This window comes from Imperialibacter sp., from assembly GCF_048007035.1.
Taxonomy (GTDB): Bacteria; Bacteroidota; Bacteroidia; order Cytophagales; family Cyclobacteriaceae; genus Imperialibacter.
Genome location: NZ_CP180355.1, coordinates 6,304,780 through 6,361,419, shown reverse-complemented (window position 1 = coordinate 6,361,419; position 56,640 = coordinate 6,304,780). Strand labels below are relative to the sequence as shown.

55 protein-coding genes (2 of these 55 cut by a window edge) are annotated in these 56,640 nt (G+C 45.1%); 21 read left to right on the top strand and 34 right to left on the bottom strand.

Going from position 1 to position 56,640, the window contains the following annotated elements:
• From ACMVP2_RS26950 to ACMVP2_RS26855, 20 genes are all read right to left on the bottom strand, one after another.
• Positions 1-1,640, bottom strand: the 5' portion of a protein-coding gene (locus ACMVP2_RS26950) for a Piwi domain-containing protein (RefSeq protein WP_416865914.1). 460 nt of this gene lie to the left of the window's left edge; only the first 1,640 of its 2,100 coding nucleotides appear in the window; the start codon lies at positions 1,638-1,640; the stop codon falls past the left edge of the window.
• Positions 1,641-1,649: 9 nt separating this feature from the next.
• Entirely contained in the window at positions 1,650-2,627 is a 978-nt protein-coding gene (locus ACMVP2_RS26945) for a hypothetical protein (protein ID WP_416865913.1), read from the bottom strand.
• A gap of 13 nt (positions 2,628-2,640) precedes the next feature.
• Positions 2,641-4,287, bottom strand: a complete 1,647-nt coding sequence (locus ACMVP2_RS26940; protein WP_416865912.1) for an N-6 DNA methylase — start codon at positions 4,285-4,287, stop codon at positions 2,641-2,643.
• A complete protein-coding gene (locus ACMVP2_RS26935; protein ID WP_416865911.1) occupies positions 4,287-7,313 on the bottom strand; it encodes an Eco57I restriction-modification methylase domain-containing protein in 3,027 nt (1,008 codons plus the stop codon). Before ACMVP2_RS26935 ends, ACMVP2_RS26940 begins: the two co-directional genes overlap by 1 nt.
• Positions 7,310-7,651 (bottom strand): helix-turn-helix domain-containing protein, encoded by a 342-nt coding sequence (locus tag ACMVP2_RS26930; RefSeq protein WP_416865910.1) that lies wholly within the window; start codon positions 7,649-7,651, stop codon positions 7,310-7,312. Before ACMVP2_RS26930 ends, ACMVP2_RS26935 begins: the two co-directional genes overlap by 4 nt.
• 130 nt (positions 7,652-7,781) lie before the next feature.
• Complete coding sequence (locus ACMVP2_RS26925) at positions 7,782-9,599, bottom strand: DUF3987 domain-containing protein (protein ID WP_416865909.1); 1,818 nt, start codon at positions 9,597-9,599, stop codon at positions 7,782-7,784.
• 3 nt (positions 9,600-9,602) lie between these two features.
• A complete protein-coding gene (locus ACMVP2_RS26920; RefSeq protein WP_416865908.1) occupies positions 9,603-10,523 on the bottom strand; it encodes a BT4734/BF3469 family protein in 921 nt (306 codons plus the stop codon).
• On the bottom strand, positions 10,510-10,806 hold the full coding sequence (locus ACMVP2_RS26915) for a helix-turn-helix domain-containing protein (RefSeq protein ID WP_416865907.1): 297 nt from the start codon (positions 10,804-10,806) through the stop codon (positions 10,510-10,512). Before ACMVP2_RS26915 ends, ACMVP2_RS26920 begins: the two co-directional genes overlap by 14 nt.
• Positions 10,803-11,102 (bottom strand): helix-turn-helix domain-containing protein, encoded by a 300-nt coding sequence (locus ACMVP2_RS26910; protein ID WP_348282405.1) that lies wholly within the window; start codon positions 11,100-11,102, stop codon positions 10,803-10,805. Before ACMVP2_RS26910 ends, ACMVP2_RS26915 begins: the two co-directional genes overlap by 4 nt.
• Positions 11,103-11,333: 231 nt before the next feature.
• Positions 11,334-12,350 (bottom strand): hypothetical protein, encoded by a 1,017-nt coding sequence (locus ACMVP2_RS26905; RefSeq protein WP_416865906.1) that lies wholly within the window; start codon positions 12,348-12,350, stop codon positions 11,334-11,336.
• Positions 12,347-13,441 carry a phage integrase SAM-like domain-containing protein gene (locus ACMVP2_RS26900; RefSeq protein ID WP_416865905.1) on the bottom strand — a complete coding sequence of 365 codons (1,095 nt, stop codon included), beginning with the start codon at positions 13,439-13,441 and terminating at the stop codon, positions 12,347-12,349. The genes ACMVP2_RS26905 and ACMVP2_RS26900 overlap by 4 nt, the downstream gene beginning before the upstream one ends.
• Positions 13,438-13,791 carry a helix-turn-helix domain-containing protein gene (locus ACMVP2_RS26895; RefSeq protein ID WP_115869583.1) on the bottom strand — a complete coding sequence of 118 codons (354 nt, stop codon included), beginning with the start codon at positions 13,789-13,791 and terminating at the stop codon, positions 13,438-13,440. Before ACMVP2_RS26895 ends, ACMVP2_RS26900 begins: the two co-directional genes overlap by 4 nt.
• Before the next feature lie 242 nt (positions 13,792-14,033).
• A complete protein-coding gene (gene mnmE / locus ACMVP2_RS26890; protein ID WP_416865904.1) occupies positions 14,034-15,416 on the bottom strand; it encodes a tRNA uridine-5-carboxymethylaminomethyl(34) synthesis GTPase MnmE in 1,383 nt (460 codons plus the stop codon).
• A gap of 171 nt (positions 15,417-15,587) precedes the next feature.
• Positions 15,588-16,037 carry a thioredoxin family protein gene (locus ACMVP2_RS26885; protein WP_416865903.1) on the bottom strand — a complete coding sequence of 150 codons (450 nt, stop codon included), beginning with the start codon at positions 16,035-16,037 and terminating at the stop codon, positions 15,588-15,590.
• Complete coding sequence (locus ACMVP2_RS26880; RefSeq protein WP_416865902.1) at positions 16,034-16,930, bottom strand: metal ABC transporter permease; 897 nt, start codon at positions 16,928-16,930, stop codon at positions 16,034-16,036. Before ACMVP2_RS26880 ends, ACMVP2_RS26885 begins: the two co-directional genes overlap by 4 nt.
• Before the next feature lie 3 nt (positions 16,931-16,933).
• Positions 16,934-18,223, bottom strand: a complete 1,290-nt coding sequence (locus ACMVP2_RS26875) for an iron chelate uptake ABC transporter family permease subunit (RefSeq protein ID WP_416865901.1) — start codon at positions 18,221-18,223, stop codon at positions 16,934-16,936.
• Between the two features lie 21 nt (positions 18,224-18,244).
• Positions 18,245-19,039 carry a metal ABC transporter ATP-binding protein gene (locus ACMVP2_RS26870; RefSeq protein WP_339811337.1) on the bottom strand — a complete coding sequence of 265 codons (795 nt, stop codon included), beginning with the start codon at positions 19,037-19,039 and terminating at the stop codon, positions 18,245-18,247.
• Between the two features lie 9 nt (positions 19,040-19,048).
• Entirely contained in the window at positions 19,049-19,981 is a 933-nt protein-coding gene (locus tag ACMVP2_RS26865; RefSeq protein WP_416865900.1) for a metal ABC transporter solute-binding protein, Zn/Mn family, read from the bottom strand.
• 2 nt (positions 19,982-19,983) lie between these two features.
• Positions 19,984-20,640 (bottom strand): metal-dependent transcriptional regulator, encoded by a 657-nt coding sequence (locus ACMVP2_RS26860; RefSeq protein WP_317491970.1) that lies wholly within the window; start codon positions 20,638-20,640, stop codon positions 19,984-19,986.
• Between the two features lie 126 nt (positions 20,641-20,766).
• A complete protein-coding gene (locus ACMVP2_RS26855; protein ID WP_339793353.1) occupies positions 20,767-21,426 on the bottom strand; it encodes a glycosyltransferase in 660 nt (219 codons plus the stop codon).
• Positions 21,427-21,939: 513 nt separating this feature from the next.
• Here ACMVP2_RS26855 and ACMVP2_RS26850 point away from each other — a divergent pair.
• Positions 21,940-22,752, top strand: a complete 813-nt coding sequence (locus tag ACMVP2_RS26850) for a 2,3,4,5-tetrahydropyridine-2,6-dicarboxylate N-succinyltransferase (RefSeq protein ID WP_317491968.1) — start codon at positions 21,940-21,942, stop codon at positions 22,750-22,752.
• Positions 22,753-22,846: 94 nt separating this feature from the next.
• On the top strand, positions 22,847-23,452 hold the full coding sequence (locus ACMVP2_RS26845; protein WP_339793354.1) for a tetratricopeptide repeat protein: 606 nt from the start codon (positions 22,847-22,849) through the stop codon (positions 23,450-23,452).
• A 6-nt stretch (positions 23,453-23,458) separates the two neighbouring features.
• On the opposite strand, the gene ACMVP2_RS26840 is transcribed toward ACMVP2_RS26845, so the two are convergent.
• Together ACMVP2_RS26840 and ACMVP2_RS26835 are read right to left on the bottom strand one after the other, a co-directional pair.
• Complete coding sequence (locus tag ACMVP2_RS26840) at positions 23,459-24,172, bottom strand: hypothetical protein (RefSeq protein WP_416865899.1); 714 nt, start codon at positions 24,170-24,172, stop codon at positions 23,459-23,461.
• Entirely contained in the window at positions 24,169-25,203 is a 1,035-nt protein-coding gene (locus ACMVP2_RS26835; RefSeq protein ID WP_416865898.1) for a DNA/RNA non-specific endonuclease, read from the bottom strand. The genes ACMVP2_RS26840 and ACMVP2_RS26835 overlap by 4 nt, the downstream gene beginning before the upstream one ends.
• 49 nt (positions 25,204-25,252) lie before the next feature.
• Between ACMVP2_RS26835 and ACMVP2_RS26830 the strand changes: the two genes are divergently transcribed.
• The 3 genes from ACMVP2_RS26830 to ACMVP2_RS26820 all read left to right on the top strand — a co-directional run bounded on the left by ACMVP2_RS26830 (position 25,253) and on the right by ACMVP2_RS26820 (position 27,624).
• Positions 25,253-26,518 carry an NAD(P)/FAD-dependent oxidoreductase gene (locus ACMVP2_RS26830; RefSeq protein WP_416865897.1) on the top strand — a complete coding sequence of 422 codons (1,266 nt, stop codon included), beginning with the start codon at positions 25,253-25,255 and terminating at the stop codon, positions 26,516-26,518.
• Positions 26,519-26,627: 109 nt separating this feature from the next.
• Positions 26,628-27,107 carry an N-acetyltransferase gene (locus ACMVP2_RS26825; protein ID WP_416865896.1) on the top strand — a complete coding sequence of 160 codons (480 nt, stop codon included), beginning with the start codon at positions 26,628-26,630 and terminating at the stop codon, positions 27,105-27,107.
• Positions 27,088-27,624 carry a hypothetical protein gene (locus tag ACMVP2_RS26820; protein WP_416865895.1) on the top strand — a complete coding sequence of 179 codons (537 nt, stop codon included), beginning with the start codon at positions 27,088-27,090 and terminating at the stop codon, positions 27,622-27,624. Before ACMVP2_RS26825 ends, ACMVP2_RS26820 begins: the two co-directional genes overlap by 20 nt.
• Before the next feature lie 132 nt (positions 27,625-27,756).
• Here the strand turns inward: ACMVP2_RS26820 and ACMVP2_RS26815 are convergent, their stop codons facing one another.
• Positions 27,757-28,647: a 3-hydroxyacyl-CoA dehydrogenase family protein gene (locus ACMVP2_RS26815; RefSeq protein WP_416865894.1), complete on the bottom strand. Its 891-nt coding sequence runs from the start codon at positions 28,645-28,647 to the stop codon at positions 27,757-27,759.
• A gap of 52 nt (positions 28,648-28,699) precedes the next feature.
• Positions 28,700-30,310: an alpha,alpha-trehalase TreF gene (gene treF, locus ACMVP2_RS26810; RefSeq protein WP_416865893.1), complete on the bottom strand. Its 1,611-nt coding sequence runs from the start codon at positions 30,308-30,310 to the stop codon at positions 28,700-28,702.
• Positions 30,311-30,577: 267 nt separating this feature from the next.
• Between treF and ACMVP2_RS26805 the strand changes: the two genes are divergently transcribed.
• Entirely contained in the window at positions 30,578-31,708 is a 1,131-nt protein-coding gene (locus tag ACMVP2_RS26805; RefSeq protein WP_416865892.1) for a PQQ-dependent sugar dehydrogenase, read from the top strand.
• A gap of 82 nt (positions 31,709-31,790) precedes the next feature.
• Here the strand turns inward: ACMVP2_RS26805 and leuS are convergent, their stop codons facing one another.
• Entirely contained in the window at positions 31,791-34,562 is a 2,772-nt protein-coding gene (gene leuS / locus ACMVP2_RS26800) for a leucine--tRNA ligase (protein WP_416865891.1), read from the bottom strand.
• 215 nt (positions 34,563-34,777) lie between these two features.
• Between leuS and ACMVP2_RS26795 the strand changes: the two genes are divergently transcribed.
• A complete protein-coding gene (locus ACMVP2_RS26795) occupies positions 34,778-35,578 on the top strand; it encodes a hypothetical protein (protein WP_416865890.1) in 801 nt (266 codons plus the stop codon).
• A gap of 51 nt (positions 35,579-35,629) precedes the next feature.
• Here ACMVP2_RS26795 and ACMVP2_RS26790 read toward each other — a convergent pair whose 3' ends face one another.
• Positions 35,630-36,772, bottom strand: coding sequence for an amidohydrolase (locus ACMVP2_RS26790; protein ID WP_416865889.1), 1,143 nt, complete (start codon positions 36,770-36,772; stop codon positions 35,630-35,632).
• The gene (locus ACMVP2_RS26785) at positions 36,769-37,242 is read right to left on the bottom strand and encodes a peroxiredoxin (protein WP_416865888.1); all 474 of its coding nucleotides are present in this window, start codon (positions 37,240-37,242) and stop codon (positions 36,769-36,771) included. Before ACMVP2_RS26785 ends, ACMVP2_RS26790 begins: the two co-directional genes overlap by 4 nt.
• 82 nt (positions 37,243-37,324) lie before the next feature.
• Here ACMVP2_RS26785 and ACMVP2_RS26780 point away from each other — a divergent pair, with 82 nt between their 5' ends.
• The 5 genes from ACMVP2_RS26780 (at position 37,325) to ACMVP2_RS26760 (ending at position 42,424) form a co-directional block, all read left to right on the top strand.
• Complete coding sequence (locus ACMVP2_RS26780) at positions 37,325-37,858, top strand: phosphoglycerate mutase family protein (RefSeq protein ID WP_416865887.1); 534 nt, start codon at positions 37,325-37,327, stop codon at positions 37,856-37,858.
• 68 nt (positions 37,859-37,926) lie between these two features.
• The gene (gene thyA, locus ACMVP2_RS26775) at positions 37,927-38,832 is read left to right on the top strand and encodes a thymidylate synthase (RefSeq protein ID WP_416865886.1); all 906 of its coding nucleotides are present in this window, start codon (positions 37,927-37,929) and stop codon (positions 38,830-38,832) included.
• Positions 38,833-38,887: 55 nt separating this feature from the next.
• Positions 38,888-39,565, top strand: coding sequence for an L-serine ammonia-lyase, iron-sulfur-dependent subunit beta (gene sdaAB / locus ACMVP2_RS26770; RefSeq protein ID WP_416865885.1), 678 nt, complete (start codon positions 38,888-38,890; stop codon positions 39,563-39,565).
• 15 nt (positions 39,566-39,580) lie between these two features.
• Positions 39,581-41,047: a TolC family protein gene (locus ACMVP2_RS26765; protein WP_339789088.1), complete on the top strand. Its 1,467-nt coding sequence runs from the start codon at positions 39,581-39,583 to the stop codon at positions 41,045-41,047.
• Positions 41,048-41,050: 3 nt separating this feature from the next.
• Complete coding sequence (locus ACMVP2_RS26760; protein ID WP_416865884.1) at positions 41,051-42,424, top strand: efflux RND transporter periplasmic adaptor subunit; 1,374 nt, start codon at positions 41,051-41,053, stop codon at positions 42,422-42,424.
• A gap of 110 nt (positions 42,425-42,534) precedes the next feature.
• Here the strand turns inward: ACMVP2_RS26760 and tyrS are convergent, their stop codons facing one another.
• Complete coding sequence (tyrS, locus tag ACMVP2_RS26755) at positions 42,535-43,821, bottom strand: tyrosine--tRNA ligase (RefSeq protein ID WP_317491951.1); 1,287 nt, start codon at positions 43,819-43,821, stop codon at positions 42,535-42,537.
• A gap of 149 nt (positions 43,822-43,970) precedes the next feature.
• Here tyrS and ACMVP2_RS26750 point away from each other — a divergent pair, with 149 nt between their 5' ends.
• Positions 43,971-45,011, top strand: coding sequence for a PA0069 family radical SAM protein (locus ACMVP2_RS26750; RefSeq protein ID WP_416865883.1), 1,041 nt, complete (start codon positions 43,971-43,973; stop codon positions 45,009-45,011).
• 175 nt (positions 45,012-45,186) lie between these two features.
• Here ACMVP2_RS26750 and ACMVP2_RS26745 read toward each other — a convergent pair whose 3' ends face one another.
• Positions 45,187-45,552, bottom strand: coding sequence for a methylglyoxal synthase (locus tag ACMVP2_RS26745; RefSeq protein ID WP_339789099.1), 366 nt, complete (start codon positions 45,550-45,552; stop codon positions 45,187-45,189).
• Between the two features lie 110 nt (positions 45,553-45,662).
• On the opposite strand from ACMVP2_RS26745, the gene ACMVP2_RS26740 reads away from it, so the two are divergent.
• Genes ACMVP2_RS26740 through ACMVP2_RS26725 form a run of 4 tightly spaced genes read left to right on the top strand, consistent with a single transcriptional unit; the run spans position 45,663 to position 49,795 of the window.
• Positions 45,663-46,382 (top strand): C39 family peptidase, encoded by a 720-nt coding sequence (locus ACMVP2_RS26740; protein ID WP_339789101.1) that lies wholly within the window; start codon positions 45,663-45,665, stop codon positions 46,380-46,382.
• Positions 46,379-47,839 (top strand): RimK family protein, encoded by a 1,461-nt coding sequence (locus ACMVP2_RS26735; protein WP_416865882.1) that lies wholly within the window; start codon positions 46,379-46,381, stop codon positions 47,837-47,839. Before ACMVP2_RS26740 ends, ACMVP2_RS26735 begins: the two co-directional genes overlap by 4 nt.
• A 4-nt stretch (positions 47,840-47,843) precedes the next feature.
• The gene (locus ACMVP2_RS26730; RefSeq protein ID WP_416865881.1) at positions 47,844-49,085 is read left to right on the top strand and encodes a carboxylate-amine ligase; all 1,242 of its coding nucleotides are present in this window, start codon (positions 47,844-47,846) and stop codon (positions 49,083-49,085) included.
• Positions 49,082-49,795 carry an N-formylglutamate amidohydrolase gene (locus tag ACMVP2_RS26725; RefSeq protein ID WP_416865880.1) on the top strand — a complete coding sequence of 238 codons (714 nt, stop codon included), beginning with the start codon at positions 49,082-49,084 and terminating at the stop codon, positions 49,793-49,795. The genes ACMVP2_RS26730 and ACMVP2_RS26725 overlap by 4 nt, the downstream gene beginning before the upstream one ends.
• Before the next feature lie 4 nt (positions 49,796-49,799).
• On the opposite strand, the gene ACMVP2_RS26720 is transcribed toward ACMVP2_RS26725, so the two are convergent.
• Positions 49,800-50,456: an ankyrin repeat domain-containing protein gene (locus ACMVP2_RS26720; RefSeq protein ID WP_416865879.1), complete on the bottom strand. Its 657-nt coding sequence runs from the start codon at positions 50,454-50,456 to the stop codon at positions 49,800-49,802.
• A 124-nt stretch (positions 50,457-50,580) separates the two neighbouring features.
• Here ACMVP2_RS26720 and ACMVP2_RS26715 point away from each other — a divergent pair, with 124 nt between their 5' ends.
• A complete protein-coding gene (locus ACMVP2_RS26715; protein WP_416865878.1) occupies positions 50,581-51,177 on the top strand; it encodes a YkgJ family cysteine cluster protein in 597 nt (198 codons plus the stop codon).
• 49 nt (positions 51,178-51,226) lie between these two features.
• On the opposite strand, the gene ACMVP2_RS26710 is transcribed toward ACMVP2_RS26715, so the two are convergent.
• Together ACMVP2_RS26710 and ACMVP2_RS26705 are read right to left on the bottom strand one after the other, a co-directional pair.
• Positions 51,227-51,430, bottom strand: coding sequence for a hypothetical protein (locus tag ACMVP2_RS26710; RefSeq protein ID WP_339811290.1), 204 nt, complete (start codon positions 51,428-51,430; stop codon positions 51,227-51,229).
• Between the two features lie 74 nt (positions 51,431-51,504).
• Positions 51,505-51,858: a hypothetical protein gene (locus ACMVP2_RS26705; protein ID WP_317491941.1), complete on the bottom strand. Its 354-nt coding sequence runs from the start codon at positions 51,856-51,858 to the stop codon at positions 51,505-51,507.
• A gap of 130 nt (positions 51,859-51,988) precedes the next feature.
• Between ACMVP2_RS26705 and ACMVP2_RS26700 the strand changes: the two genes are divergently transcribed.
• Entirely contained in the window at positions 51,989-53,026 is a 1,038-nt protein-coding gene (locus ACMVP2_RS26700; RefSeq protein ID WP_416865877.1) for a zinc-binding dehydrogenase, read from the top strand.
• Positions 53,026-53,793 carry a type III pantothenate kinase gene (locus ACMVP2_RS26695; protein WP_416865876.1) on the top strand — a complete coding sequence of 256 codons (768 nt, stop codon included), beginning with the start codon at positions 53,026-53,028 and terminating at the stop codon, positions 53,791-53,793. Before ACMVP2_RS26700 ends, ACMVP2_RS26695 begins: the two co-directional genes overlap by 1 nt.
• Before the next feature lie 11 nt (positions 53,794-53,804).
• Here the strand turns inward: ACMVP2_RS26695 and ACMVP2_RS26690 are convergent, their stop codons facing one another.
• Entirely contained in the window at positions 53,805-54,956 is a 1,152-nt protein-coding gene (locus ACMVP2_RS26690; protein WP_416865875.1) for a tetratricopeptide repeat protein, read from the bottom strand.
• Positions 54,957-55,144: 188 nt separating this feature from the next.
• Here ACMVP2_RS26690 and ACMVP2_RS26685 point away from each other — a divergent pair, with 188 nt between their 5' ends.
• Positions 55,145-55,672 (top strand): hypothetical protein, encoded by a 528-nt coding sequence (locus tag ACMVP2_RS26685; RefSeq protein WP_416865874.1) that lies wholly within the window; start codon positions 55,145-55,147, stop codon positions 55,670-55,672.
• Between the two features lie 110 nt (positions 55,673-55,782).
• On the opposite strand, the gene ACMVP2_RS26680 is transcribed toward ACMVP2_RS26685, so the two are convergent.
• Positions 55,783-56,640, bottom strand: the 3' end of a protein-coding gene (locus ACMVP2_RS26680) for a M43 family zinc metalloprotease (protein WP_416865873.1). 1,560 nt of this gene lie beyond the right edge of the window; only the last 858 of its 2,418 coding nucleotides appear in the window; the start codon falls outside the window, past its right edge — the gene reads right to left on this strand; it ends in the stop codon at positions 55,783-55,785.

The following is a 56,640-nucleotide window of genomic DNA, read 5'->3' as shown; positions in this document are numbered from 1 at the left end:
TCATCTTGCCTCATGCTCTTGTAGAAGTGGATAACAAGCCGTTTGATGCCTGTGTTTACATTTGCATACTCCTTTACAGCCCTTATAATAGAACCTGCCAACTCCTTTGTTTGGTTTTTCTGGAAGCATTCAAAACGGTTGAATTTCCCATTGTTAGCGAAGCTAAAAGCACTCCCGATATATTGTATATCCACCTCTGAATTTCTGAATGCTCCAATCCCTACAATCAATTCGTTCTTGAGCTTTGTATCCAGTTTCCAAGGTATGCCATTCAATTTGGCTAAAATGGCAATTGCAATATTCGGTAAGCTGTAATAGTACTTTTCATTAGTCATTACTTTTTCTCCATCAATTACCTGTGAGGACACACCTTCCTTTAAAAGCAACTCTTTGAGCTTGTAGTATATCTTCCTTCTTGATTTGTCTGGTGTGTTCTTGGAGAATGGACTGATATAAATGGCGATGTACTGAATATCGGATTCAAAATGTTTGTTAGTAACCGCTTCATAGATTTCTGGCCATGGATTGTCCCTATCTTCAAACCTGATACTGAATCCTTTTTCAGTATGGTAAGGTGTATGAATAAACTTGGTCAATCCTTTGAAGCCAAATTCTGATCCTTTGAAATAACCGTCCATCTTCTGGGCGATATGTTGATCGTCCTTATGGAAGATGAAAAAGAAATGGATTTTAGAAGTAGAGCTGAAATCAAAGGGGCCATGCTCTTTCATTCCATCCATTGGCACAATGCCAGACTTTTGTTCACCGAATAAAAGGCGGTTGCTTGAATTGTTTACAGAGCCTATATTGATTTTGTTAACTGGAATGAATCCATTTGAAGTAATAGGAATAATGGATTTGAACTCCTCTGTATTTAGATATTGAGCATAGAACTTGTCGATTCCTTCTCTAAACTTTTTGTACTTGTTGGTTTTGTCCGGGGCTTCCGTTCCTTGCATTAGTGCATCTCTGATTTCGAAATTCCAAACGGGATACACCTTGTCATATTCTCTTTTGCCACTATCAGGCAACTCATCAAAACGGTAAAGACCCTTCTCATACACTACCCAATTAATATCTGTAGGTGATACATCCTCTAGTAGGGTGGAGACAGGGACTTTGAAGATTTTGGATTTACCTTCAAATGTCACCAACAATTCCAAGCTATCAGAAACTGTCTTAAACTGTACTTTGAGTGAGAAGCGGTCGAATACCTTGTACTGGCCTGTAGTGTCTTGTTTGGTACTTGGAAGCCAAACTTCTGTATCACTTATAAAATTGGGCTTTACTAAAAAACCTTTCCCTTTGAAATGACTATGAATGAGCGAATTGTAATATCGCTTTAATACTGAAGTGGAAAAGGTAGAATTACGAATTGTATATGAACGTTCTTCACCTTGCTCATCTGTCTTGGTTTCAAACTGTGGACTTGTCGGTTTTGATACTGCTAAGTAACCTTCCTGCTCAACTGTAAATGAGGTGTAATAATGGTCTTGCTCTCCATACTGTTCAATAACCTCATCAGGTACAAGCGATTTGTACATCCTTATGAGGTTGTCTTGTTCCTGGTCAGTGAAGTAAAAGGTTTGTTCTTCCTGAGGATGATTGAATGTGAGTATGTTGAAGGTATGGTTGGACATTACATAAGATTAAAATACTTGGGATAGTTTTTTTGCTTTCAATATTTTCTCAATTGCTGTATATCTGGGGGCTTGCGGAGCAAGTCCCTTTTTATCTTTATCCAAAGGAATTGGTTGGATTTGCTGAGCCTTATTCTTAAAATGCAGAATGTATTTATTGGTGTCTTGCCATTTCTCTATAGAGGCTACTTCCGCATAATGCGTTATGGCAGAAATTGGTGCTACCTGATAAGCTGCTATGTATTTGATCTTGTCCAGCATGGAAGCATTGATACGGATAGCATACCAACAATTATTATTCAGAAATTCCTGTTCAAATCCTTCTTCACGAGCTGCCACAACCACAGTATTTAATTCCTCTGGTTTGAGGTTGGTTTTTGGCGATTCTGACAATTCCCTTATTTCTGCATTAAAAGGGGTGAATTTGTGAATGACCTCTTCTTGATTCTTGAAGGTTTGGAACTCGATAATATCCGTATCCATTGTCAGTTGACTCAACACATTCTCAAGTTCTGGTGTGCTTTGATCGATTACTACAATTGCCGCAACAGGCTTTTCAAAAATGATGCTTTCCAGAAAGTCATCAATGTTTCTATATCCAGCTTTCACCAATCCAGTTTCAATCTGCGACAGACTATCTGTATCAGTTATTAAGTGATCCAATAGAAATGCCTTTATCTTTCTGCCACTGGCCTTATAAGAAATAGCAAATTTAAGTAGCTGTGAACCTATATGCTTATATGGATCGTGACTTGAAAGCTCATTTTCTATGATATAAAGCCGTGGTTCTGCCTCAAATGAAAAGTCTATCAGGTAGCCATCTGGGATGGTGATAATACTGTCTCCAATTCTCTTTTTAATGTCAATGTAAATACTCGTACTACCGAAAATATGACTCGCCTCCTGAACTATCACTTGTTCAAATTCCTGCTCTTTGCCATACTCATAGTAGCTATATGTCTTGCCTCCTTGTACTAGTCTTTCCATATTCATATTGCCATTACTTCTTCCTGTTAATCCTTCGCTGAGAAAGTTTTTTCCAAATACCCCTCATAACTGCTACTTCTTCTTTTTTAAAACCATGATGATTGACTAATAAAGCTTCATCTACAATATCGAGTACTTCTTCAACTTTTCGTTTGCGAATGAGTGCGTCTATATGATCGAAATCTATTGGTAAGTCAGCTAATCGAGGCATTTGTATTTCTTCAATTTCAGTAGGCTCAAAGGTCATTACTCCACCTCCATAACTTCTACCTGTGATTTCTGAGAAAGCAAAGGAGAGTGAATTGAAGAATGAAATTGCTACCAAGTTTCTATCAACTCCGTCCTTAAAGCGAACTCTATGAATTGTATCAGTGGATGAAGCTCCTGTTTCGTTTAAAACGAGTTTCGGATAGTCACCAACCTGTCTTAATGCAAAAGCATCTGGCACCCATAATGAAGGGGTGATGTACCAACGCTTTCTAATTCTTGTTTTATATCCGGTGTTAAAACCTTGCTGCTCACCATATTCTATATACTTCTGACAAACTTTGGGCAATTTTTCAAAATCCTCATTGGGGGGTATGAATAAATGAATTGAATTTTGAGCTTTGGAGTTTTCAGAAAAATCAGTTTCAGAAAAAGTAATGCCTTTCAATTGATTGGATTTACTGGCAACAGGGATAGTATATGGTTTTAGCTTCCATTGTTTAACCTGGTCTTCTTTGAGCATAAAGAACTCGTTTCTACCAGTCACCAATCCAACATCCACCTCCATTATATCGCTGCATGAAATTACCCTCTTATCCTTTCTTAATTTCTTCAAAAGGGCAATTTCGTTTTCCTCTAAAAAATACTTTGTCCATTTTTCAGTGCTATGATCTATTGCCTTTACATTGGAGCCATTTATTGATTTAAAGTTGATAGACTTTAGATCTTCAAGGTTCTCGCATTCGATTACCCTAATCCCTTTGCCATGGTTTACCTTTTTTTCACATAACAATAGAACTACTTCTTGTTGAATGTTGGCAAAAACCAATTTTTTAAAAGTTACTATCGTGATTCTTTCAAAGAATTTTGAGAGAAATACCCTTGTTTCAGCCGCATACTTGACCTGAAAAAGTTCCGCTGGTATTACCATGGCCATTCTTCCGTTTGCGTTCAGTAGAGAAGCCGATATAACCAAAAAAGGAACCCATATATTAGTTAACTTATTTGGATTGAGTCCCAAATTCTGCATCATCTCAATCGCCAGTTTCCTGTGTTCTTCAGGAAAGTTCTGGTATCTAATGAAAGGAGGATTACCTAATACAGCATCAAATTTTACTTCACCATTACTGCTTAAATAATGAAAGAAATCATTGTTTTCGATTGTATTTGAATTCAGACCCAGATTTGCTGCCCTTGACTTTGCTTTGATGGATTCTTCTTCAATAAGTTCAATCCCTTTTATTCTACCTTTTAAGTCCTCTCCAACAACTCCTAATTCTTTAAATCTGAGAATAGCTGCTTCAATGAAATTACCATCTCCGCAACTGGGTTCAAGTACATTTTTAGTGTTTTGTTGAATACACCAATTACATAAGAATTCAGTAATGGGTTGGGGTGTATAGTACCCACCTCTTAATTTTTGTTTACTCAGGTTTTCTAATACTTGTCCCATTATTCTTCAATTGTTAATTCAGTAGTAAACATTTCATCTGTAGCTACCTGGCTAAATTCATCATCACTTATGTCATACAACCTATTTATGGTTTGTACTAACATTTGTTGGAGTGTTTCCATTTTTCTCTCAAGTATGGTTCTTCTTGTACCATAGCTTCCATTTTTATAAGCATCCTTAGTTTCAATGAGTGCTTTCACAGTTTTTATGACTTGATTGTATAGCTTTTTATCAGCATCTGAATTGATCAGCCTGACGGGTAAGTTTTCAATGAATTGCTTACCATGTGAATAATATGCACCCCTGAATTCACTGGCGCCAGATTTAACCATAATCTCAAATAAGGGGTGAGATAAAATCCCTAAGAGATAATAAATTGAATAGTCTGATGTATTGATTAACGCATAGTATGGACCATTGCCACCTCCGGTAAATTGCAAATTATCACTATCGAGAACATAGGGTGCTGATGTAGATAAAACTGACCATATAAGCTTTTGAGTATCTTGGAATCTTGTCAAGCTTTGTGATCGACCAAATTGATACCATTTAGGAGTATTTCCTTGTAAACTTCTTTTCTCAAGGCTTTCTTTAAATTCATTTAAGTACTCCCATGCATTAGGATATTTTTCACTAAAGAATTCTTCACTGTAAACCTCGGCTTTACCATCATGAATTCGGTAAGGGAAGATTATTTGTGAATTTGATTTAATCGTATCAAATACGCCAAATGACAGGTCATATATTGCTGGAAGGCAAATCTCTTTTTCTATCTCATACTGTTTCCCCTTCTTAGTAAAGATGAAAGTAGTAGGCGTTTCTTGAACAGGCTCGAAAATATAAACCTTATCAGCACTCGTTTGTAAACCAACACATATTTCAGCTAGACTTTTAAGAGGTGCTGTTTGTCCATTGTGCATTTTATCGAATACGGTTTTAGTACCAGGTGATAGAAATATCCAAGGCTCAGAACCGTAGCTTTCAGAATTGTACTCAAGAAAATTCGTTTGATCTGATAAAACCTCCGGAGTAATCCTTTTTACCCGTTTGAATTGAAAAGTATCTTTCTTTTCCCTTTGAAGTATTAGGATAGCAGTATAGGTTGATCGATCTGGAAATACCTGAGTTACTCCAAAATGTGTGATTTTGCCTATTTGACAATTTGATACAATAAATTCACGTAGAGCTTTTCCCCCTTTAATAAGGAAAAATTTGTGAGGCACAATGTATCCTAGAAAACCGTTATTATTTAGTAGGGCAACTGCTCGCTGAATAAAAACATAATACTTGTCGATTGTTTCCTTTTTGGCTACACTGAACCCAGAAAGCTCTGACTGATAATACTTAATTTCCTCAGGTGCATATTTTACGAGATTCTGAATACGTACATAAGGAGGATTACCAATTATTGCATCAAAGCCATTGGTCTCCTTTAAAAATGGAAATTCATTATTCCAATCAAAGGGTTTGACATTATATAATAACTGATCGTTTTCGAGGGCATCTGGTTCAAATTCAAAGAATGCTGAATCCACCAAGGAATTTCCACACTTGATATTGCCCTTTAAATTTGGAAGAATTTTTTCAGAATGTTGGTTGATGAAGTTATTGACAGTAGCCTCATTTTCACCCTCTAATAGCTTCAATAGCAAACTAAACTCAGTTACTTCAGCAGCATATGGATTGATGTCAACACCAAAGAGATTCTGTTCCAAGATATTTCTTTTAGCTTTTAAAGTAAGCGTAAAAGAGGTGTCATCTATCTGGTTTATTAGATCATTGTTATTAACCTCTTCCTCAATTAGCTGTTGAAGTGATCTTTCTAAAAATAAGTCAAAAGCAGAAATGAGGAAAGTGCCTGAACCACAACATATATCGGCAATTCTAAGATTTTGAAGCTCCTGAAAAGATTTTCCATTTGTCAAAGGCATTAAGGTATCTTTAACTATTTGTTCAACTATCAATTTTGGAGTAGGAACTACTCCGTTTGATGCAGACACTTCTGGCTCTTCCAGTATGGACAACTGTTGACCTTCCTCTAGAATGATTCTGCTTCCTAAAAAGCGTTCATATATTTGACTTAAAATAGTCGGATCTACCACCGTAAAATCATAAGGACTCAGTGGATAATAGAGCTCATTGAAAATTTCAATAAGCACATCTGAATCAATGGTTATATTTAAGGAGAGTGTATCTTCAATAAAGTCAAAAAGACCTGAATTAAACCTTTTATCAGACTGTTGAAACAATTGTTTGAGAGCGGAATAGTCTTGAATATTTTTAAGTGTTTCAAATTTCTCGATCGTCCTATCCTCGCATATTCTAAGGAAAATTATTCGATTGATCAGACGCTGAATAAGGAAATTAATATCCTCACCGTCCAAACCTTCATTTTTGTTCAGTGCTGAATTAGCAAGCTGTGTTCTCCATTTTTCAATCTGACTTAAAAAATAGTCGTCAAAAGTGTTACCCTTTCTTTCATAAACTGAAAATAGATCATCCAATTGTCCAGAATTAGCTGACTCAAATGAAACCATCTGACTGATCTCCTCAATTGCATCAATGTACTCTGTGAAATTGAATATTTTTATGCGAGCTACTTGCTCGTTTTCGGATGCGTCAGGCTTGAATCGACAATCATAAATAACAAGATTTTCAAAGTTTGTTAGAATAGAGATACCAAGATTGGCATTCCAACCATACCTTCTTGTTTGAAAGGCTGCCTTAGAAGATTTTAGGATGTTGACTGAAGGTTTTTTAACTTCTACAAACAGTTTTCGGGTTCCATTAATGCGTAGTGTATAGTCGGGATTCTTTTTACTCGTTTCATCCTCAACTACAATATACTCTTCCTGTATAACATCTCTTAAGAAATGAGTTTTAGCCTTCTCATTATCTACATCCCATCCTATGCATTTTAAAAATGGGTCAATGAAATCATTGCGTAACTGCGTCTCATTATAAGAGGACTTCAGGCAGTTATCCCGATCATTTTCATATTTGTCAACTAATTCTTTTATAGTCATTTTTTGTCGAAATCAATTTTACCCTGTTGAAGGCTTCTGGTCTTTAAGTACTTTATTTTTTCTTCAGCTACTTTAAGAATTTCATTTGAGTTTGCTTCTTGCATTAAATCATTGGCAACTTTGTCACTTAATAAGATCAGTCCAAGTGTTTCTTCATTTTCACTGAATAATTCAGCAAGGAGAGGTAGCATTTCTTTGTTTGCAGACCTTTCACCTCTTTCAATCTTACTCAATGTAGAAGGATCAATATCTAAGGTTGCAGCTACCTTCCTAAGAGGTAAGCCAAATTGCTCCCTTAACTTCCTAATGTGTTCCCCAAAGGTCTCCTGAATAGACATTGCTTTATTTTTCTTGATTAAATAATTTGGACATTATTTGTCAAATATAGTTATCCATTTGTGGGTTTCCAACTATTCAATCATTGAAAAACAGTAGTCAGGATTTTAAGGAAATGGAGGATACCAAGGATTAACTGCCCTTAGTATCCTTAACATCCTCATTTTCCTCAATCGAGGTATTTATGTAGTTGTCCTGAGACTCACGATGAATCAGCCCTGATTTACAGAAGTCAGTGATATAGCCCTCTGCTGTTTTGTGGGGAACACTTAGAGCTGCTGCCACTTCCAAGTACTTCTGGCGGTTGAAGTGTTTGGGTAGCTTATGCAAGAATTTCTCTTTCCTATTTAATCGAGTAGGTTTCTGAACGTCCTCTGGGAGTTCTGCAAACACTTTACTCGAATGCTTTACCAATACTTTCACCATAGCAAGCGAAGCTTGAAAGTCTCTTTCTTCACAAATCATCTTTAATGATGTTTCGCCTGTTTCCATGATCCGCAAAGCGGAGAATATCATGGAGAAACGATAGGCAATCAATCCCAATCTACGTATGGTTGCCATATAGTCGATTCCCTGAATACTCATGTACTTTTCCTGTATCTGACCAAAGAACTGATTGAACTGGTCTTGCTGGTCAGCGGTGAGAAAGAATTGAACATCCTGTCCAGCTTTCAACGAACTGTAAAGACTAAAGAACTCATTGCCTAACGCATCAAAGTAGTCGTCTAATCCATTTGTAGTTTGCGAAGCAAATACATTCTTCCACACTGGCCGAACATTCATGTAGTAGAATATGAAACGGCTGAATAAGCCGTTTTCTGCATTCGGAATTAGTGCTGCTACTTGCTTGGGCGTACCTGAAAGGACAGTAGAAAGACAAGGGCTTTCTATGTCCACATATTCACGGTCTGTCCTGCGATAGTAGGAAATAGTCTCATGGTGAAAGGCTTTTCTAAAGCCGTCACTATAGTTGCCATAATCGCTCTTAAATGCATGTGCAAGTGTGTCACCCTCAGTTTCAAATATCAGTCCTTTACCATCACTATCACCCAATAATTGATAAGCTCCAGTAGAGCTATTGTTTGCAGGAATAAACAGCATCTTTTCAGGTGGTTTCGCTGGTTTCTCAATGCCTTCAACTTTACCTTTATTGGCATTGTATTCAGCCAATTCCAGTTCATAATGTTGCTTGTGGAGTTTTGCTTGTTCCCGAAACTCCTTATGTACTGGATTGACCAATTGGCGACAATGTACCAAACGTCCTTTACCTGCGGATGCCTGGGCGGTAATGAATAGAAATAGGTTGGAGTAGACACGCTTTCCATCATAGATGCCTGACACCTTAGGCAAACAGGCACTAATAGCCACTAAGGAGCCAAGGAGTAGAATATCCCTTTCTTCATTAGAGGTTGCTATCTGAATTACTCTTTGTAAGTATTCAGGAAGTTCAGGAAATAAGGAATCAGGAAAGGTTGGCATTTGCTCCGGTTCTTTCTTGATTTCTGCCTGACTTGTTAGGGTCTTACTTTGATGCTCAGACCTGCTTGCAGGGCTGTAGGCTTGTCTTTCCTTCTTTTGAGTAGTCAATGGTATTCCTGCTTCTTTAGCGTGATAGAAGAAGGTTTTTAGGGAAACTCCCTGACCTCTTGCTTTCATGCAATTATCAAACTGCTTGTCACACTCTTGTGTAGAATACTCTGGGTGAAATTGACTGACTCGGTGGAACAGGTTTCTGCCTGTCTCACCAAACTCGTCTGCAAAGGCAAAACCGATATTTACCCAATCGCTGTAAGCGGAGGTAACATCTATTTGGTTGGCCTCAATTTCCTGTATGACTCGTTCAACTTCTTCGAGTTGTGTAGTTGTATTGTAATTGCTGTGCTCTGTAACTTTTACTTGTTGATCTGGCTTATCAAGCCATTCCAGCGGATTGAATGTTTTTCGCTCCATAACCTATATGTATTTAGGGTTGATGAATATATCTGTATCGTGCGGAAGGAAACATGCTCTTGAAATATCCTTTCCTGATTGGTCTACTTCTAATTGATAGCTGTGGGAAACGTAGTTTGCCACTGCCTTGAAATAGTCCTGGTGTTTTGCCTGTGTCAAGTCAATCGGTATTACCCATTTCAACCCATCACCTGAAGGAGATACGAACAGTAGCTCCGTTTCAAAATAGTGGTCGCTGAGTAATGATTCCTTGAGTGAAGGAATGTCCTCAATTTGGTCAAAATCGATTGTGAGCAAACCTGAATGTCTTTGGAGGTTAGCATCATTCCGCTTGGAGAATGACCCTGAGAAGGTCACATAATCGAAGTTTTGAGCCTTATACTTTCGGGCATCCTTTGGCTCGGAGATATTGCGAAGTGTACTTGTACACGAAGCAAAATCATTGCCTTTGATGAGGTGGTACACCTCTATCAAGGAGACTTGGCGACTTGGCTTTACATTAGATACTGGCTTTTTGAAATAGCTGAATACTGGTGGTGTAGGTTTCTGTATTTCAGGAATAGCAACCACAGGTTGCGTTTCCTCTTGGTGATAAAATCCTCTTTCCTTGCCAATTCTCAGATATAGTTCCTCATTGATCTTATCGAGAAGGGCTTGCCCTTCGAGGCTGAGATGCAATGAAGCAAAATCAAAGACATTGCCCTGTGCAATGGCTTCTTCTGTATCTGTGTGTTTCGCAATCCCGTCAACCACTTTCACCATCAATGTGGGCTTGTCCGCATTGAATGGATTCTTAGCAGGCTTACAGTCCCTTCCCGAAAGGGAAAGAACTGTTTCACCTTGATAGTAGTGGCGTAACACATGGGCATAGATATTTAAGCCGTAATGTGTTTTGCTCAATATGGCTTCTCTACTTATCTCCATAATGCTTTGATTTTGAAGGTGAGTAGTTAGATTCCAGTAAAGATTCCATGTCAGAAACTTTGTAATAGAACTTGCCATTGATTCGGCTGTAGGGAAGAACCCCACTATCCCGAAGGGATTGAAGGGTTCTTTTGCTAATGTGTAGCGTTTGCATCACTACCTGACCATCAATCCATTCGTCACTGAATTGCTCCAATCGTGAATTATGGAAATTGAGGAGGTATGCTTTGATTGTTTTTATGTCCTGAGTAAGTGTCAGGAGCATATCGAATACCTCTGTCATAGCTTTACCCTCCCTTTCTTGATTAGGTAATCCGCAGCTCTGCGGTCTATTTCCTCCTGAGTAGAATTGCGGTTGCGAAGCAACCAACTTTCTAACTCAGCTCTGTTGAAATAGAGCTTTTTCCCATTAGGCTTGTAGTGTGGAATACTTCCCGCACTTGTCAACTTGTACAAGTGTGATTGGGATACTTCCAGGAATCTACATGCTTCATTGAAATTCAGTACCTGCTTCATGATCAGGTTCTGATCCAATACGTGTCTCTCGATTATCTCGAGTCTCTTTAATATTTCGTCCATGACGTTTTCGATTATGAAATGTGTAATGGACTCTTGGCCAAAAGTCATATCCGATTGTCGAATACGATGCTAAAGTAGGAGGCTAAAAGGGGCGTTATGAGGCTCTAAAGCATGGTGCGGTGTAGAGTGCAGAGTGCAGAGTGGGCTGTAAAAAATGATAGCCCACTTTTATGGCAAAAGAGGACTAAACAAAAACAGAAAAAAGATAAAAGGAGTATAGTGCAGAGTGGACTATATCAAGTGCGAAACTGCCTTTTCTATTTTATCTCCTGTTAGGTTTGGTCTTTTTAAAGACCTGAACTTTGACCTGTCAAAGGAATTTCCATCACTATCAACAAAGCAAAGGCAAGTCACTTCCCATTGCTTTTGCTTGAGGTCATCTACTAATTTATGTTCTGAGTATATCAGCTTAATGAAATAGAATAGTTCGCTGATATTCCCTATCCATTCTATAGGTGTTTTAATTTCACCTCCTGAGAATACCTTTTTGAAATTGAGTAGGGTTGTAGATTTGCTAATGAAATGATTCAGCTTTAGGCTATCCCATAAATCAGTCAATTTATCTGGGTTGGTGTTTAGCTGCTTGTAGGTAAATGAATGAAATGAATTTGCTGTTGCTGCGGTTTCCGTTTTGGTTGCTGGTACTGGTTTGGATTCAACTTCAATTAGTTGAACTGGCTTCAAGAAATGTTTGTCCGGGACAGGTTCTAAGAGTAGTTGGCTGTAAAAGTCTTCCAGTATGAATTGATCATCTATCCAAGTGCTGAAAGCAGCTTGGATTTCCAAGTAAAGCTGCATGTATGCAAGCTTTAGAAGCTGGACGATGAATGTGTTTGCCTTATGGGTTTGGTCTAATTCAAAGGATGTTTTCTTAGGATCTATGTACGAAAGTGCATAGTCCTTTTCTTTAATCAATTTTCCAAGGTCTTTTAAACGTGTTTTAATCCGCTTGTTAAGTGTGTCTTCAAGCCAATACTTGATTAAGTTTTCATTGTTATCCTCCTTGATCAGCTCCACAAGTCTGACACATTCCGCTTTGATATTATTCAATATCAGTTTGGAATAGTACTTTGTTTTGTGATCGAATGGCCTGTGAAAGCTGATTTCATATTTGAATTGAAAATCTGTGGAGGCTTCCTTTAAGCTGCTGAGTTTGGAAGCATACTTTTGATCAAGGCTGTTTTTTCCTAACCAAGGGCGAAGCTCTTGGTATAGGATGTCATCAAGTAATTTGGTTTGATTGCTCATAGGTCAAGTTTGATTTTGTTGGCCGCTTCTTGTTTCTTTTCATCTATGATTTTCGCATAGACTTGGGTGGTCTTCAATTCCTTATGGCCTAAGAGCTTTGAGACTGTGTAAATATCAGTTCCTGCAGTAAGCTGCAAAGTTGCATAGGTATGACGAGCACAGTGAAAAGTGATGATCTTGGAGATACCAGCTTTCATCATCCATTGTTGCAATTTCAGGTTATGCCAGGCAGAGTATTTCAATCCTTTGAATACTCGTTCTTCTGGAGCTTGCCTTTCACCGAGCAAGCCAAAGGCTTGTTCTGAAATAGGTAGTGTTTCAGCTCCCTTGGTTTTCTTCTGTCTGAATCGGATGTAATACCCGTTATCATTTGAATGCTGCACCTCTGACCAGAGTAGCTTATTGATGTCTGACCACCTCAGACCAGTGAGGCATGAAAATATGAATGCCGTTTTCATCTGTGGGATTTCACATTCTGTATTGGCTGCCGCTTGCAGTTCCTCCAAGGTTAGAAACTCTCTTTCTGGCTCCCCTTGTTTAAAGGCGTCAACTCCTTCACTAGGGTTGGTCGGTAGGATTCCGTCTTTCACTGCTTGCTTTAAAGCTGCTCTCAGCTTGTTAAAGTAGGAGTACTTTGAGTTTTGGGATAGCTTCTGACTGCCGTGTGCTATGGCTTTCTTATCAAGATAGTATTTGAAATCCTGAATAAACTGCCTGTCAATGTCTGAGAAGGATACCTCATAGGAACAGAATGCCTTTAGATGTTTCAGCATACTTGTCCAGTTGCCGTAATTGCCTGGACTGTCTTGTCTCTGATTGGCAAGTAGCTCAATGTATGCAAGGAAGCTACCTTTCAATTTCTCATTGTCTCGGAACCCATAAACACCGTTTTGGATTTCAATTTGTCGCTGTGCTCTGATAGTCTCAGCTAATTGAAGAGTCTTTTTGTTGACCTCTTTTTCTTCCTTGGTCTTCGGATTAGGAGTAAGGTATAATTTGAGGTATTCGGTTTTCCTTTTTCCCTTATGGTAGTAGTCGAGGTATAGACTGGTCTTGCCACCTTGATTACGTTTTCTTAGTGTTACTTTCATGCCTGAAACAGTTTTTCGATTTCTTCTCTCTTGATGATGGTACGGCTACCAATTTTCGCAGCTTGAATTTTTCCGTTCTTGATCTGACGGTACAGAGTCATTCTACTTGCTCCAAGTAGTTTGCAGGTTTCGGCAATACTTAGAAAGTCTTTGTCTTTGACTTGCTCCTGATTGTACTCTTGTTTCTGTACCGCAGTAGGGGCAATCTCCTGCACCTTCTGATCTCTCTTGCGTTTCTTGTAGGCACGCTTGGCACAGTTATCACCACAAAATTTGGTCACAGTTGTCTTGGCGATAAACTCAGTACCGCAATGCTGACAGATTTTTGGAACTCGAATGTTGCTGCTCATGGTGTTTCCTTTTTCGGCTTGTTTCTGTATCAGAGTGTATCCCTTTGTATCAGGATGTATCCCTATGTAACATTATCTCGCCTCTATCTTAAAAATCTGTTACTAACAACAAATATTGAGTGGTCAGCAACAAATTAGTAACGAAAGATAGGAAAATAAGAGCAAATTAGCAACAAGAAAAGGAAGTAAAAACAGCCTAAATGATATTAAAAGAAGGGTTGAGCGTACTAAATGAAAAGTAATTACTTCCCGATACAAAACTTACTAAAAATATTTGCCAGCAAATCGTCATTCGTTACCTCACCCGTAATCTCACCAAGGTGGTGGAGGGCCTGGCGGATGTCCAGGGCCAGGAAGTCGCCAGTGACGTTGGAGCCGATTCCCGTGAGCACATCATCAAGGGCCTGGCTCGTCTTCAGCAGGCTTTCGAAGTGGCGGGCGTTGGTTACGATGGTGTCGCTGCTTCGCACGTTCTTCAGGTTGACCTGATCGAGGATTTTGTCTTTCAGCTCTTCCAGGTATTGCTGCTGAGAGGCAGAAATAAAGATGAACCGGTCATCTTCTTTTAGTTGAGCCACCAGACCAGCTGGCGCTTTGTCTATCTTGTTCCCGATAGGAATGAACGGCTTGCCCAGGTTCTCAAGCTTGTTGATCTCTTTGTTGATGTCGGTGATGTTGTCGTTCACCAGGTCAAAAAGGTAAAGGATCAGCGAGGCCTCTTTCATTTTGCTGTGCGTTCTTTCCACACCGAGTGCTTCGATCACATCGGTTGTTTCTCTGATGCCCGCCGTGTCAATGAACCTGAAAGCCACGCCTTCAATATTGATTTCATCTTCGATGGAGTCACGGGTGGTGCCGGCAATGTCCGACACAATGGCCTTTTCTTCTTTGAGCAATGCATTGAGCAGGGTAGACTTGCCTGCATTAGGTTTCCCCGCAATCACAGTAGGCACGCCGTTTTTGATCACGTTGCCCAGGTCGAAACTCTTGATCAACTGATTGATGATCGTTTTCAGGTCAGTCACCAGCTTTGCCAGGTCGTGGCGATCGGCAAATTCCACATCTTCTTCGCCGAAGTCCAGCTCCAGCTCAATCATGCTGGCAAAGTGGATGAGCTGCTCCCTCAGCTGTTTGATGTCTTTTGAAAAGCCTCCCCGCATCTGCGACATGGCCGCCTGGTGGGCCGCTTCTGAGTCGGAGCTGATCACATCGGCTACCGCCTCGGCCTGGGCCAGGTCGAATTGCCCATTGAGAAATGCCCTTTTGGTGAATTCGCCTGGTTTGGCCAATCTTGCTCCTTTGCTGACGGTGAGGTTAATGATGCGCTTGATGATGTACGATGAGCCATGACAGGAAATCTCCACCACGTTTTCTTTGGTGAACGACCTGGGAGCAATGAAAACCGACATCAACACTTCGTCGATGACCTCTTTGCCTTCTCTGATAGTGCCAAAATGGATGGTGTGTGAATCGACTGCGTCAAGATCTTTGCCATGAAATACCGCATTGGCAATCCTTATCGCCTGAGGCCCCGAGAGGCGAACCACGGCAATGGCGCCAATACCCTGAGGGGTAGCAAGCGCCACAATGGTATCGTCGAACTGAGAGTAGGAGAGAGCACCCAAACTATAAAGGGGGTTAATTGTCTGAAAACATTTTTGTCGAAATCACAAATGACAAAGCCCAAATATCAAATAAGTTCCAAATATCAATCTCGAAGCACCAAACCGTTTCGAATTTTAGGCCATTGGTGCTTATTTGCGTTTTGTTATTTGCCTTTTGTATTTTTTGATGAGCTACTTCTTCGCCAGCTTTGTGATGATCCTCTTGAGCTGCGGCGAAGTTTTGTATCCTGAAACGATTTCAAGTCTGTCCTGGTCGTTGTCTACCAAAATGAAGGTGGGATACCCTTGAATTCCCAGTGCCTTTACCATCTCTCTGCCACTGGTTTCCTTACCCAAAAAACTAAACTTATCGTTTGTCTCTCCATTTATCTTAACTACATAAACCGACTCATTGACCAGCGATGCAATTTCGGGATCAGCAAAAGTGGTTTTGTCCATCTTCTTGCACCAGCCACACCAGTTGGCATACATCTCCACAATCACCGGTCTGGGCTCTTTTTTCAGCTTTTCAGGCAGCTGGTCAATAGACGTCCATTCTGTGGTGGTTGGCTCAGCCGGTGCCGCCGCCGTGACCACAATGGCCAGCATGGCTAGGGACAGTAGTCCAATCAATTGCTTCATATCGGTTCCTCTTTTAAAGTCATAGAAAGTTTCGATCTTCTATTTCTGAACACTACTCCCTGCGTAGGAGAGAACAAAAATACAACCAAAAAGATTAAACCCGCCACCGTCGACATTGCACCGGCGATAGATCCGTCAATATAAGACGCAAGATAATAGCCCAGCACCGAAACAATCACGCCAATGATACAAGTGAAAATAAGCATTTTCTTGAAATCCTCCGTAAGCAGATAGGCCGTTGCTGGTGGAGCGATAAGCAAAGCCACCACCAAAATAGCTCCAACCGATTCGAAAGATGCCACCGTTGTAAGCGACACAGCTCCCATGAGCAAATAGTGCCAAAGCATGGTGTTGATGCCAATGATGGCGGCGTAGGAGGGGTCGAACGTGGTGAGGAACAACTCTTTGTATCCGATGAAGATGAAAGCAATGACCACCAGCAGCACAGATCCGGAGATGTAGAGTACCCTTGGCCCCATGATTGTGCCGGTGTCGGTAATCCAAAGGTCAATAGGCACGTAAGCAATTTCACCGTAAAGCACACAGTCCTGGTCGAGGTCAACCTTGCCAGCGAAAGCAGAAATCAAAATAACGCCCAGGGCAAACAGCCAGGTGAAGGTGACACCAATGGAGGCGTCGGTTTGGAGATTGCCCTTTTTGTGGAAAAATTCGATGAGAAAAGTGGTGATGATGCCCAGCGCACCGGCTCCCAAAAGCATGGGCAGGGAGTCCCGGCTGCCAGAAATGAAAAATGCTATTACAATACCCGGCAACACGGCATGAGAAATGGCATCTGCCACCATGGCCATTTTTCGAAGGATGAGGTAGCTCCCCACCAGGCCGCACGAAACGGCCACCAAAGAACCTGCTAAGATGATATATATCGCTTCCATGGCTTATCTGTAAGGGATTGTTTCGTTGTGAGGATCAACAGACGGATAGTTGAGTTTTTTCTCCAACCGAGCCTCTATTTCCGGCGTTATGATATGCTCGATGGTTTCGGCCTCATCGTGCACATGGTCGGGCGCAATGCGCAGGTACTCGGTCAGGTAAAGCTCCCAAAGCCTGTGAAGCTTCACTATGCGTTGCCCTTTGTTTTTACCTTCCTCGGTAAGTACCCAACCTTCCCGATCCTGCTTCAGGAAACCGCTCCTCACAAGTTTTTGGAGGCCGCCTTTTAACCGCCCCATCACAAAACGTCGTTGGGAGATCAGGTCGCTTATCTTACGGTGGCCATAGTATTGGTCATCGGCCTCACCCAGGTGGAAAAATGCCTTGAGGATGTTTTCCTCCAGGATTTGTTTCTGATACCTTCTTTGCTGGTACTGCTTGTAGAGAATGCCCTTCCTTGGCGCAATGAAGAACGAGCTCATGGCGATGAAAGAAATCACCAGCACAATCCATGGCCCCGTAGGCATGGCAGGAGCCACGAAGGAGATGTAGGCACCAGAAACGCCGGAAATCGCCCCAAAGAGCGCTGCAAGGAACACCATTGTGGTCAGCTTGTCGGTCCAGAACCGGGCTGCCGCTGCCGGGGTAATGAGCATGGCAGCCATTAACACCACGCCCACAGCCTGAATGCCTGTAACTACGGCCAGCACGGTGAGAGTCGTCAAAACGAGCTCCAGCCCCTTCACGGGCATGCCAATGGCTTTGCCAAATTGTTCGTCAAAGGCAAGCAGGGTTAGCTCTTTGAAGAGGAGGCCGACAACCAGCAGCAAAATAACACTGACCGACCCGAACACGATCAGGTCCTGGCCAACAAGAGAGGCTGCTTTGCCAAACAGGAATTGATCCAGGCCGCTTTGATTGGCGTTGCCAGAATGCTGGATAGCCGTAAGGATCAGAATACCGAGCCCAAAAAAGACCGACAGGGTAAGACCAATGGCGGTGTCTTCCTTTAACTTGGAATACCTGACGATCATGTCGATAAACCGGAGGGAGATCCAGCCGGTAATAAACGCCCCAATGATCAGATAAATGGGGTTCTTGGTTCCTGTGACAACAAAGGCCAGGCACACCCCGGGAAGCACTGAATGTGCAACGGCGTCTCCAATGAGCGCTCTTTTCTTGAGAAAGGTAAAACAACCCACAATGGCCGCACTGATAGCCAGTAGCACCGAACCCACCACCACGTACCTGATGTTGGGATCCTGAAAAGAAAAGAAATAGAGAAAGTCTTCCATAATAAGAGTCGCCTGGTTTGCCTACACTGTTTTCTCTCTGCTGGGGAAGCGCCCTTTAGTAAGCAAGTCTCCCACTTCTGACAGAATGGTGAGCTTGCCTCCATACGCTTCCTGCAAAAGCTCCTCTTTGAATACATCGACTGTTGGCCCCGAAGCCACCAAGCGCATGTTCAGCAAAATGAGCCAGTCGAAATACTTGGCTACGGACTGCAAGTCGTGGTGCACCACGACTACCGTTTTACCTTCCTTCGACATTCTCCTCAGCAACTCTACAATTGCTTTTTCGGTGGCGGCATCCACACCGGCAAATGGCTCATCCATAAAATAGACCTCTGCCTGCTGCGCCAGTGCCCGAGCCAGAAACACCCGCTGCTGTTGTCCACCCGACAGCTGCGAAATCTGCCTGTTTTTGAAGGCCTCCATGCCCACCAAACGCATGCTCTCCTGCACCACCTCCCTGTCGGCTTGCCGTGGCCTTTTGAAAAGCCCCAGCTTTCCATAACGGCCCATCATGACTACATCATTAACCGACGCTGGAAAGTCCCAGTCGACAGACTCCCGCTGAGGCACGTAGCTGATCTTTTCCCTCACGTTGTCAAGTTGTGTGTCAAACAGCTTCACATAACCGCTGCTTAGCGGCACGAGATCCATAATGGCCTTGATGAGGGTCGACTTACCGGCACCGTTAGGCCCCACAATGCCTACCAGACTGCCCTTTGGAAGAGAGAGGTCAATTCCCCACAGCACCGGCTTTTGACTGTAGCTGACCGTGAGATCGTGAACTTCGATGATCGGATCTTCTGCATGTATGTTCATCTTACCAGATTATTTTAAAGAGGATACTATTGTGTTTACATTCGCCGCCACCATGCCAATATAGGTGCCGTCTTGTGTGCCAAATTCGCCCATTGCGTCGGAATAGAGTTTACCGCCAATCACTACCTCATGTCCACGCTGTCTGCAGCCGTCTACCACGGCAGTGATGGCTCTTTCAGATACTGAAGTCTCAACAAAAACAGCTTTGACGTTTCTGTCAACAATAAGATTCACCAGATCGGCTACGTCTTTGAGGCCAAACTCTGATTGTGTGGAGATGCCCTGAAGCCCGTTTACTTCAATATTGTAAGCATCGCCAAAGTAGCCGAATGCATCATGCGCAGTAACCAGAATCCTTTGCGTTTCGGGGATGGTGGCTATCTCTGCCGTTACCCAGTTGTGAAGCGAATCAAGCTTTTTCAAATAGATGTCCAGATTTTGCTGGTAGTAGGCGGCGTTGTCCGGGTCTTTTTCTTTCAGCGTCTTGCCAACTTCCAGCACGGCGTTTTTCCACAGGTCAACATTGAACCAAATATGAGGGTCATAGTTTCCTGCGAAAAGAGGAGTGTCCCTGAGTCTTTCCTTCGGTATTTCTTCCGCAACTGCCACGACCGGCTTCAAGCGCCCCAACTTCTCCAGTACTTCGCCCATTTTTCCTTCAAGGTGAAGGCCGTTGTAAAAGACAACGTTGGCCGCTGATAGTCGCTGGAGGTCTCCCTGGGTGGCTTTGTAAAGGTGAGGATCAACGCCGGGCCCCATTAGGGCATCCGCTTCAACGGAGTCTTTTGCGATATTCAGTACGGCATCGTAAATCATTCCCGTAGTCGCCAGCACTTTGAGCTTCTCATCTTTCTGCCTTTTTTGAGTGGTTTGGGTGCAGCCAAAGAACAGTATGTTGATGATTACGACTGACAGGGTTATTCTCAATATCAATTTTTTCATGTTTAGTCTGTGATCAAAATGTTTTGAGACACTTCTCTGGAAATGAACACCTTTTGTTTGTTATCTATCAGTATCTCCATGGAACCATCAAAGTCGACCCGCCCGGTTACCTCCAGCCTGGCGCCGAGGTAGATACCGATTTTATCGAGGTATTGTAAAAAGGAAGAGCCTTCGTCGTTAACCGCCACAATTTTCCCTTTGACTCCCACCTCAACCTTGTCTAAAGGTGTTTTTTTTGCAACAGCCATCTCACCGTTTTCGTCAGGAATAGGATCTCCATGAGGATCTACTTTGGGGTAATCGAGGAATTCATCCAGCCGCTGAATCAGGAGACCGGAACGGATATGCTCTAGTTGCTCAGCTACTTCATGCACCTCGTCCCAATTGAATTTTAGTTTGTCAACCAGAAACACTTCCCAAAGCCGGTGCTTGCGAATGACTTGCAAAGCCATCATTTTTCCTTTCTTGGAAATATTGACTCCGTAATACTTTTTGTATGTCACCATCCCTTTTTCATCCAGTTTCCTGATCATGTCGCTGACCGACGCTGGCTTTGTGCTCATGTGGTCAGAAATGGCATTGGTAGACACCTCAGTAGCACCGCTGTCAGACAAATGAAATATGGCTTTCAGGTAGTTTTCTTCGGCAAAGCTTAGCATTGCAAATTATTTTTCATCAAAGGTAAAAATATTTTAGAGTTATCTAAAAATATTTTTCAACCGATATCGTAATGCAAAAACAGGAAGAGACGTTCACGCCTTGGTCAAAGAGGTCCGAGCAGGTGCTTACCGACCCAACATAAGCGTGCTAACCAACTCGGTAAGCTTGTGTTCCTCAGTTGTCCAGTAGATGTCGTTGTAGTCGATAGTGGCAGGGTAGAAGGTGCTGTTCAGTAACGACGATAGTTCGCCAGTTGAAGCTTGCCCGGATTTAAAAATAACAGCAGCTTTTTTTTCCAGGCAGTAGTTGGTCCACATCTTTTCTTCCTGAATAATCATCGGCAGCCGATAGGACATGTACTCCCAAACCTTGGTAGGAAAGCACTCGTTGATGGCTGGATTGTCAGGATAAAACACCAGTCCGAAGTCGGCTTGAGCAATGGCAGATTGTATGGTCTCGTAAGGCACTCCATCGGCTCCTCCTGTCAGCATGATAGAGGGGTGAACCCTTATCGTTTCAGCGACATATTGAATCGACTTTTTATCGGGCACCTTACCACACAGGTGCAGCTGGCTTCCGGGAATAGTTTCGTGAATTTTTAGAAAGGCTTCGATGGCTTCCCGAATTCCATAGGTAAGAGACAGCGTGCCCGACACAAGAAATACCGGGGCATTGAGGTTTGCCTTTTTGGCGATAGGGGCAGGCAGGGGCAGGGCTTTGTTTTGCAGTACAGTCCACCGGCGGCCAATAAAGGGTAGTGAAGTGTAGCTGTTTTCTGCCAGCATGAAATGCGTGACAAATGGGGCGCATATTGTTTCAATCCATCTGACCCATGCGGCAGCAAGAGGTTTCAGAAAGGTGGGAAGAGGGGAAAGGTGTTTGATGTTCTGTTGATAATTTTCCTGAATATCATACACAACTCGGGTGCCAAATATTATTTGGTATAGAATACTAACAGGCAGTAATTCAGATGTATTAACTATTATTACTTCAGGTTTTAGTTTAATCAATTTCAAGAGAAATCTGAGAGGGGCGAAGAGTCTCCCGAACGAGATTCTTTTGAAGTGAAAGAGAGGGATAAATATAATATCGGGGTGTGCGGAGTGATTTTTCGAATTGAATCCTATGATATTAAAACCATATTTATTTGTTTTCGTCATTGATAGGGCAAGCTTGTGATAGTGACGTATGTCATCCACAGGTTTCAATACCGAACCAATCACAATTTGTTTCTTTAACATGGCGCTAAGGAAATCCGATTCCTTTGGCCGAAGATAATTTAATAGAATTTCTACTGAATGGAATTAAGAGAATTAATAGAGAATGCGTGGGACGACCGGGCAACTTTGCAAGACAAGGAAACGGCAATTGCCATCAAAACAATTGTCGACGATCTTGACAAAGGGATCCGTCGTGTTGCTGAAAAAGTGGGAGATGAGTGGGTTGTAAATGAGTGGATCAAGAAGGCAGTAATTCTCTATTTTCCTCTGATGAAAATGCAGGCCATTGAGGTAGGCCCGTTCTCCTATCACGACAAGATCAAGCTGAAGACAGGCTACGATAAATTGGGTGTGAGGGTGGTGCCAAATGCCGTGGCTCGCTACGGCTCTTACTTGAGCGCAGGCGTGGTGATGATGCCAAGCTATGTGAACATTGGTGCCTATGTAGACGAGGGCACCATGGTTGACACGTGGGCAACGGTGGGGAGCTGTGCGCAGATCGGGAAGAACGTTCACCTGAGTGGAGGCGTCGGAATCGGCGGTGTGCTGGAGCCCGTTCAGGCAGCTCCTGTTATCGTGGAGGACAATGCATTTATTGGTTCACGGTGCATCATCGTGGAGGGGATCAGGATTGGCAAAGAGGCTGTGCTTGGCGCTAACGTGGTGCTGACCGGGAGCTCCAAAATTATTGACGTTTCGGGTAGTGAGCCGGTAGAGTATAAAGGGTATGTACCCGAGCGCTCGGTAGTGATACCAGGAACAATTCCTAAGAAGTTCCCAGCTGGCACGTTTCAGGTGCCCTGTGCGTTGATTATAGGAAAGAGAAAAGAAAGCACAGATAAAAAGACGTCGCTGAATAGTGCTTTGCGTGAGAACGACGTTGCTGTGTAACATACAATCAATTCTGCCTACTTAATTATTTTCACTTTATTTGCACCTTCATTTTGGAAGGGTGTAACCAATTTTATTATCTCAAAGTTGTCAGATGAGTTTGAATAGAAATTTCCTGAAGGGATTTTTAGTAGTCATGGTGTTTCTGGTTTCGTGCAAAGACGAAGCTGTGGTGAAGGGAGACCTGCTTTTTGAAAAAGGACAATACAAGGAGGCCATTGAGGCCTACGACCAGTATTTGTCACTCAATCCAACGCATGTAAAATCCGTATACAACAAGGGTCGATCTTATGAGGAGTTGGGGCAGTATGATAAGGCGCTGGAGGCCTTTAGAAAAGCCCTTGAGCTTGACGGCAAGAATGTGGCAGCCCTGCTGAGCATAGGGCAATACTATTACAGAGACGGGCAGTATGACAATGCCGCCTTTAACTTTGGAAAGGCTGTTGAAATCGACGGCTCCAATTCACAGGCTTATTTTCTTTTAGGGCGGAGCTACCACCTCCAGGGCATGATGAAGGAGGCGATGGGAGGTTACAATAATGCCATTAGCCTTAACAATGATCTTGGAGAGGCCTACTTGTACAGGGGTGCTTTGAAAATCAGCCTCAAGCAGGGGAACAATGCCTGTAACGATTTTAAAACGGCGAAGTCACTGGGAGTGAAAGATGCAGACGAGGCACTTTCTCAGTATTGCAAATAGGCGGTTCTAGTTCTTTATTTGCGTCATTGAGGGGATAATGAAGTGTTCTTTGTGGTTACAGAGCACGTCCGATCCACTTCTTCCCAGCCCCTTGCAACGGGGGCAGTCCTGCACCACATGCTTTTCACCATGGCATTGAGTACAGGTTTCTTTGCCTTTTCCGGCGCAGACATCACACGTCTTATACACATTATCTCCAAACTGATTCTTGGAAATTTGAACGCCTTCACCCAGGCATTTGTGGCAGGTGATCTCTCCAAAACCATGACATAGCGGGCACTTGTCATCGATGTGCCCCGAACCATCGCACTGGCTGCAGGTGATCAGTCTGAATCCATCGTTGTCACAATATTCACAGGCTTCAATCTCTCTTGCCAGCACATCAAGCCTGTTTTGCAGCATTCTGGCTTCGTTGAAATACTCACCGGACTTTCCGGTAAGATCAGTGTACTTATTAAGGAAATTGCGGCTGCTTTGAAGTTGGTGGTTTTTTTCTAACGTGAAAGCGAAAAAGTACAACGCCTCAGTGGGCACTACTTCGTTCAGAGAGAGAATCTGGCGAAACTTTTTGTCGGCAGCCCGATAATCTTCCTTGGCCATATAACCCTTGGCCTCTTCGAGCAATGCTTTGGCACGGCCCTGACCAGTTTGAGCCCATCCACCATACGATGAGATGATCAATAGGCAGAATACCATGCTTTTCATTGTCCAACTTCTCATTTCCAGAGGTTTTTATTTATTGTGCTCTCCAATTTCTTTTCCAGATCATCTGGAATCATCGGGAAGAAATCCAGCCCCGTGATCTTTTCTATGGAGTCAATAGTCACTGTATATTCCATTATTCCGAGGGTTGAGGCCTTATTCTCCATCACAAAACCAATTGCCTTCAGCTCGGGTTCAGAAATGTCCAGAACAATTTTGTAAAACTTTTGAGGAACAGCCACTTTGTTCTTGCCTATTTTCTTGGCTCCACCTTCTACGATTGGGCCCACCACCACAAAAAGTTCTTTGTCTCTCATTCCCCAATTTCTGACCTTTTCCTCGAGCTGTTTCCAAATTCCCCGATTGAACGAAGGATCCTGAGGGCTCATGTTACTAAGAAAGAAGGTGCCATCCATAGCAGACTGCGACCAGCTAAAATCGGCGGCTGGCGCCAGATGCCCCCTGTCATACCCAGACCCTTTATAGTCTGCTAAGGTTGCAGACTCAGTCCGCACGTCCTTGTCCGGCCGGAAGTTATCCTTTCGTTGAGCCACATTTTTGCTAATGTTTTCGGCAGTCAGACGGTAGGCCACCCACTTGGGCTGCTCGATATCCTCATCGTAAGCAAGGGTGTACCCCTCATGCTCTACAATGAGGTCGTCCTGGCTGTAAGCCGGCCAGGCAAAGTCAAAGGAGGTGGTGTAGTAGTAATGGTCGTAATCAGTGGGTGTTTCCGCTTCTTCAGCTGGTTTGTTGGCCGATGACTTTTCCTCATTTGACTCCCGTTTCGCAGGCTTTTGAGTTGACTGCTTTTTGCCAGGCTCCTTTTTCTCAACCGGTTCGGAAGGCTTTTTAGGGGATTCTCCGGTCTGTTCCTGCTTGCGCCCTGTCTGAAGAAAGTCAGGCAGGCCATCATTATTTTTTAGATACCATGCCAGTCCTATTACCAGGATCATCACTATTCCGAGTATGAGCCCCGAATTGCTTCCTGAGTCTTTAGACGATTTACGGGTAGTTCTATTTTTTGCCGGTGCTTTTTTCTTAGCCATTGGTGCTTTTTGATCTCTAAAGACAAATCTAATTTATCTGTTTGAATGAATGCCGTATTTTCGTGCCTTCTTACAAGGAAATTTGCAAATGGCAGTCAGGTACGATCTGGTAGTAATAGGAGGAGGGGCAGCGGGAATTTTCGGTGCGGTGAACGCCTGCGTTCAAAACCCAGGCTTGAAGGTCGCAGTTGTGGAAAAGACCAGTAAGTGGCTCGGGAAGGTGAAAGTATCGGGCGGCGGTCGCTGCAATGTGACACACGACTGCCAGTATGCCTCACAACTTGTAAAGTACTACCCAAGAGGCGGTAAGTTCCTTAAAAAGGTATTTGATCAGTTCGATGCCCGGGACACAGTGAAATGGTTTGAAGAAAGAGGGGTGGCATTGAAAGTGGAAGCTGACGGACGAATGTTTCCTGTAACCAACTCGTCGCAGACAGTGATTGATTGCTTGCTGAAGGAGGCGGAAAAGTATAAAGTCGAGCTTATCCCTCATTTTGCCGTAAAGGCATTGGAAAAGACTTCGGGAAGTTTCCTCGTGAAAAGTGAAACGACAGCGCTTGAGGCTGGTAAAATATTGGTCACCATAGGTGGGCAACCCAAAGAAGATGGGTTTAGCTGGGTCAAGGCACTTGGGCATACCATTGTGCAGCCTGTTCCATCGCTCTTCACGTTCAATGTGCCTGTAGGCGGGTTGAAAGAGCTTTCAGGAGTTGCGGTGCCATCTGCGGAAGTAAAAGTGGCTGGCCGTGGGCTGGCGGCAACAGGCCCGCTGCTCATCACGCACTGGGGTTTCAGTGGCCCGGCTGTTTTGCGCCTTTCAGCGTGGGGCGCCAGGGATCTGGCAGAGATTAGCTATAAGTCGGTGTTTCTGGTGAACTGGTTGGGCGACAAGAAAGAAGAAGCCTTGCGGGGTGAAATGGAATCACATGCTGCGCAAAACCCCAAAAAGGTAGTTTTTGGAAATCCAATGTACGGTTTGCCAGGTCGCTTGTGGGAAAAAATAGTTGAAAGAGCCGGGATTGCGCCAGAAAGGCGGTGGCTGGATTTATCCAAAAAAGATAAGAACAGGCTGTGCGAGATGCTGATACGCTGCGCATTCGATATGGATGGCAAAACAACTTTCAAAGAAGAATTTGTTACCTGCGGAGGTGTGAGCCTGGATGAAGTTAACCCCGCCACTATGGAGAGCAGAACTGTTCCCGGCCTCTACTTCGCTGGCGAGGTACTTGATATTGATGGCATCACCGGTGGCTTTAATTTCCAGAATGCGTGGTCAGGGGGGTGGGTAGCTGCGAAGGCGGTGGCTGCCAGTTGACCCAGTCTATGCCTCCATGGACGTAGGAAGCTCATTTTTTATTTACGGAAAGTGTAAATTCATTCTAGTAAAAGATACAAAATTCGTATTGTATTTCGTAATATTATAGATGTTTGTTGAGAACCTGCAGACGAAGGAGAAAGTAGAGGTCAGGATCGCCAGGTTAGAGCGGGGCGAGTATAAAGGTATTACCGAAGCCAGGTTTTGGTTTGACTGGAAAGCTGAACGAGGGTTTGATGTTTACAAACTATGTACAAGGAATACTGGGGATATTCTGGGACTGATGTCATTGGAAGTGATTCCTGCTGAGTCCAGGATAGAAATCAGGCTTTTAGCTGTTTCAAAAGAGAACCGGGGCTCAACTAAGGTTTATGACCATATAACAGGTAATTTAATTGCGTTTGCAGGCATACAAGCCACTAAATTATTTGGAGACTTGGCGTGTATATCGCTGGTGCCGAAGACGGAACTGATCAGGCATTATATGGAAACATACGCAATGCTTCAGGCCGGCCGGAGCCTGTTTCTCGATGGAAGGGAGTTGTTGGACTTAATTGCAAAATACGATCATGGACAGGGAGAGAAGTAATAGGGATATTGAAGATTTCAAGTACTTGATTGATTCAAGGAATCTCAGCTCAAAGGAAAAAAGGGAAGAGAGAAATGCAATCCTTAAAGCGAGGGAGATAAGGTTTCGGAGCCGGTCAGAAAATGAGGCCAGGAGAGCTAGATTGATGCAGCTAAAATACCAAATGGACGACCATGTGAGTAGTCCCACTTTTTCAGCCCCTCGTTTTACTGACTTTTTGAGATCGTATATTGATATCTTGTACGACAAACAGAAAGACTTTGCCACCGACATGCAGGTGACGCCCATGACAATCAGCCATATCCTTAATGGGCACAGGGAGCCTCAGGAGGAGTTTTTATTTGGTTTGATTGATCATTCACAACAAACCTTTCGGGAGCTGGGAGGGTTCAGCTGGGATTTATGGCCCAGGGTGTACTATCAGGACAAGGTGTTTTTGATAAAGGAGTCAGGCAGGGCATGGGCGAAAACCAACAACAAGAAGCCAAAAGGAAGGGCGTTTGCGGTAGGCAAGTAGGTGTTATCAGGGCTTTTCGTCAAGTTTTAACAGAAATGGTGCACTTTGAAAGTGTACACAATGGGTATGTTTTTGTGCTGCTTCCGAAAAGAGTAAACGAAGAAAAGACGAAAACTTCTGTAATGAATTAAATCACTTCCTAAACCTCCCCGCCACCACCAATTCCTTAGACCCGGCAGTATACTGATAAAACCCTTCTCCAGCTTTGACTCCCAGCTTGCCAGCAGTTACCATATTGACCAGCAAAGGGCAGGGGGCATACTTCTGATTACCGAAGCCATCGTACATCACTTTGAGAATAGAAAGACACACGTCCAGCCCGATGAAGTCGGCTAGCTGCAGCGGTCCCATTGGATGTGCCATACCAAGCTTCATTACCGTGTCAATCTCTTCCACGCCAGCCACGCCTTCGTACAAAGAATAGATGGCCTCGTTAATCATTGGCATCAAAATGCGGTTGGCCACAAAGCCAGGATAGTCGTTTACCTCGGTCGGGATCTTGCCGAGCGTACGGGACAGCTCCAGCACTTGCTTCGTCACTTCATCGCTGGTAGCATAGCCACGAATGACTTCGACCAGCTTCATAACAGGCACCGGGTTCATAAAATGCATACCGATCACTTTATCGGGCCTTGAAGTAACTGAAGCGATTTTGGTAATGGAAATAGATGATGTGTTGGAGGCCAATATGCAGCCTGCCGGAGTCAGCTGATCCAGTTGCCGGAAAATCTCCAGCTTGATGTCCATTTTCTCTGTCGCAGCTTCCACTACAAGATCAGCCTGCGCAATACCTTTGGCAGTTTCTGTGAAGGTAGTGATATTGGAGAGGGCGGTTGTCTTATCTGCCTCACTGATCAGCTCCTTGCTTACCTGGCGGTCAAGATTCTTTGCGATGGTGGCTTTCGCTTTTTCAAGGGCCGCCGCCGACACGTCGACAAGCGCCACTTTAAAGCCTTTCAATGCAAAAACATGAGCGATGCCGTTGCCCATGGTGCCTGATCCAATCACTGCTATATTCTTCATGTTATGTAGGGTTAATGCTTTGACGCCAAAACTAAAAAGGATATTGAAAAGCTTACCTGTTGTTATCGATTCTTTCGTCATGAAGCAGCCGCAACACAACGCCGTTGCTCCATCCGAATCCATCCTGTGTAGGGTATTCTCCGCCTCCGGCATCAAGACTCAGGTCGAGCACATTGTATTTCTCCATCATCTTGCCCGTTTTGTCAAACACACGGGAGTTCAAATTCAGCCACTTTTCGCTGATCTGGTCAGCCAACAGGTCGTTGCCATACCTGCGAAAACCATAGATGGTCATCCATTGTAAAGGAGCCCATCCATTCGGGGCGTCCCACTGCTGACCTGAGATAATGTTGGTCGTGGTAATGCCACCTGGCTTCAGCAGACTGCGCCTTACTGCCCCCTCAACTTTTTGAGCCTGGGTGTTGTCCGCCAGTCCGAAATAAAGAGGATACATGCCTGCGGGAGTGATAAAGTTTCTTTGCGCCGAAGACGGCCAATGATAATCTACAAAGTAGTTTTTTTCGTCATTCCAGAAGTACTGGAGGATGAGTGACTTTCGGTCGCTGGCCAGCTGATCAAATTGTTGCGCTCCATCATCATCGCCCGCAAAAGCCTTCAGTCTGGAAATGGTTGACTCCAGGTTGTACATGAGACTATTCAGGTCCACCGGCAGGATTTCCGTGGTAACAATCGTTTTGAAGTCACCGGCAATAGCGAACCAGCGGGTGCTGAAGTCCCAGCCCGATTCGCAGGCTGCCCGCAGGTTAGTGTACAGTTCTACCTTCTGATTCTCGCTAAGCCCTTCGGCCAGCTCCACGTCTTCACGGTACGACTCAGGCCTTGGTTCAGGTCTGTCATCGAAATAGCGGTTCATTACGAGGCCGTTATCCACCATCACCACCCTGCGGTAGGCCGGGTTGCCCTGGTTCAGGGTCTCTCTGCCATCCATCCAGAAAGCGTATTCTTTCTCAAGAGCTGGCAGGTACTTCACCACTGCTGAATCACCCTTTGAGTCAGCCAGCAGGTTCACCATAGCAGCGAAGAAAGGCGGCTGGGAGCGGCTAAGAAAGTAGGTGCGGTTGCCATTAGGAATAAAGCCGATGGAGTCGATCAGGTAGGCAAAGTTGTCCAGCATGTTCTCCATCAGGTCTTCCCGACCGGACACCTGAAGGCCCAGCATGGTGAAATAGCTGTCCCAGTAGTATATTTCCCCAAAGCGTCCGCCAGGCACCACATATTTGTAGGGCAGGGGAATCACCGAGCTATAACTCTTTTCATCTGGAGAGCGGGTGAGGTAACCCCATTTTTCCGTGAGGATTTCGGTAAAGGTTTTTGTGGTGTCGGGTACGTAATCAGCGCCTCTTGGCTTCGGCTTTCTGAAATTGGCGCTTACAAACTCGCCAAGACTAAAGCCGGGTTGATCTTTTTTCTCCATGTACTCAGCCACAATTTCGCCTGCTGGCCGCAAGGGGTCACTGTCCACAAATGTTTTTGAGTCAGAAAAAATTTGCGCCATTTGCACATCGTGAAAAAGCACTCCCAGGTCTTCACTGGGGCTGTAGGAGGCATTGACGTCAATATTTGACGGCTGGTCGCTGGGCTGACAAGCAAAAAGCAGGACTAAGAATACTAGCTGGGTGTACTTCCAAATGGAACGTTGCATAGGTTGGCTTTTGGTAAGAATCATGACGGTCATTTACTTCTCAAAGTGAAGTCTTTAACTCATTTAAAAATGTCATAAAATGTAAAATTATCCAAAGCAGACCAATCTCAGCCGGAAATGTCTTATTTTTACAAAACCCATCATTTCTTAGGGAGTGTTGGCCCATGATCAGTCAAGAGATTTTTTTCATTGCCACCAGCCCTCCTGACTTCCAAAATGTAACAATTAAGTGCTTATCCCAGTTAAACTTCGAGACCTTTAATAAACATGAAGAAAAAAAATATCTACGCCCTTGCCTTCCTGGCATCACTACTAATTATCACCGGATTTAGCCGAAGGCTAAGCAACAGCGCTGAGACAAAAGAAAAGGCACCTTTTGCTTTTGAAACAGAAGTGTTTGCCAAAGGCTTTGAAAGCGCCTGGTCGATGGCGTGGCTGCCCAATGGCGATATGCTGGTGGCCGATAAGCCCGGCAAGCTTTGGAAGATCGCCAAAGGCAGCAAAGAGAAGACCGAAATCAAAGGGATTCCAGCAGTTTCTACCAAGGGCCAGGGTGGTCTGTTTGATGTAGAACTTCACCCCAACTATGCTAGCACCGGATGGATTTATATCAGCTATGCCGGTCCTGGCGATGGCGGAGCCAATACCGTCATCATTAGAGGGAAGCTTTCAGGTAACGAATTAACAAGCCAGGAGACAATATTTAAGGCTGGCCCTTTGACTGAGAAAGGACAGCATTTTGGAGCCAGAATGGCTTTTGATAAAGATGGCTACCTTTTCTTTTCAGTAGGAGAGAGAGGCGAGATGGAAAACGCCCAGACGCTTACCAATGATTGCGGAAAGATTCACAGAATTTTTGATGATGGAAGAGTGCCGGAAGACAACCCCTATGTGCGGATACCTGATGCCAAAACTACCATTTGGAGCTATGGACACAGGAACCCACAAGGCCTAAAGTTTCACCCTACCACGGGCGAACTGTTTGAGCACGAACATGGCCCGAGAGGCGGTGACGAAGTAAACATCGTTCGCAAGGCAAAAAACTACGGCTGGCCAAGAATTACTTATGGTATCGACTATGATGGCAGCATCATCAGCAACGACAAGGTAAAGGAAGGCATGGAGCAGCCTATTCACTACTGGGTGCCATCCATTGCACCTTGTGGCATGGATTTCGTAACCAGCGACAAATATCCTGAATGGAAAGGCAACCTGTTTGTTGGTGCCTTAGCCGGACAAACGCTTGCCAGGCTTGAAATAAAAGACGGCAAGGTGTTGAAAGAAGAGCGTCTGTTGAATGGGATGGGCCGTATCCGTGACGTGGCTCAAGGGCCTGATGGCTACCTTTATGTTTCAACGGAAGGGCCGGGGCAGATTATCCGGTTAATGCCGAAATAAAAAGGATGAAGAGTTAGTAGTAGGAGAGTGTGAGAGTAAACTAAATTTACTATCACACTCATTCCTCTCCAACTAACTACTTTTAAAGAACAATATTCACAATCCTCTTCGGCACCACAATCACCTTCTTCGGTGCCTTTCCCTCAGTCCATTTCTGCACAGCCTCGTCGGCAAGCACAGCCTTTTCCACTTCAGCAGGTGAGGTATCAGCAGAGAAACTCATTTTGTGGCGCATCTTGCCATTGATACTGATCGGGTATTCGAAGGCATCCTCTTTGACGAATTCAGGATTGAACTCAGGGAACTTCGAATAAGTGATACTCTCAGTATTACCCAACTTCTCCCAAAGTTCTTCGGCAATGTGAGGAGCATAAGGCGCAATGATCTGTGTCAATGGGCCAAGAATCTCTTTCTTGTTGCATTTCAGGTCAGTCAGCTCATTCACGCAAATCATGAAGCTGCTTACGCTGGTGTTGAACGACAGCTTGTCCACATCATCCGCCATCTTTTTGATGGTTTTGTGAAGCACTTTCAGCTCATCAGCTGTCGGTTTTTCAGAAGAGACGCTCAACTCACCTTTATCGTCATGGAATAGCCTCCAGGTCTTGCGCAAGAACTTGAACACGCCGTCGATGCCGTGTGTATTCCATGGCTTAAACTGCTCCAGCGGCCCCAGGAACATCTCGTACAGGCGCAGGGTATCAGCGCCGTACTTCTCGATCATGTCGTCGGGATTGACCACGTTGTACTTCGACTTGGACATCTTTTCGACCTCCCAGCCGCAAACATATTTGCCGTTTTCCAGTACAAACTCTGCTGTGGCCGCATCCTTGTTGGATGTTTTGTAAGCCTCCAGGTCAAGCACATCGTTGGTCACAATATTGACATCCACGTGCAGGGCCACCGTGTCATATTGGCCCTTCAACCCGTGCGATACAAATTTATTTTCACCTTTCACCCGGTAAACGAAGTTGGATCTTCCCTGAATCATTCCCTGGTTCACCAGTTTGGTCGCATATTCGTCCACCGTAACCAGGCCAAGATCGTAAAGAAACTTCGTCCAGAACCGGGAATACAGCAAGTGCCCGGTGGCATGCTCAGAGCCGCCAATGTACAAGTCGACGGACTTCCAGTACTGCTGAGCTTCTTTGCTACAAAATTCCTTGTCATTGGAGGGATCCATGTAACGGAAGAAATACCAGCTTGATCCAGCCCAGCCTGGCATGGTGGTCAGCTCGTAAGGGTAACCTTCCTTATTTTTAAAGTCTTTGGCCCGGCCAAGCGGTGGCTCGCCATCTTCGGTAGGAAGGAATTTATCTACCTCCGGTAATTCCAGCGGCAGCTCGCCATCTTCTAACAAGTAAGGAATGCCGTCCTTGAAATAAACTGGCAAAGGCTCACCCCAGTAGCGCTGACGGCCAAAAATGGCATCACGCATCCTGAAATTAACTTTACGAACGCCAATACCTTTTTCTTCCACATATTGTCCTGCTTTCTCAATCGCCTCCAAAGGAGATAATCCGTTCAGCATCCCCGAATTGACCATTTTACCCTGCTTGGTGGGGTCGGCTTCGGTATCCGTAATTTTCTGTTCGTCGATAATCTGCGTAATGGGCAAGCCGAAGTGCTTCGCAAAGTTGAAGTCACGCTGGTCCCCGCTGGGTACCGCCATTACAGCACCTGTGCCGTAGCCAGCCAGTACGTAGTCGGCAATATAGATAGGTACTTTTTCGCCAGAGAAAGGATTGATCACATACGAGCCAGTGAAAACGCCTGAAACAGTCTTCACATCGCTCATCCGGTCTCGTTCTGAACGATTTTTCGCCACTTCCACGTATTGTTCCAGTTCAGCTTTTTGCTCCGGAGTGGTCAGTTCTTTTACAATGTCTGCCTCTGGTGCCAGCACCATAAAGGTGACTCCGTAGATAGTATCTATTCGGGTGGTGAATACCCGTATGCTCTTTTCTGAGTTTTCGATTTTGAAGTCAACCTCAGCGCCAATGGACTTGCCAATCCAGTTGCGCTGCATTTCTTTGATGGGCTCAGGCCAATCGATTCTGTCCAGGCCTTCCAGCAAACGCTCGGCATAGGCCGTTATCCGCATACTCCACTGCGGCATCTTCTTTTTAATCACGGGGTGGCCACCTCTTTCGGAGAAGCCGTCTTTCACTTCGTCGTTGGAAAGTACAGTACCCAATGCAGGGCACCAGTTTACGGTGGTTTCGTTGATGTACGTTAGCCTGTATTTCAGCAGCGTTCTTTGCTGGTCGGCTTCTGACATGTTTTTCCACTCAGTGGCCGTAAATGGTGCGGTATCATCATCGCAAACGGCGTTTACTTTGCTATTGCCTTCAGTTTCAAATTTGGCAATCAGCTCAGCGATGGGTTCCGCCTTGTCGCTGTCTTTGTTGTACCAGCTGTTGAACAACTGTTTGAAGATCCATTGCGTCCACTTGTAGAACGACGGGTCGCTCGTCCTAACTTCCCGGCTCCAGTCGTAAGAGAAGCCGATGTTTTCGAGTTGCTCTTTGTATCGTTTGATATTGGTGTCGGTAGTAATGGCTGGGTGCTGCCCCGTCTGAATGGCATACTGCTCAGCAGGCAAGCCGAAAGAATCAAAACCCATGGGATGCAGCACATTGAAGCCCAGCATCCTCTTGTAGCGGCTGACAATGTCGGAAGCGATGTAGCCCAGCGGGTGACCGACATGGAGTCCCGCACCAGAAGGATAGGGGAACATGTCGAGCGCATAGAATTTAGGTTTGGAGGTGTCAGAGCCGGTTTTGAATACCTGCTTCTCTTTCCAGTTTTTCTGCCATTTCTGCTCAATCTCTCTGAAGTTGTACTCAGCCATTACCAGGGGTTTTTCAATTAGCTGGCAAAATTAATGATTACCGTTAGAAATGAGTGGATTTTGTGAAAGGAAAGGTGAGTTTAATTTGGGGAGTGGGATTCAGCCAAAGGCGGAAAGCTCGCAAAGAGGGAATTCCACACCGATTATTTTTTTCACAAACTTGGAAACCTCTTTCTCCCAACTCCGTCCTTTGATCAGTATTTAACTTATAGTCAATGAAACTTATACCTTTTTTAAGCTTGCTTTCACTTTCTGCTGCCTTTGGAACGATGGCCAATGCACAAACCATTACTTACAAGGCCGATACGACAGTCAAAGCCGATACCATCCCTGCCGCCCAACCTGAAGAGAAATCTGACAGCAACAAAACCATTAAGTATTACGAAACACTGCCGTCGGATCGTGACAATCGTGATGAGCCGGAAAGACACTATTATGTAAAGTCTCGTTCCCGCTCCAGAAGTGATATCAAAACACTTTCTGGCAGCTTGAACCACAGCGGTGGCTTTGGCGCCCTTTCCTTTCGTGCGACCGAGTTCCGAGGACAGCCAATGGTGCTTGGCGGTGTGAGGGGAGGCTGGATTGTGAACCGCTCCCTGGGGATAGGTCTTGAGGGGCATGGCATTGTGCCAACAGCCAAGTTCGATGACATAGACCCGCAGAACAGGGTAGTTGCTGTGGGTGGCTACGGAGGGTTCTTTCTGGAGCCAATTTTCTTCAGCAATCAGGTGGTGCACATCACTTTTCCTGTGTCGGCGGGCGCTGGCTGGCTGGGCTATGTGCTCGACTGGGAGGACTATGGCGGTACCCACCGGGGACCCAACATTTCTCAGGACAACGATGTTTTCTGGTATGTGGAACCGGGCGTCGACCTCGAAGTAAACATCGCAAGGAATTTCAGGCTTGATCTTGGGGTTTCCAAACGCTTCACTCAAGACCTCGATCTCGCCGAAACAACAGAAAAGGACTTCAATGGCATCAACTATTTCCTAACGTTGAAAGTCGGAGGGTTTTAAGAGTCAAAAACTTGAATCAAAGCAAAAGGTAAGCGGACTGCTTACCTTTTTTTATGGCCACAGCCCTTTGCCAAGCTCCAAAAACATCCCTATTCCAACTGGAATCAACTCATCTGGAAAGTCATACGTGTCGTGATGGAGCTCAGGGGAAGCCAGGCCTGCGCCAAGACCGAAGAAGCCCGTGGAGGTCACCTCACTAAAACGACCGAAATCTTCCGACCAGGGGAAGGGTGTTTCCGCCACTTCAAAAGCCAGACCTTTAGCCACGGCGGCCCATTGAATCGCTTCAAATGTACCGGTATCATTGACCACTGCTTTGAAAGGATCGCTTTCTTCCAGCGACAAGGCCAATCCCGCTATTTTACACTTCTCCTCAGCAAAGCTGATCAGCTCGGCTTTGACGGTATCCAACTCTTCGTTGCTATCGGAGCGCAGCGTAAAAGCCACTGAACCTTTGCCAGGGTTTACTCCAAAAGCCCTGCCACCCAAATCCATCATCACCGTTGTGATCTTTGTGCGGTTTTGATTTTGCCAGCGTTCGTCGTGTAGTTGCTGAGCTTTCAGCTGGATGGCTGCTATCACAGGAGCGGGGTTGTTTCCTTTTTCTGGCTGACCAGCATGGGATGTCTTGCCTTCCAGGGAAAAAATCAACCCTTCCGATGCCGGACAAGCAACGTCTTTTTTACAGATAACTGCGCCCGTTTCAAAGCCAGGCACATTGTGCAGGGCAAAGAGTTGTTTGGGTAAAAAGTTTTCCAGCTTTGGATCATTCAACATCGATTGAGCCCCATAGCCGGTTTCTTCTGCTGGCTGAAAAATGAGTGTTAGCTGCCCCTGACGCACAGGATTTTCCTGGCAATACAGCCCCACGCCAGCTACTATGGCCATGTGCCCGTCGTGACCACATTTATGGCTGATTCCCTCATTTTCAGATTTGTGGCCAAACGAATTTCGTTCAACAATAGGCAAGGCATCCAGTTCGCATCGAAACCCGATAGATGGGCCCGGTTGACCACTGTCGTAAACTACTACCAGGCCGTGTCCTCCGATACCGGTATGAATAGATGTCGGGTTCGTACGCTCCAGGAACGACAACACCTTTTTGGCCGTTTCTTTCTCTTCTCCCGACAACTCCGGGTACCGATGCAATTCTCTTCTAAACGAGGTGAGCAGTTTTATTTCCTGTTCTTTCATTTTAACGATTTCACTATTTGAAGGGCTTCGTCCACGTGTCTGGTGGCCTGTGTTTGCGATTGAAATACATGACGAATGATTCCTTCCTTGTCCACAACAAAAGTAACCCTGCCGGTTGTAAGTCCGAAAAGTGCCCTGGGAACGCCAAAGAGTTTTCCTACTTTCTTGCCCTTGTCGCTGAGCAGTATAAAGCCAAGCTGGTACGACTTTGCAAAGGCATTGTGCCGGCTGGCGCCGTCTGTGCTTATGCCTATTACTTCTGCATCGTATTCCTTGAAAACCTCATAGTGGTCACGAAAGCTGCATGCTTCGGCTGTGCAGCCCGAAGTATAGTCTTTGGGGTAAAAGTAGATAACGAGATTTTTGCTTCCTATGAGGCTGTCGATGCTGATCAATTTGTCGTTTTGGTCAGGCAATTCAAACGATGGTATTTTGTCTCCTACCTTCAGCATCTCCCTGCTTTGTGCCATATTTTTTTATCTGGTTGTAATAATTCAAAATGTTTAACTACTAATGCAAAGAAAGGGTTTAGCCCGAATCTTAATGAAGGAAATGAAAAGGTTTTTAGTTCTTTTTTTGGCAATAGGCTTTGTGTTCACTGGTTGTCAGGTTCCTGTAAAAACGGTCGCCGACATTGAACCAACCACTATCGTGTTAGTAAGACATGCTGAAAAGGCCGACGATGGCACCAAGGATCCATCTTTAGACAGTTTGGGAATGCAGAGAGCTGTCGCTTTGATGCAGACGCTGGCCGATGTTCAGCTGACAGCCGTTTACAGCACACCTTACAAAAGAACAAACGAAACAGTCGAAGCCATTGCAAGAGAAAACAACCTGGCAGTTACTGAGTATGATCCGGGAAACAAAGAGTTTCTGTCGATCGAGGTGGATAAGAACAGAGGAGGGAACCTGCTGATTTCCGGGCACTCAAACACTATTCCTGCTATGGTGAATCAGCTGATTGGCGGCGACCAATTCGAAAACCTGGAAGACTGGCAGTACGACTTTCTTTATATCGTTAATATAGGTCAGGATACTACCTTTCAGGTACTTCACTATGGAGCACCCTCTGTAAGGCCGAATTAGATAAAAAACTTTAGCTCAATTACCTGTGGCTTAGTAGCTTTGAAGGATCAAAGAAACAAGCAAAAAACATGAAGCAATACCATGACCTTATGCGGTTGATCCTTGAAAAAGGAACCAAAAAGACAGACAGAACCGGCACCGGCACGATCAGTATTTTCGGCCATCAGATGCGGTTCGACCTGTCGGAGGGGTTTCCTCTGGTGACAACCAAAAAGGTGCACCTGAGGTCTATCATTTATGAGCTGTTGTGGTTTTTGCAGGGCGACACCAATATTGAATACCTGGTGAAGAACGGTGTTGGGATTTGGAACGAATGGCCATTTCAAAGTTATCTGAAACAAACTGGGCAAGAGGAAGCTTACCCGAAGTACAGTGACGAGTGGAAGGAAAAACTGAAAGAGTTCGTTGAGACAATCAAGAAGGATGCTGCATTCGCTAAGAAATACGGCGAATTGGGGCCGGTATATGGCAAGCAGTGGAGAGATTTTGAAGGTGTCGATCAAATCACAGATGTGATTAATGACATTAAGACTAAGCCGGACTCCAGAAGGCTGATGGTGTCTGCCTGGAACCCGAAAGAAATTCCGGTAATGGCGAAGTCCGGTTTGCCTCCTTGCCACACCATTTTTCAGTTTTACGTGGCAGACGGCAAGTTGAGTTGCCAGCTCTACCAGCGCAGTGCCGACGTGTTTTTGGGTGTACCGTTCAATATTGCTTCGTATGCGCTGCTTACCATGATGGTGGCGCAGGTATGCGGGCTTGGTTACGGTGACTTTGTGCACACTCTTGGAGACGCTCATCTTTATTCCAACCATTTGGAGCAGTCTGAGCTTCAGCTTTCACGGGAGCCATTGCCGCTGCCAACGATGGAATTGAATAAGAACGTGAAATCAATATTTGATTTCCAATACGAAGATTTTAAACTGTTGAACTACGAGCCTTATCCAGGGATAAAGGCGCCGGTCGCAGTATGATTTCGATCAGAAAATTGGGTAGGGTTTAAAAATTTACTGAATCGAACTTAAACAAATGGTAGAAAGAAGCAGTGTGTTTGACATGATAGGCCCAGTGATGATAGGGCCCTCCAGCTCGCACACGGCTGGCGTGGTACGCATTGGCCGTACGGCCAGAAAGATTTTAGGGAAGCAGCCGGAGGAAGCGACCATTACTTTCTTCAATTCGTTTGCCAGGACTTACGAAGGCCACGGCAGCGACAGGGCCATTGTGGCGGGCTTGCTCGACTACAAAACAGATGATAAGAGAATTAAGGAGGCATTTGAACATGCTGCCAAAGAGGGACTGAAATACAACTTCAAGTCGGTGGGTAACGCCCTGACACGACACCCAAACACGGTTAAGCTCGACCTCAAAGCGGGAGAAAAAACGGTTCAGGTGATTGGAGAAAGCAGGGGTGGGGGGCTGATCAAAATTACTGAGGTCAATGGATTTTCATCCGGCTTCACGGCCAACCTTCACACGATCATTATCACAGCGTCGGACACAAAGGGAAGCATCGCTTATATAGCGAATATTCTTTCCCACGACGATTGCAATATTGCTACCATGACGGTTTCCCGAAAAGGGAAAAACGATTTGGCTTGCCTGATTATTGAGATGGACTCGGGTCTGAAAGCCATTTCTCTTGAATACCTGAGAAACCTCGACTGGGTAAAAGAAGTCATATACATACCAGATATTGATAAATAAATAAAAAGGTCAACAATGAGAAGATTACTTTTTTTAGGACTAATTATTACCTCTCATTTCCTTTATGGTCAATCGAATACCCCTGCCATCGACGGAGGAAAGATGGTGTTGGATTTGCGACAGACAGTGGACATTGCGCTGGAGCGAAACCTGAACATTAAAAGGAGTGAATTGACATTAAGAGGAGCGGAGGTGAATCTGACGCAATCGAAAATGAACAGGCTTCCCAATGCCAATGTGGGAGTGGGAGCAGGTCGGAACTGGGGTAGATCAGTCGATCCTACAACCAATCAGTTCATTACGCTTCCACTCTATTTCGCTGGTGTGCAGGGAAGTAGCAACATTACTTTGTTCAACGGTATGCAGCTCCATAACACAGTGAAGCGCAACGAGCTGACCAAAAACGCTAACGAATTTGACCTTGAAAAGTCAAAAAATGATGTGATCGTTACCGTAGTTACATCTTATCTGAATGTCATTCTTAACCAGGAGTTGGTAGAAACGGCCAGGCTGCAGGCGGAGTCAACCAGGAACCAACTGGACAGAACCGTGAAGCTGGTTGATGCCGGATCGCTGCCTATCACAAACCAGCTTGATCTGGAATCGCAACTGGCGAGCAATGAACTGGATCTGATCAACGCTGAAAACGATCTTGCTTTGTCGCTGCTTAGCCTGAAACAGGCTTTGCTGCTGCCCAGCACAACGGAAGTAGAACTGATTGTGCCTGAAGTGGACGTTCCTGACGAATTAAATCTTGACGATGACGTGGAAGGCATTTACAGAACTGCATTAGAGGCCATGCCTGAGATAAAAAGTGCGGATTTGAATGTTCAGTCTGCCGAGGTCGGTCTGAGAGTTGCACAGGGAGGAATCATGCCAACGTTGAGTTTGGGCGGGAGCTTCAATACTAACTATTCTGAAATAGCAGACAGAGAAAGAGAAGTGTTTGACGGGACAACCTTTGCTGAGTTCCCGATAGGTTATCTCGAGAGTGACCCTTCACAACTTGTGTATACTCGTCAGCAGGTACCGAACGTTGTGAGGACTGAGCCCGACTTCCCGGTGTTCGATCAGTTTTCCGAATACCTGAGCAAGCAGATCAACCTCAACCTGTCCATCCCCATTTTCAACAGGTTTACGACTCGTTCCAATGTGCAGCGAGCCATTATCACCCAGAAGACAGCGGAGATTTCGGCACTTGAAACCAGGAACACACTGAGACAAAATATTGAAACTGCCTACAACAATGCAAATGCTGCCTTGAAGTCATACAACGCTTCCGAACGGCAGGTAAGCGCATTGGAGCAGTCTTTTAAAAACACTGAAAATCGCTACTCATTGGGTGCTGTCAACTTTGTTGAGTACCAGGTAGCCAGCAACAACCTGTTCAGGGCACGCTCTGGTTTGGTGAGAGCTAAATACACCTATTTGTTTCGTTTAAAAATATTAGAATTCTATCAGGGAAAAGAATTAACCTTCTAAATCATGGCTAAGAAAAAGAAATCAAATAAGTTAATATACATTCTTCTCGGGGTTGTTGCTGTATTGATCGTAGTGGTGCTGGTTGGAAAATCGCAGGGCTGGATTGGCAAAAAGCAATCCATGGAAGTAGAATTTAGCAATGTCGCCAAGAAAACTATTGTCGAAAAAGTTAGTGCTTCTGGGGCCATACAGCCTGAAATAGAAGTAAAGATGACCCCAGACGTTGCTGGTGAAATCATTGAACTTAATGTGGAGGAAGGTGACTCTGTGATGATCGGTGATCGCCTTATAAAGATACGTCCCGACAACTGGCAGTCAGCTGTGGACAGAAGTCTCGCCAATCTTAACCAGCAAAAAGCCAATGAGGCAGATGCAAGAGCGAGACTGGAAAGAGCCAGGGCTAACTTTGACAGGGCGAAGCTGGAGTACAACCGCCAGAAGAAGCTGTACGAGGAGAAAGTAATTTCTGATGCAGACTGGGAGCTGGCCGACTCTAACTACAAGGTGGCACAAACGGATCTTTCTTCTGCCGAAGAGAATGTAAATGCGGCCGAGTACATCGTAAAAAGCTCTCAGGCTTCAGTAAATGAAGCAAAAGAGAACCTTCGCCTGACAACGGTGCTGTCACCTATGAATGGAACGGTATCGAAGCTTAGCGTAGAAAAGGGAGAACGTGTGGTTGGTACTCAGCAGATGGCCGGTACAGAGATGCTTCGCATCGCTGATCTGAACAAAATGGAAGTTAGGGTAAACGTGAATGAAAATGATATCATCAGAATTGCTGTAGGCGATACGGCTCTTATTCAGGTAGACAGCTACACTTACCTTGAAAAGGAGTTTAAGGGAGTTGTGACACAGATTGCCAACACAGCCAACGATAAAGCATCTGCTGATGCTGTGACTGAATTTGAAGTGCGTATCAGAGTACTTAACAGTTCCTACAAAGACCTGATAAATGAGAAGGGCATCAAGAATCCGCTGAGACCAGGGATGACTGCCAGCGTCGATATTATCACGGAGAGGAAAGATAATGTGTTGTCTGTTCCACTGGCGGCTGTTACTACCAGAAGCAGCAAGGATGAGAAAGCCGGCGAAGACAAGGAGGGAGAGAACACTGAAGCAAGCACTCCAGCTACTGGCGAGAAAGACGAAGTGTTGCAGGTGGTGTTCCTTAACGACAATGGCGTGGCCAAAATGGTAGAGGTAAAAACCGGCATCAGCGACTTTGAGAACATTGAAGTGCTGAGCGGCGTGAAAGAAGGGGATGAAGTCATTTCCGGGCCATTCCTGGCTGTTTCCAAAAGACTGAAAGATGGAGAAGCAGTACAGAAAATGGGAGGTGATGACAAAGCGGTTGCCAGCAAAGAAGAAAAATAGTCAATAGCAATTAGCCTAAAAAAATAGAAAACCGTGGTGAGAGCCACGGTTTTTTTTGTTCAAAAAGCAGAAAATAAACGCCATGCGGGAAATTTGACATTTATCGATCCTTATGACCCAACTTTGATCAAATAGTAATTCTTCTTTCCCTTCTGGCAAAGCAGGTATTTGCCCTGGAGCAGCTTGTAGGCCGGCTTCTCGTTGGGGTCGGTTGCTTTTAGTTTGTTGATGCTCACACCGCCCTGCTGGATCATTTTGCGTGCCTCGCCTTTCGATGGAAAAATTTCGCTGTTTGTTTCTGTCGAAAGCAAATCCGTTATGGTAGCGGCACTGTCCAGGGTTGTCCGGCTGATCTCCACCATCGGCACACCTTCAAACACTTGCAGCAGGGTTTTTTCATCTATTTCTTCCAGCTCGGCCGTTACGTCTTTGCCAAAAAGAATACCTGACGCCTTCACTGCCATATTGTAATCAGCTTCTGAGTGTACTCTGGTTGTTACATCTTTGGCAATGGCCTGCTGCATAATCCTCAAATGAGGCGCTTCGGCATGTTCTTTCTCTAGTTTTTCTATTTCGTCCTTGCCAAGTAGCGTAAACACCCTGATCAGCCGGTGGCTGTCGTCATCAGAGCAATTGAGCCAAAACTGGTAGAACTTGTAGGGGCTTGTCATTTCCGGATCGAGCCATACGTTGCCGCCTTCACTTTTGCCAAACTTGGTACCGTCGGCCTTGGTCACCAGGGGAGTCGTGAGCGCATAGGCTTCGCCGCTGGCCTTTCTGCGGATAAACTCTGTGCCGGTGGTGATATTACCCCACTGATCGCTGCCGCCCATTTGCAGCTTTACCTGATGCTCGGTGTACAAATGATAAAAATCGTAGCCTTGCAGCAGCTGGTAAGAAAACTCAGTAAAAGAAAGGCCTGTCTCCAAACGGTTCTTTACCGAATCTTTGGCCATCATGTAATTCACCGTGATGTGTTTGCCGGCATCTCTCAAAAATTCCAGAAAACCGAACTTTTTGAACCAGTCGTAATTGTTGACCATCACCGCCGCATTCTTGCCGCTATCAAAAGCGAGGAACTTCTCCAGTTGCACCTTAATGCCTTCCTGGTTTTTGCGCAAGGTCCCTTCATCCAACAGGTTTCGCTCTTCCGACTTGCCCGAGGGGTCGCCTATCATGCCCGTGGCACCGCCGACGAGTGCATAAGGTTTGTGCCCTGCACGCTGGAAGTGGACAAGCAGCATAATAGTAGCCAGATTACCTATGTGGAGTGATGCTGCGGTTGGATCAAAGCCTATATAAGCCGAGGTCATTTCTTTTTTCAGCTGGTCTTCTGTTCCGGGCATCATGTCGTTCAACATGCCTCTCCACTTAAGCTCTTCTATAAAGTCGATCATACTGCTTTTTTGATTTCAGGGCTCAAAAATAAAGGACTGAGCTTAACCATTCTAACGCAAAGTAATTTTTTCTTCGGTTGTAAAATATTTAGTAGCAGATGCCGATTTTACTTAAAATACTAATTATATTGGGCTAATAAAATTAGTAAATGAAAGGAAGAGGAACAGGTTTGCAGCCTAACAACAGGTTTGCCAGTCAGGAGAGAGGCAATTACCACGAAGAGGGAATTGATGAACAGTTGCTTCAGGAAAGAGTGCCCACAGAATACATAGTCGAGCACCCGAAGACGGTGATGAGTAAGAATGAAAGCCCCGATATTCCTTTTACCTATTCCATTAACCCATATCAGGGTTGTGAGCATGGTTGTATTTACTGCTATGCCCGCAATTCGCATGAATACTGGGGATATAATATGGGGCTGGACTTCGAACGAAAAATCGTAGTGAAGCCTGACGCTCCCAGGCTGCTGGAAAAATCTTTCCTGAGCCCTTCATGGAAGCCCCAGGTAGTAATGCTTTCAGGCAACACCGATTGCTATCAACCAGCGGAAAAGAAGTACGGTATTACGAGAGAATTATTAAAGGTCTTTCAAAAATATGGGAATCCACTGGGCATAATTACCAAGAACGCACTGATCGAAAGAGATTTGGACGTGCTGTCGGATCTTGCTTCGGAGAATCTTGTTCACGTGATTTTCACCATAACCTCCTTAGATGAGGAATTGAGAAGAGTATTGGAGCCGAGAACTTCGCACCCGCTGAAGAAACTGAAGGTGATGGAGAAGCTGACTCAGAGGGGTATTCCCTGTGGGGTGATGATGGGGCCAATTATACCCGGCCTTAACAATACAGAGATTCCAAGAATTCTGAAGCTTTCGTCAGAATATGGGGCGCTGACATCCACTTTTACCCTGGTCAGGCTCAATGGTCAGCTGGGTACGCTATTCAGGGAGTGGCTGGAAACACATTTTCCCGACAGGGCTGCCAAGGTGTGGAACCAAATCTGCTCGATTCATGACGGTCAGGTGAATGACAGCGAGTTTGGTCGCAGAATGAGGGGAGAGGGGCCGCTGGCTGAAACCATTCATGCGATGTTTTCAAAAATGCAGGACAAGTATTTCAAGGACAAAAAAATGCCGGACTACGATTTCACTCGCTTCCGGCGCAAAGGGGTACTCAACCTCTTTTGATCAGAACCAGACTATATCAACTTTGACGTATTAAAAAAAATCTGCCTGTTTTACAATCATAAGGCCTAAGCCGGGCGTCCCAAGAGGACAGCCAGATTTTTCTCCAGACTCTCCTTAGGGGCGGGGTAAATCAGGAGAAAAATCACAAGCTACTTAACCTGTCAGAGTAGAACCATCAGGCCTTCTTGATTGCCTTTAGAAAAAGGTTAGCGGCCGCTGGATTGGTGGCCAAAGGGATGTTGTGGACATCACAGATCCTCATCAGCATCTGAACATCGGGTTCGTGCGGATGCTTGTCCAGAGGATCTCTGAAAAAGATGACCATATCCAGGTTTTTTTCCGCCGCCATGGCTGCAATTTGAGCATCCCCCCCAAGCGGGCCCGATAACATTTTGTGAACTTGCAGGCCAGCATTTTCGATATGTCCGCCCGTGGTGCCGGTGGCAATCAACTCAATCCCTCCGAGTAACTCCTTGTTGCCAAGCAGAAAAGCGACCATTTCTGGTTTTTTACCGTCGTGTGCTATCAGTGCTAATTTCATAACTTCTTTGTGTTGGGGGTAAAGTTACCCTTTCAGTAAAATAATTAGCGTTTGTCCACATTAAAATCTGACTAGTTTAAGTAATCTTTGATGTGTGAACCCACGAACGTATGCACTCAAAAATTTCTTATTTCAAAATACTGAACCAGCCGGATGATGAAACCTGCGGCCCAACCAGTTTGCATGCGGTTTACAACTATTATCACGACTTTATAAATCTGCAACAGGTAATAGATGAGGTTACATTTTTGGAAGAAGGTGGCACCTTGGGTAACCTATTAGGCATTCATGCGCTAAAAAGGGGATACAAGGCAAAAATGCATTCTTATAACCTCAATGTTTTTGACCCTGTTTGGTCCACGCTGACGCACGATGAGCTGATTGAGAAACTAAAAGCCCAGCTGAAATATAAAAGAGGTAAGAAATTTGAAAATGCGACCCACTCATATATCGAGTTTCTGACCAGGGGTGGTGAAATCGCTTTTGAGGATTTAACGGTGGACCTCATTAGAAAGTACCTCGACCGAAGACGCCCTATCCTCACTGGCTTAAGTGCAACTTACCTGTACGACTGCAAAAGGGAGTATGCCAACGATGAGGGGCGCTCGATTTATGACGACCTGAAAGGATACCCAATGGGTCACTTCGTCGTTCTGACGGCCATAGACGAACACGGAATCGTTTCAGTGTCGGATCCCTATCAGGAGAATCCTCTTTCGGGAGAGAACGAATATAAAGTAGACGTTCACAGGCTTATCAACTCCATTTTGTTGGGTATTGTAACCTATGATGCTAACTTGTTGATTTTAGAACCGACAGATAAAGAATGAGAAAAATTGTTGTTATCAACAACCCTAAGGACTGGCAGCTGAACATTGAAGGAGTGGAGGTGGTGGCAGTTAGGTCTTACCTCACCAACCCGCAATACGCTGACATAAAGAACGTTAGAATTTTTAACCTGGCCCGAAACTACTGGTACCAGTCGGCGGGATACTACGTCTCGCTGCTGGCTGAGGCCAGGGGGCAGAAAGTGATCCCCAGTGTAACAACGATTCAGGATTTGAAGTCAAGCACCATTGTTAGGGTGATCACCGACGAAATTGATGAGCTGATCCAAAAGAGCCTTTCTAAGATCAAATCGAACCAGTTTGCGCTAAGTATTTACTTTGGCAAAAACCTCAGCCCTCAATACGACACACTGAGCAAGGCGCTGTACAACCTGTTTCAGGCACCGATTCTCAGGGCCCAGTTTCAGTTTCAGAAAAAATGGGTACTGCAGGGAATAAGCCCCATTTCAGTAAAGGAAATACCGGAAAGTCACAAGCCATTTCTAGAGGAGTCCGCCAACGAATACTTTAAGAAGAAGCGCTATGACGGTAAGCGTATTTCCAAAACGATTTACGATTTGGCCATTTTGGTCAATCCAAATGAAAAGGCCCCACCTTCTGATAAAAAGGCTATCCAAAAATTTATCGACATAGGGGAGGAATTGGGCTTTTATGCTGACCTTATCACCAAGGAGGACTATAGCCGAGTGTCTGAGTATGATGCGCTCTTTATAAGAGAGACTACAGCCGTCAATCACCATACCTACCGCTTTGCCCGGCGGGCTTTTGCTGACGGCATACCTGTGATCGATGACCCAATTTCGATTATGCGATGTACGAACAAGGTGTTTTTGGCAGAAACATTGGGCAAAGCTAAAATTTCGACACCAAAGACAGTCATCGTACACAAAGACAACCGGAATGATCTGGAGGCGATGCTGGGCTTTCCTATTGTGCTCAAGCAGCCGGACAGCGCCTTTTCTGTGGGAGTGATGAAGGCAGTTGACCGAAAGAGCCTGGACGAGATACTCGACAAAATGCTCAGTGATTCGGATTTGGTTATCGCACAGGAGTTTTTGCCGACCGACTACGATTGGCGCATTGGAATTCTTGACAACAAGCCGCTTTATGCTTGTAAATATTATATGGCCAAAGACCACTGGCAGATTTACAACTGGACGAAATCCAAGACCGATGACCAGTTTGGCAACGCCGAAACTATGCCGATCGAGAAAGTTCCGGAAATTGTTTTGGAAACCTCTCTGAAAGCAGCCAACCTGATCGGTAGTGGTCTTTACGGGGTCGACATCAAGCAAAAAGGCAACAGCGTTTATATCATCGAAGTAAATGACAACCCAAGCCTTGATCATGGCATAGAGGACTATTGCCTGAAGGATGAGCTTTACAGGAAAGTGCTTGGCTCCCTTTTACGCAGAATAGAGCAAAAGAAAACCCTTTAAGTCTATGGCTGAGCAGAAGCGAAACTTACACTTGTTTGAAGGGTTTGGTGTGGAAATGGAGTATATGATCGTTTCCGGAAAGGATTTGAATGTACTGCCAATAGCTGACAAGCTTTTCAAGCAAGTGACAGGAGAGTTTGTTGCAGATGTGTATCGGGGGCCACTTGCCTGGTCCAACGAATTGGTGTCTCACGTAATAGAGATAAAGACCAACGGGCCAGCAGCCACACTCAACGGCCTCGACAAGCCATTTCACGAAAACATTCAGGAAATCAACAGGCTTTTGGCACCTTCCGATGCCATGCTGCTTCCGGGAGGAGCTCATCCCTGGATGGATCCGTTCAAAGAAACGGTTATCTGGCCGCATGAGAACAACGATATTTACGAGCTTTACAACCGCATTTTCGACTGCCGTGGTCACGGATGGAGCAACTTGCAAAGTACCCATATCAACCTGCCATTTCAGGGTGACGAGGAGTTTGCCAGGCTGCATGCCGCCATCAGGGTCTTGCTGCCCATCATTCCAGCATTAACTGCATCATCGCCCATATTGGATGGTAAACTGAGCGGCTTCGTCGACACGAGGCTGGAGACATACCGCCATAACCAGGAGAAAGTGCCTTCTATTGCAGGCAAAGTGGTGCCGGAGCAATTGTTCACCCAAGCCGAATACGACAAGCAAATTTTTCAGCGAATCAGAGGAGATATCAACAGCTACGACACCGACGGCATTTTGGATCAATATTTCCTGAATTCTAGAGGTGCTATTGCGAGGTTCGACCGTGGCGCCATTGAAATCCGAATTATAGACATACAGGAATGCCCTGCAGCCGATATCGCTGTGCTGCAAGTCATTGTGGCCCTGCTGAAGGAACTCGTGAACGAAACGCTATGTAGTTTCGAAGAGCAAAAGAGTTGGCATGAAGACGATTTGGCAGCTATTTTTCTCGGTGTTGTGAAAGAGGGGAGCAACTATGCCATCTCCAATGGACAATACCTGAAGCTTTTTGGGATGGAGCAAAAAGCCGCTACTGCTGCCAAATGTTGGGAGCATTTAGTCAACATGGCCGACAAGGATCAATCGAATGCCATCGTAAGAGCTATCATAGCACAGGGAAACCTGTCAGAACGAATGATTAAGCACCTGGGAGAGAGCTTTAGTCATGAGGCCTTACTTGGTCTTTACGAAGAGCTGGCAGGCTGCCTCGAAAACAACACAATGTTTTTGTCGTCGACCAAAAGATGAGTAAGGTAAAATTCATATTGACCTGCGAGCATGGCGGCAATGAAATTCCCGAGGAGTATGAGTACCTTTTCAACAAAACTCCGGAGGTGCTGAAGACCCACAGAGGGCTTGATATTGGTGCTTTGGCATTATTTGAGCAGTTGAAATCGATAAAGACCGATAGTTCTTATTTCTCTACCACCTCACGACTGCTTGTGGAGCTTAACCGGTCACGCAATCATAAGTCCTTATTTTCGGAATACACCAAACCGCTGCAAAAAATAGTCAGGCGACATATTTTGACCAAGTATTATACACCTTACCGAAACACCGTTTATGCTCAGATATACAAATGGGTAAGCAAGGGCAATAGGGTGGTGCATATTTCGGTGCACACCTTCACCCCAATATTTGAAGGGAAGGAAAGAAAGGTTGACATCGGGCTGCTTTTCGATCCGAAAAAGAAACCAGAGAAAGAGTTTTGCGGTCAATGGAAGAGTGAAATGAAATCATTCAGTGATAAGTTTGCAGTGAAGTTTAACGAGCCCTACCTGGGCAAGTCCGATGGCTTTACCACCTTCTTAAGGAAGGAATTCGACAGCTCGTCCTACACTGGGATAGAATTGGAGGTCAATCAGAAGTTCTACATTGCTGGTGGTTATCAGTGGCCTGAAGATATTCTGAAATTGATTTTAAATGGCTATAAGGCTATGGTAAAGAAGGTTGGGTAACCGGCTAACTCAATGTCTTAAGATAGGCTACCAACTCATCGTAGTTTTTTTCCAGTGCATAATCGATTGGGGTTTTCCCGCTTTCATCTGCAATTTTATGGTCAGCTCCGGCAGCTATAAGTATTCTGACGATTTCCAGGCTTCCGTTGTGGGAGGCTGAATGAATGGGACGAATGCCTTTTTGCTGGGAGAGGTTCACGTTGGCACCAGCGGCTATCAGCAGATTTATAATGGGCACACTCGAAATGGCGCAGGCCGAGTGAATGGGTGCCACCCGAAAGTCGTTGTTGGCAGCAATGTTCGCATCAGCGCCAGTTTCTATCAGATAGGCGGCCAGATTTACGTGCCCAAAGAAACAGGCAAGCCCAAGCGGCGTAAATCCATCTGCGGAAAAGGAGTTCAACACCTCTGGTGCTTTATGAAGCTGCTCTTTCACAGTCTCTAATTCTCCAATGCAGCAAGCTTCATGAATTGTGACATGGTCGAGATATGCCCGTATTGTTCTTATGGCTTCCAGGTTTCTATAATAGGCTGCAAATGTGACCAACGATACGCCCATGGAAGTGGTGAGACGGGCTTTTTCCGGGCTTTCCTTTAGGGCAACAGCTAACTGTTCATTAGCGCCGGAGGAAACGAGATTTTGAATTTGATCGAGCGGCATGGCCTGAAGTTTTTGAGAGGAAAATGAATAGAGTTGGTTCGTTAGTTTTTGCTCACACTTTATTTTTCGCAATACGCACAACCGATTGATTGAATGCGTAGCTTTGCGACCCTATAGCTATTATTTGTCAATATATAAGAAAGTTGCCGCTGTTGAAAGGGTTTTCGACGGCCTGCAAAAAGAGATTAGCACCTTCCAGGCACAATCATCGTTAAAATGCCTTACTGGCTGCGGAAAGTGCTGTACCAAGTCAGATCTTTCTGCCACAATTCTGGAATTTCTCCCGTTGGCCTATCACCTCTACAAAACCGACAAAGCCGAGGAGATGCTCGCTAAAATGGATGAAGAAAGCGAATCGACTGTTTGTCATTTGTTCAACCCATTGGTAGTTGGTGCTGGTTCAGGCTTTTGTGGCAACTATAAGTACCGGGGCCTCATTTGCCGACTGTTTGGCTATGCGGCTTCCCGGGATAAAAATGGACAGAAGAAGCTTGTTACATGCCAATTGATCAAAGCTGATCAGCCTGTGCCATATCAAACAACGGTGGGAGCGATCAGCGATGGAACCATGGCTGTGCCAATGATGTCCGACTATCAGTCACAGCTGATGGGGATAGACTGGGAACTGGGTAGCAAGTTTTACCCTGTCAACACAGCCATCAGAAAGGCTGTTGAAATGGTGTTGTTTTATTATCAGTTCAGGGGTCGAAGAGCAAGCTAGAAGAGCTGGTTAAGATATAAGTAAAAAGGCCCGTTGAGGGCCTTTCTTATTACTGGATAGAGTCAGTCTGAACAATTTCGGTTGAATCCGATGCCAGCGTGCTGTCAGCCGGTGAAATTTCCTCCATCACAACGGTAGAGGTTTCAAGGGCTGTGGAGTCAGCTGCTGCTTCAGCGGTTTCCGTTTTGGTTGATTGACAAGAACTAATTGCAATGAAACTGGTCATAGCCAGCAACATAAGCGTCTTTTTCATATTAGGTTTTGATTTAGGACGCAAATGTATGAGTAAGTTATTTCACTTAATGCAATGGTGGATATAATTATTTTTTAATCGATATCGTCGTCAAACCCCTGGTTGTAAGAGGGATCGCTTGAAGAGTCATCAGCATCGTCAGCATCGTCCGCCCCGGCAACTTCATCTACGTCGTCTGCGCCCGCATCAAACCCATCATCGTCATCGTCGTCGGCAGGTGTTGCTTTACTCTTCATCGATTCAAGCGGTACCTTAATTAGGTAGTTGGCTTCCTCAGTTTCCAGAGGTACAGCAAAATAAGTTTCATTTTGTGCGTTTGTGAGCCTGATCACATTGCCGGTAAACCCAGAAGGGTAGGCTTCTAGAAGCAGGTCCTTCATCGCCTGATCCAGCTTCTCATAACTTTTGATTACTCTCTTTTTGTCCATTTGAAATAAACAGTACGGGCTTTTGAATTTTGATGTAATTATAAATCGTTTACACCACTATTTGTCAAGCATTTTCGATAATTTTTTCAACAAGTAGCTTAAAATTTAAATTTAGGCATATTTTGCAGCCATGAACGAACAACGAGAGGCGGGTGGAAGGGCCTGGCAAATGGTCAAAGCAGGAAGTATGGACAGGCTGCGAATGGTGGAAACGACGATAGCCGAGCCGGATGATAGCGGTGTGTTGGTGGGCGTTAAGGCGATAGGCTTAAACTTCGCTGACATTTTTGCCATGCTGGGTATTTACAGCGCCACTCCCAAAGGGACTTTCGTACCAGGACTGGAGTTTTCAGGCGAAATACTTCGAGTGGGTAAAAATGTCACCAAATTCAAAGCAGGCGACAGGGTGATGGGAGTGACACGCTTCGGTGCATATACAACGCATATTGTACAGTCTCCTGACTACCTCAGCCCAATTCCAAAAGCGTGGTCGTTCGAAGAAGGGGCCGCATATTTGGTGCAGGCTTTAACAGCTTACTACTCACTTTTTTCTTTGGGCGATATTCAAAAAGGCTACAAAGTCCTGATTCACAGTGCTGCCGGGGGCGTCGGCATACTGGCGAACCGCATCGCAAAAAAGATGGATGCGTACACCGTAGGAACGATTGGGTCACCTGGCAAGAAAGACCTCCTCATCAGCGAGGGTTATGATGAGGTGCTGGTGAGAGACGAATCATTTGAAACTAAACTGGAAGCGACGGCAAAAGAACGTCCGTTCAATATGGTGCTGGAATGCATAGGAGGGAAGGTGCTCGAGATGAGCTACAAAGCCATGGCCGCTCAGGGTAGAATGATTATCTACGGGTCGGCGCATTTCGCTGAAACAGGGAGCAAACTCAATCCAATAAAGCTTGCATTGAAGTTTTTGCGCAGGCCAAAAATAGACCCACTCAAGCTCATCAGCGACAACAAATCGGTGATGGGCTTTAATTTGATCTGGTTGTATGAGAAAAAGGAGATCTTGCAATATTCGCTTGGTGAGCTGGAGAAGCTGGAGATTGGGCCACCCATGGTTGGTCATACCTTTGGTTTCGATGAAATGAAGGAAGCGATTGCCCTTTTTCAAAGTGGAAAAACAACAGGCAAGGTGGTGATAACGGTAGCGTAATGGAACTGGTTGTAGACATAGGTAATTCAGATGTTGTTTTTGGTTTGTTTACAGACGAAGAGCCCCGGCTTGTTTTCAGAACACCGTCACAGCGTGACCTGCCTGCTTCTGAGTACGAAAAGAGAATCAGGGCCTGGTTTCTCGAAAACGCACTTAGCTATTCCGATATTAGCGGCATAATAATTAGTAGTGTAGTTCCCAACCTCACGCCGGTGATGGAGGAAGTGGTGGAGAGGTTGTTTTCCGTGCAACCGCTGCTTGCCGGCCCGGCCATATATAAGGGCCTTAGCCTGAAAATAAAGAACCCCTATGAGATAGGTTCTGACCTGGTAGCCAATGCTACGGCCGCCTTTACCTATCACCAGTCGGCAGCTATTGTCGTTGACTTTGGCACCGCCTTGTCATTTACGGTTGTGTCAGCAAAAGGAGAAATACTGGGAGTAAACATCGCTCCGGGGATCAAGACCGCCATGAAGTCTCTTTTTCAGGAAACGGCACAGCTACCAATAATCCCCCTTGAGTACCCAACGACCTTCATCGGTCGGGACACGGTTCAGGCCATTCAGGCTGGCATCCTTGTCGGCTATGTGGGGCTGGTCAAAGAGGTGATTAGCAAAATCAAAGAGCAGGAGCCGGGTGAGTCATTTAAGGTGATTGCCACTGGCGGGTTATCTCTTGTGCTGGACCCTTTGAAGGAGGTATTCGACCAAACTGATCCTCACCTCACATTAAAGGGACTTCACCTGATGTACCAAAAGCAATTTTGATGCGGCCCTGTTTAGTTGTTGCAAATTGACTCGATAGGCTTCACGGCTTCTTTCACACCGAGTTGCCCAGCTTTCATCAAGTCCTTGCAAGCCTCGTCGGTTTCCCCTGTTTTGCTCAGTGCAATACCACGATTGAAATAAGCGGTGCCGTAGTTGATGTCGATGGCCAGGTAAAGGTTGTAGAAGGAAATAGCGTCCTCATACTTTTCTTCCAGAAAAAGTATGTTGGCCAGGTGTAAATAGGCTTTTTCTGAAAACCCAGACAAGGACACCACCCGTAACAACTCATCTTCAGCTTTTTCCATTAATCCCACTTTTCCATAGCAAATAGCCCTGTTCATCAACCAGTCGGGGTCAGAAGGAACGATCTCAAGGGCCCTGGAATAGTAATTTATCGCTTCGTCATATTGCTCTCTGTTGTGGGCGTCAAACCCCATTTGCGCCAGCAGCTCCGGCACCATGATTCCAGTGACGATGTTCTCGTTTTCTTTCAGGTATTTCCTGGCTCTGGCAGCGTCGAGTGTAAACAAGTTGATCAGAGCTGTTTGGTTATCAGGGTTCTTTACCAAAGCAGCCTCGTAGTTAGCAATGGCCTGAGATTCCCTGCCTAGCTTCTGAAGGGTCAATCCCCGATTGACCAGGTAGTCGGACGCCCCGCCGGATATACTGACGGCACTGTCGAGATCCCTAATTGCGGACTGCTCTTGTTTCAGAGCGGCGAAGGCCAAGCCTCTGTAAAGATAGTACTCAGCGTTGAGTTGATTGTCGGCGGTGATGTTTACTTCGCCGGAAGGAGAGTAGCGATAGAAGATTGCCTTTGTTTCTTCGGACGAACCATTGCTTGCAATCAAACCATTGAGCTGTGCAATGCAGTCTTCGTGAAGGTTGAGTTTGTAGAGACAAACCGCCCTCCGAAACAGGGCACCTTCAAAACCAGGTTGAAGATTGATGGCTTTTTCGTAAGCATAAAGTGCCCTGGCAAAATCATCTATTGCTTCGTAGCTGCTTCCCTGGGAAAAATACACATCGGCCACTTGCGGATTGTAGTGGACAGAAGAGTCAAAAGCAGACGTTGATTCAATAAAATGACCGCTTCGTTGAAGTTGCAGACCACTTTGGTAGAATTTATTAGCAATTTCTACTGACTGTTTTCTATTTTGCACAGGATTGGTTTGAGCAGACACTGTAATTGGCCTGAGAAAGACGAGAATACAAAGGGCGATATAATTGGTGCTACTCATAAACGACTCCCAAAATAATTTTTAAATTTAATAAATAGAGGCGTTTGCCCGGGTGTTTGTTATACCTCTAAAATAGAGAACGAAATCGTGAGGAAATTAAATTCAACTATATGAAAAGAAGACTACTATTAATGGGACTCGCTGGCCTGGTGTTGCTGGCATCTTGCGGAAAGGACGACGAGCCAAGGGTTCCTGATCCATTAGAGGGTAAATGGCTGCTGTCAGAATTTCAGCTGACCAATGCGCCCGTAGAGTTCACTTCCTGGGAGGGGGCCGTGCTTCCGTTGGGACAACTGGTTACCTGGGAAAATTATCAGATTGAGTTTTTGGCTGACAATACGTTTAAGAGAAGAATATTTTTGCCTGGAGCCGATTCAACTGACGACGGTGTGTGGGCAAAGGATGGTGAAACACTGACAATTACATCGAATGACTCCGGTGCGATTGAGGAGGAGTATAACATCGAAAGTGTTGATGAGGTAGAACTGATTTGGAGTGAAGCGGTTTCGCTAAGACTGATCAAAGATGCTGTTGCTGACACTCTGACTCAGGCATATGTTGACAGTTTGACTGACGCTGAATTTGATGCGCTGTTTGTTCCGGTGAATATTACGCTCAACTACGTTTTTGCAAAGTAAGTATTTGCTTTCCAGCGGATCGGACTAGCTTTAATAGGGCTAAATTGGTCTGAAAAATGCATTTAGAATGAGATGAAATGAGGGCATGTTAACAGCATGCCCTCATTTGTTTATCTCACAATCAGCTTCTTCCTGTGGAGCTCGCTTCCTGCCCTAACCTCCATAATTACCGCACCTCTCACCCCGGGCAGTTCCAACTTTTCCTGAAATGCCGTGCCTGATTTCGTCCATTGGCGAGAGGTAATTTTCTGGCCCAGCACGTTGTATACAGTAGCACTCACCTGTCCAATATATGCATTGGAGAATGCGAGTGTAACAGCCCCATCCACCGCAGGGTTAGGGTAAATCGTCAATTCAGTAGTCTCCGGTTGTGGAACGGAGGTGACGTCACGCACATAGATAGTGATTTCTGCTTCAGAAACGCAGAGATCGCCACCGCTGGCCAGCACTTTGTAAGTCGCCGTTTTTGTGGGCTTGCCTATCACCGTTGGGCCTAGCGTTGTGGTCAGGCTTCCCTCTGCAGACTCCCACTGAAATATGGAGGCACCGGTGGCACTCAAGGTAACAGGCTCTCCGGGGTTTACAATCAATTTATTTGTTTTCAGTTGCACCGAGGCGTCCATCCCTACTTTGGGCACCATTTGGTGGCTCATGGTGAGTCCCCACGAAGTACTGAACGGACTCCAATTCCCATCACTGTCTTTTTCCCATGCCGTTGGTATAGCCACCTCGCTGTCTCTGGAGCTTATCAATGCCAAAGTATCGCCTCCTCCATAATCTAGCTCAATGCCTACATGGAAGCCAACACCGAACAAGGGTACTCGTCGTCCAAAAACAATACTGGTTGGTTTGTTGGCGGCAATGTCATCAGCAATTTCCCTGATCAGGATTTCCCGCTGTTCCAGAATGGCGCCGGGGCTACTTTGTGGACCTCTGGCATTCCACACTACTACACGTGCTGTGGCTTC

Excerpts from the sequence above, each read along its gene's own strand:
- ACMVP2_RS26785 (WP_416865888.1), bottom strand. The coding sequence starts at position 37,242 with ATGGCACAAAGCAGGGAGATGCTGAAGGTAGGAGACAAAATACCATCG.
- ACMVP2_RS26725 (WP_416865880.1), top strand. The coding sequence starts at position 49,082 with ATGAGTAAGGTAAAATTCATATTGACCTGCGAGCATGGCGGCAATGAA.
- ACMVP2_RS26685 (WP_416865874.1), top strand. The coding sequence starts at position 55,145 with ATGAAAAGAAGACTACTATTAATGGGACTCGCTGGCCTGGTGTTGCTG.
- ACMVP2_RS26830 (WP_416865897.1), top strand. The coding sequence starts at position 25,253 with ATGCCGTATTTTCGTGCCTTCTTACAAGGAAATTTGCAAATGGCAGTC.
- ACMVP2_RS26885 (WP_416865903.1), bottom strand. The coding sequence starts at position 16,037 with ATGAAGCAATTGATTGGACTACTGTCCCTAGCCATGCTGGCCATTGTG.
- tyrS (WP_317491951.1), bottom strand. The coding sequence starts at position 43,821 with ATGATCGACTTTATAGAAGAGCTTAAGTGGAGAGGCATGTTGAACGAC.
- ACMVP2_RS26895 (WP_115869583.1), bottom strand. The coding sequence starts at position 13,791 with ATGAGCAGCAACATTCGAGTTCCAAAAATCTGTCAGCATTGCGGTACT.
- leuS (WP_416865891.1), bottom strand. The coding sequence starts at position 34,562 with ATGGCTGAGTACAACTTCAGAGAGATTGAGCAGAAATGGCAGAAAAAC.
- ACMVP2_RS26815 (WP_416865894.1), bottom strand. The coding sequence starts at position 28,647 with ATGAAGAATATAGCAGTGATTGGATCAGGCACCATGGGCAACGGCATC.
- ACMVP2_RS26905 (WP_416865906.1), bottom strand. The coding sequence starts at position 12,350 with ATGAGCAATCAAACCAAATTACTTGATGACATCCTATACCAAGAGCTT.
- ACMVP2_RS26855 (WP_339793353.1), bottom strand. The coding sequence starts at position 21,426 with ATGCTGGCAGAAAACAGCTACACTTCACTACCCTTTATTGGCCGCCGG.
- ACMVP2_RS26710 (WP_339811290.1), bottom strand. The coding sequence starts at position 51,430 with ATGAAAAAGACGCTTATGTTGCTGGCTATGACCAGTTTCATTGCAATT.
- ACMVP2_RS26825 (WP_416865896.1), top strand. The coding sequence starts at position 26,628 with ATGTTTGTTGAGAACCTGCAGACGAAGGAGAAAGTAGAGGTCAGGATC.
- ACMVP2_RS26720 (WP_416865879.1), bottom strand. The coding sequence starts at position 50,456 with ATGCCGCTCGATCAAATTCAAAATCTCGTTTCCTCCGGCGCTAATGAA.
- ACMVP2_RS26860 (WP_317491970.1), bottom strand. The coding sequence starts at position 20,640 with ATGCTAAGCTTTGCCGAAGAAAACTACCTGAAAGCCATATTTCATTTG.
- ACMVP2_RS26760 (WP_416865884.1), top strand. The coding sequence starts at position 41,051 with ATGGCTAAGAAAAAGAAATCAAATAAGTTAATATACATTCTTCTCGGG.
- sdaAB (WP_416865885.1), top strand. The coding sequence starts at position 38,888 with ATGGTAGAAAGAAGCAGTGTGTTTGACATGATAGGCCCAGTGATGATA.
- ACMVP2_RS26765 (WP_339789088.1), top strand. The coding sequence starts at position 39,581 with ATGAGAAGATTACTTTTTTTAGGACTAATTATTACCTCTCATTTCCTT.
- ACMVP2_RS26845 (WP_339793354.1), top strand. The coding sequence starts at position 22,847 with ATGAGTTTGAATAGAAATTTCCTGAAGGGATTTTTAGTAGTCATGGTG.
- ACMVP2_RS26820 (WP_416865895.1), top strand. The coding sequence starts at position 27,088 with ATGGACAGGGAGAGAAGTAATAGGGATATTGAAGATTTCAAGTACTTG.
- ACMVP2_RS26705 (WP_317491941.1), bottom strand. The coding sequence starts at position 51,858 with ATGGACAAAAAGAGAGTAATCAAAAGTTATGAGAAGCTGGATCAGGCG.
- ACMVP2_RS26930 (WP_416865910.1), bottom strand. The coding sequence starts at position 7,651 with ATGTCTATTCAGGAGACCTTTGGGGAACACATTAGGAAGTTAAGGGAG.
- ACMVP2_RS26780 (WP_416865887.1), top strand. The coding sequence starts at position 37,325 with ATGAAAAGGTTTTTAGTTCTTTTTTTGGCAATAGGCTTTGTGTTCACT.
- ACMVP2_RS26865 (WP_416865900.1), bottom strand. The coding sequence starts at position 19,981 with ATGAAAAAATTGATATTGAGAATAACCCTGTCAGTCGTAATCATCAAC.
- ACMVP2_RS26920 (WP_416865908.1), bottom strand. The coding sequence starts at position 10,523 with ATGGAGATAAGTAGAGAAGCCATATTGAGCAAAACACATTACGGCTTA.
- ACMVP2_RS26745 (WP_339789099.1), bottom strand. The coding sequence starts at position 45,552 with ATGAAATTAGCACTGATAGCACACGACGGTAAAAAACCAGAAATGGTC.
- thyA (WP_416865886.1), top strand. The coding sequence starts at position 37,927 with ATGAAGCAATACCATGACCTTATGCGGTTGATCCTTGAAAAAGGAACC.
- ACMVP2_RS26925 (WP_416865909.1), bottom strand. The coding sequence starts at position 9,599 with ATGGAGCGAAAAACATTCAATCCGCTGGAATGGCTTGATAAGCCAGAT.
- ACMVP2_RS26790 (WP_416865889.1), bottom strand. The coding sequence starts at position 36,772 with ATGAAAGAACAGGAAATAAAACTGCTCACCTCGTTTAGAAGAGAATTG.
- ACMVP2_RS26740 (WP_339789101.1), top strand. The coding sequence starts at position 45,663 with ATGCACTCAAAAATTTCTTATTTCAAAATACTGAACCAGCCGGATGAT.
- ACMVP2_RS26750 (WP_416865883.1), top strand. The coding sequence starts at position 43,971 with ATGAAAGGAAGAGGAACAGGTTTGCAGCCTAACAACAGGTTTGCCAGT.
- ACMVP2_RS26875 (WP_416865901.1), bottom strand. The coding sequence starts at position 18,223 with ATGGAAGACTTTCTCTATTTCTTTTCTTTTCAGGATCCCAACATCAGG.
- ACMVP2_RS26945 (WP_416865913.1), bottom strand. The coding sequence starts at position 2,627 with ATGGAAAGACTAGTACAAGGAGGCAAGACATATAGCTACTATGAGTAT.
- ACMVP2_RS26840 (WP_416865899.1), bottom strand. The coding sequence starts at position 24,172 with ATGAGAAGTTGGACAATGAAAAGCATGGTATTCTGCCTATTGATCATC.
- ACMVP2_RS26900 (WP_416865905.1), bottom strand. The coding sequence starts at position 13,441 with ATGAAAGTAACACTAAGAAAACGTAATCAAGGTGGCAAGACCAGTCTA.
- ACMVP2_RS26880 (WP_416865902.1), bottom strand. The coding sequence starts at position 16,930 with ATGGAAGCGATATATATCATCTTAGCAGGTTCTTTGGTGGCCGTTTCG.
- ACMVP2_RS26870 (WP_339811337.1), bottom strand. The coding sequence starts at position 19,039 with ATGAACATACATGCAGAAGATCCGATCATCGAAGTTCACGATCTCACG.
- ACMVP2_RS26695 (WP_416865876.1), top strand. The coding sequence starts at position 53,026 with ATGGAACTGGTTGTAGACATAGGTAATTCAGATGTTGTTTTTGGTTTG.
- treF (WP_416865893.1), bottom strand. The coding sequence starts at position 30,310 with ATGCAACGTTCCATTTGGAAGTACACCCAGCTAGTATTCTTAGTCCTG.
- ACMVP2_RS26940 (WP_416865912.1), bottom strand. The coding sequence starts at position 4,287 with ATGGGACAAGTATTAGAAAACCTGAGTAAACAAAAATTAAGAGGTGGG.
- ACMVP2_RS26915 (WP_416865907.1), bottom strand. The coding sequence starts at position 10,806 with ATGACAGAGGTATTCGATATGCTCCTGACACTTACTCAGGACATAAAA.
- ACMVP2_RS26735 (WP_416865882.1), top strand. The coding sequence starts at position 46,379 with ATGAGAAAAATTGTTGTTATCAACAACCCTAAGGACTGGCAGCTGAAC.
- ACMVP2_RS26935 (WP_416865911.1), bottom strand. The coding sequence starts at position 7,313 with ATGACTATAAAAGAATTAGTTGACAAATATGAAAATGATCGGGATAAC.
- ACMVP2_RS26730 (WP_416865881.1), top strand. The coding sequence starts at position 47,844 with ATGGCTGAGCAGAAGCGAAACTTACACTTGTTTGAAGGGTTTGGTGTG.
- ACMVP2_RS26850 (WP_317491968.1), top strand. The coding sequence starts at position 21,940 with ATGGAATTAAGAGAATTAATAGAGAATGCGTGGGACGACCGGGCAACT.
- ACMVP2_RS26805 (WP_416865892.1), top strand. The coding sequence starts at position 30,578 with ATGAAGAAAAAAAATATCTACGCCCTTGCCTTCCTGGCATCACTACTA.
- ACMVP2_RS26700 (WP_416865877.1), top strand. The coding sequence starts at position 51,989 with ATGAACGAACAACGAGAGGCGGGTGGAAGGGCCTGGCAAATGGTCAAA.
- ACMVP2_RS26795 (WP_416865890.1), top strand. The coding sequence starts at position 34,778 with ATGAAACTTATACCTTTTTTAAGCTTGCTTTCACTTTCTGCTGCCTTT.
- ACMVP2_RS26835 (WP_416865898.1), bottom strand. The coding sequence starts at position 25,203 with ATGGCTAAGAAAAAAGCACCGGCAAAAAATAGAACTACCCGTAAATCG.
- ACMVP2_RS26910 (WP_348282405.1), bottom strand. The coding sequence starts at position 11,102 with ATGGACGAAATATTAAAGAGACTCGAGATAATCGAGAGACACGTATTG.